This is a genomic window from Jiangella ureilytica (assembly GCF_004348545.1).
In the GTDB taxonomy this organism is placed as follows: Bacteria; Actinomycetota; Actinomycetes; order Jiangellales; family Jiangellaceae; genus Jiangella; species Jiangella ureilytica.
In genome coordinates this window covers 1-57671 of record NZ_SMKL01000035.1, presented here as the reverse complement: position 1 = coordinate 57671, position 57671 = coordinate 1, and the positions used below count along the sequence as shown (strand labels likewise).

Below are 57671 nucleotides of genomic sequence, written 5' to 3'. Positions count from 1 at the left end.
TGGTCGTAGTTGTAGCTGCGCCGGAACATCGGCGCCGCGTCATGCGCGAGCCGGACATGCGCGTCCGCGCCGATGAGCGGCCGGCCGTCGGCGTCGCTCTTCGCCAGGTCCAGCGGCGTCCGCTCAGAGCCGCCGGACAGCGGGGCGCCGGAGTGCCGGTCGCGGCCCAGGGCCGCGTTCTGCTCGGCCGCCGTCGCCAGATCCCACATCGGCGTCAGCATGCGGATCTTGCGGAAGACCAGGTAGGAACCGCCGGCCATCCAGTCCGGCTCGTCCGCTCCGGCCCAGACCGCGGCCTCGAACTCCTCCGAGCCCGGCCGCAGGTTCGCGGTGCCGTCCAGCTGCCCGAACAGGTTGCGCGGCGTGCGACCGTCGCCAGGACTGGTCAGGAAGCCCTGATGCGTCCACCGGGCAGCGGCGATGCCGGGAACCCGGGCGCGGACCTCGCGGATCGCGTGGGCGACGACGGTGGGATCGTCGGCGCAGATCTGGACGACGACGTCGCCGCCCACCCATCGCGGTTCGAGCCGGTCGCCGTGGAACGCCGGCAGCTCGACGAGCCGTTTCGGCGCGGCCGCTGCCGGCCCGAAGTCGCCGCCGAACAGGCGCGGGCCGAAGCCGAAGGTCATGGTGAGGTCGGCCGGGCCGAGGCCATCGGTGACGCCGCTGTCGGCCACGTCGCGGTTGGCCCGGGCCGGCCCGGGCTCACCACGCATCAGGGCGGGCGCCAGCGCCGACAACCGGGCCAGCAGCTCGTCGAGGTTCGGCCGGTGGGGCTCGAGGACGTCGAAGGCGGCGATGCAGGCACAGAGTTGCTGGGCTGTTGCGATGCCGGGCTGGTGCCGCCGGTCGTCGATCGCCGCGGCGGTGGGCGCCGCTGACGCGGTGGGCGCCGCGGAGCCGGCGCTCGCGGACCCCGCCGGGCCGGTGTCGCGGCCGATCAGGTAGCCGCCCGTGCCGGACACCGCGGCGACGCCGGCGGCCGCCGCGGCGCCCAGCATCGTGCGCCGGTCGAACCGCCCCCGGCCGGTCCCGTCCGCGCCGTCGTCGTATGCCTCGTCCGTCACGCCGTGTGCCTCCACCTCGGTCCTGTCCGCTGACCCGTCCATGCTCGGCGGTGCGCGGCACGGGCCCCAGTGGCCACGGCGCCACCGTTCGACAGGTTTCCGCCAGCCCCGCAGACCGGCGGACGCCCGGGCGTCAGCCCGCCCGCGAGAACGCCTTCCGGTAGTCCCGCGGCGAGGTGCCCAGCACCCGCCGGAAGTGCATCCGGAGGCTGCCCGGCGTGCCGAAGCCGCAGCGCCCGGCGACCTGCTCGATCCCGAGGTCACCGCGCTCCAGCAGCTCGCGGGCCAGATCCAGGCGCGCCGTCAGGACCCACCGCATGGGCGTGACGCCGGTCTCGGCCACGAACCGCCGGGTGAGCGTCCGCTCGGACAGCCGCGCGTGCCGGGCGAGGTCGGCCACCGTCAACGGCCGGTGCAGCTGCCCGAGCACCCACGCCCGGGTCTCCGCGAGCGACTCCCCCTGTTCCGCGGGAACGGAGCGCTCGACGTACTGCGACTGGCCGCCGGTCCGGTACGGCGCGGCGACGATGTCGCGGGCGATGCCGTTGGCCACTGCCGCGCCGAGGTCGCTGCGGATGATGTGCAGGCACAGATCGATCCCGGCCGCGACCCCGGCCGACGTCATCACCTGCCCCTCGTCGACGTAGAGGGCGTCGCGGTCGACGCGCACCTGCGGGTACAGCCGCGCGAGCAGCTCGGCCTGACGCCAGTGCGTGGTCGCGGACCGGCCGTCGAGGATCCCTGCCGCCGCGAGGGCGAACGCGCCGGTGCAGATCGACACCACGCGGCACCCCCGTTCGTACGCGGCCCGCAGCGCGTCGAGGACGGCGGACTGCGGCGGCTCGCCGGGTGGCCAGAACCCGGGGACGACGACGGTGTCCGCGCCGGCCAGCGCCGTGAGCCCGCCGGCCACCCGCACCGCGAAGCCGCCCGACGTCATGACCTCACCCGGTTCCGCCGCGCACACCGTCACCCGGTACGGCGTGGGGTACCGCTCGGCGAACAGCTGCGCCGGAATGCTCAGGTCGAGGGCGACGACCCCGGCCAGCGCCAGCACCACGACGTCGTGACGAGGCACGGCCGGGGTGCCGTCCGCCGCCGGCACGGCGACGGCACGAGGGGAAGGGCGGACGGGACCGGCCGGCGGTGCGACCGGTGCCCGAGACCGTACGGGAACCGTCATGGCATGGAGTCCTCTCCGCGTCGACCTGACGGCGTGACCCGGGCGTGACGGGTCACGACCGTGGGAACGCCCGGCGGCAGCCTGGAGCGGCGCACGCCGGGAACGCCGGCGCGATGCATCGCGCCGGCGGATCGCTCAGATCGACAGGACGGGAGGACCGCGCCAGGCCGGCCCGGACCGCGGGAAGACCCCCTGCCGGACGGGGCAGCGTGCGGCGGCCGGAACCAGCGGCGGGCTGGGCGGGGGGACGAGCGTCACGCGCACGAGCAGGATCGCCTCGAGGACGACGCGGAGCGCGACGAGCGACCAGGCCAGCCGCTCACCATGGGCCAGGAGCAGGCCGACGACGACGGCGGCGAGCGCGTGGGCCGCCACCATCGAGACACTCGGGGTGACGGTGCCGTTCGCGGCGGCGCCGTGCTCGCCGCCGGCACTCAGCAGATGGAACACCACCTGCGAGACCGCGAGCACCGCGACGATGCCGCCGAGACCGCGCTGCCGGTCGGCCGCCGCCACGCACACCGCCGAGAGCAGCGCCCCGGCGACCAGGAGTCCGGACGAGAGATGTGGCGCTCCCCCACCGGCCACGTGCGCCGTCAGTGACAGGAGCAGGCAGAACCCGGCCAGCACTGCGCCGCGCACGAAGCGCGGCAGACCACGTCCGGGGGGCGGCACGCGCGTCATGCTACCGAAGCCCGGTGGCCGGTCACGCCCTGGCAAAACCCGGCCGCATGCCCTACCTTGGCTCGCCAACGAGCACAAGTGCGACGGCGAGATGTGACAGTGCCAGGCGGCTCCGACACGAAGGAGTGTCCGCACGTGACCGACGCAAGCCGCAGTGCCGGTCCCGGGCGGGGCCTGGCCCGGTTCGGCCGCGGCTTCCTGCTCGCGCAGGTCTGCCTGGCGCTGTCGGCCGGTGCTCATGCGGCCGCCGAGGGCACGGTCCATCTGACCGACGGGATGCTGTTCGCGTGGCTGCTGCTGTCCGCCCTGTGCGTGGCGGCGGCCGAACGGAGACGGAACCTCGCCGGCATCGCGACGGTCGTGGTGGTGTCGCAGGTCGTCCTGCACCTGCTGGCGCCGATCAGCACCCACGACGTCGCCACCGCCGCACCCAGCGCGGAGATGATCGGCTGGCACGTCGTCGCCGCCCTCCTGGCCAGCCTGCTGCTGGCCCACGGCGAGCGGCTGGCGTGGGCCGTGTGGAGCCTGGCCGGCCCGCCCCGGGTGCCGCTGACCCTCCACCCGGTGCCCGCCGTCGCCGGGCCCGCTCCCGTCGGCTGGGTCCGGCGCGTGCCCGTGCACGGCCGCGTCCACTCGGGCGGCGCGACGCGACGGGGACCGCCGGTGGCGTGAGCCCGGCTGCCGCCCGACGGCGGCCCGGCACCTCCGCGTCACCGCAGGCGGCATGCCTGCGCTCCCTTTCACGGGCGGCCCCGCCGTCCGTCACCCGGACCTGCCGGCGATGACCGCCGGTCGCAAGGAGCCCTCTCATGACCACTTCCCCCCTGCGTACCCTCACGCGTCTCGGAGCGGCCGCTCTCGGCGCGACGGCCCTGGTCGTCGCCTCGTCCGGCCTGGGCGGCGCGCACGTGACCGTCAGCCCGAGCTCGGGCCCGGCCGGGTCGTACGCCGTGTTGACGGTCGGTGTCCCGCATGGCTGCGACGGATCGCCGACCACCCGCGTCGCGATCGAGATCCCCGAGCAGATCCTCACCGTCACCCCGTCCGTCAACCCCAACTGGACCGTCGAGACCGTCATGGTCCAACTGGACACGCCGGTCACCGACAGCCACGGCACCGAGATCACCGAGCGGGTCGGCCAGGTCGTCTACACCGCGATCACGCCGCTCCCCGACCACCTGCGCGACGCCTTCGAGCTCTCCGTGCGCCTGCCCGAGGAAGCGGCCGGCGAGACGCTCGCCTTCCCCGCGGTCCAGACCTGCGAGCAGGGCGAGACGGCCTGGGTGCAGCTCGCCGCCGACGGCCAGAGCGAAGAGGAGCTGGACGCGCCGGCGCCGCTGTTCACGGTGACCGAGCCCGAGCCGGAGGAGGGGACGGCCGACCCGGCCGCCGACGAGGCGGCCGAGGACGAGCCGGTCGCGGACGACGTGACGGAGGCGGCCGCGGTGAGCGACGACGGCTCCGGCTCCGGCTGGGGCATCGCCGGACTGGTCCTCGGGGCGATCGGCGCTGTCCTCGGCGCCGTCGCGCTGTTGCGGACCCGACGGCAGGCGTGAGGACCCACCCGGGCCCGGTGACGCGGCGAGCGGGACTGCTCGCCGCGCTCACCGTGCTGGTCGTCGCGCTCCTGACGGTGGCGGCCGGTGGCCCGGCCGCTGCTCACGCGCAGCTGCTGTCGACCGACCCGGCGGACGGGACGGTGCTCGGCACGGCGCCCGCTGCGGTCACGCTCACCTTCAACGAGCCGGTCCGGCTGGTCGAGGACGCCGTGCGCGTCCTCGACCCGGCCGGGGCCGAGGTCGAGGTGACGACCCGCGCCGTCGACACCGACGTGGTCGCCGAGCTGTCCGCCGAGCTCCCCGACGGCACCTACGTCGTGAGCTGGCGGGTCGTCTCGGCCGACTCCCACCCGATCGACGGCGCGTTCACCTTCTCCGTCGGCGCGCCGAGCGACACCACGGCGGACGTGGCCGCCGACGAGGAGGACCGCGGTGTCACCGTCGCGACGATGGTCGCCCAGGCCGCCGCGTACCTCGGGCTGCTGGCGGCGGCCGGCCTCATCGTGTTCCGGGTCGCGCTGCTGCCCGCGCCGCACCACCGGACCGCGGGGGCGCGGCGGCTGCACGGCCTCGCGCTGGGCGGCGCGGTCCTGGCCATGGTGGGACTGCTCGCCGCGCTCCCGCTCGCCGGGGCCCGCGAGACCGGCGACGGTCTGGGTGCGCTGGCCGGCGCCGATGCCTGGTCCGGCCGGCTCGCCGCCGATCCCGGCCTGGCGGCGGGCCTGGCGGCCGCCGGACTGACGATCGGCCTGGCGACGGCGCGGCGGCCGCGACCCGGACCCGCGTGGTCCGCGCTCGCCCTGCTGGGCGCCGGCGTGGCCGTGGGTGCGCCGGCGCTCGTCGGGCACACGCGGACGTACGGTCCGGGCTGGCTCGTCGTGTCCAGCGACCTGCTGCACGTCGCGTGCGGCGCGGTGTGGCTCGGCGGGCTGATCGGGCTCTGGATCGTGCTGCGCGACGCGGACGCCGACCCCGTCGGCGCGGGGGTCGTGGTGGCCCGGTTCTCGGCCGTGGCCGCCGTGCTGGTCGCCGCCCTGTCCGTCGCCGGTGTCGTGCTCGGCTGGCGGATCATCGGCTCGTGGTCGAACCTGTTCGGCACGACGTACGGGGCGGCGCTGCTGGTGAAGGCCGGTCTCGCGGGCGTCGTCGTCGCCGTCGCCGGCTACAACCGGTACCGGCTGCTCCCCCGGCTGGCCCGCACGCCGTCGTGGCCGGTCCTGCGCCGGACCGTGGGCGTCGAGGCCGCCGTCCTGGTGGCGATCCTCGCCCTGACCGGCTTCCTCGTCGAGCAGAACCCGCGCGGGGAGCCCGTTGCCGAGGCGCCCGCCGTCGTCGCCGCCCGGGGCCAGCTCGGCGACGGTCGCGTCGACCTGACGCTGACCCCGGGCGCTCGCGGCGACAACACCCTGCGGTTCGAGCTCACGGACGCGGCCGGGGCGCCGCTGGTCCCGCACCACCCGCCGACGGTGCGGCTCAGCCAGCCGGCCACCGAGCTCGGCCCGTTCGAGCACACGGTGACCGAGACCGCTCCCGGCGCGTACGAGGCGACGGTGAACGTCCCGCTGTCCGGCGAGTGGATCGTCGAGGTCGCCGTCCGGGTCTCCGAGTTCGACGAGCCCATCGCCGGCATCACGGTGGAGGTGCGATGAATCGACCCGCGCCCGAGCGGCTCATGCAGACCACGGGCGTGGCAGGACGCGCCCGGCCACGTCCGCCCCCATGCGGCGGTCGAACGCGACGGCCGGGAGCGCGACGACGGCCCAGAACCCGCACCGCCAGCCGCCATCCAAGCCGCGGCAACCCGAGGGGGCAGCGCCGGCGCCATGCCGGAGCTGCCGTACCCGCGCGTTCAGCAACAGGTGGTGTCGCAGCAGTCGGTCGTCTGGTCATCGCAGCAGTCCATCGTCGCCACCTCCTCTCGTACTCGTGATCGGTGGGCGCCGGAGCGCCTCAGGCAGTCGTGCAGCAGGCGGTGCCGCGGCTCGTGGTGAGCACGGCCCATGCCTCGCGCAGCCGGTCGGCGGCTCGGGCGAGGCCGCTGCGGCGGCAGCAGGTCGCAAGGGCGACGAGCCGCTGACGGGCCGCTTCGGCGATGAGGTCGCGCCGGCGTTCGGTCGCGATCGTCTCGGGCAAGTACGGGTACATGACGCCTCCTCCAGCTCACATCGGCTGGAACATCCAGACCTTGTTTCGACGTTTATCTAAACACTGATTCGAAGAATCTCAAAGCAAGGTGCCGAAGATCTTCAAAACAGACGACTCCGACGGGTAGGCTGGAGCAACCATGAGCACCGCGACGATCGGCCCCGAGGCACCCGCGACCGCACGGCCGCTGCCGGTCCTGAACGACTGCTGCACGCCGACGTCAGCCATGAGCGACGACGACGCCTCCCTGCTGGCCGGCATGTTCAAGGCGCTGGCCGATCCGGCACGGGTGAAGATCCTGTCGATGCTGCTCAACGCCGCCGAGGTCTGCGCCTGCGACTTCTCGGCCGGCATCGGCAAGACGGCAGCCACCACCAGCCACCACCTGAAGCTGCTGCGCGACGCCGGCCTGGTCACCGGCGACCGGCGCGGCACCTGGATCTACTACCGCGTCATCCCCCAGCGCCTCGCCGCCATCCGCGACGCCCTGACGCTGGGCCAGTGAGGCGCCAGGCCGGCTGAACGTCGACAGGCTGACCTGGAATCGGCGTGCCCGGGCGCTCGAATCGGGACCAGAGCAGCGATTGCCCCGAACTGATCAGCTCCTTCGCCGAACGCTGCCGATCGACGGTGCGGATTCGTGCAGCGACTCAACGGCTTCCGGGAGAAGCGGACCTCCTCGGACCCGCGCCGCGTCTCGATCACCGCGAGGTCCTCGACGGGTTCAGCAGCAGACCTCGAGGTAGTTCTGCAGATCGTCGAGCGCGCGGGCCATGCCGTCCTTGTCGGCGCGGTAATAGACGGTCTTGCCGTCCCGGCGAGAGGTGACGATGCCGCCGCGACGCAGGAGCTTGAGCTGCTCCGACGCGGTCGACTGGCCGATGTCGGCGAGCTCGGCGACCTCCCCCACCGACAGCTCGGCGCCACGGGCGAACAGCAGCATGATCTTCTGCCGGGCCGGGCTGGCCAGGGCCTTGAGGAAGTCGAGCGTGGCGTCGCTGAGCTCGACCAGGTCGTCCGTCACCAGCGGCAACGACCTGCGCTCCCCCGCCGTCACGACTTCACTCACGGCACCGATCATACGCAACGTATCGTCATTTTGACATATCGCGATTCGTCGATATGTTGAGTGCCATGACCGCTACCGCACCCCCTGTGATCGTCGTCGGCGCCGGCCAGTCCGGCCTCGCCGCCGCCCGCGCCGTCCGCGACGCCGGCCTGCACCCCGTCGTCCTCGAGGCCGGAGACCGGCCGGCCGGCTCCTGGCCGCACTACTACGACAGCCTGCGGGTCTTCTCGCCCGCTCGCTACAGCGCCATGCCGGGGTTCCCGATGGACGGCGACCCCGACCGGTACCCCACCCGCGACGAGGTCGCCGACTACCTCGACCGCTACGCCCGGCACCTGGGTGTCGACCTCCGCACCCGCACCCGGGTGACCGCGGTGGAGGCCGACGGCACCGGGTTCGTCGTGCACACCGCCGACGGCGACGCGCTGCCGGCGGCGGGCGTGGTCGCGGCTTCCGGCTCGTTCGGCAGCCCGATCGTCCCGAACCTGCCCGGCCAGGAGTCGTTCACCGGCGACATGCTGCACGTCGCCGGCTACCGCAGCCCCGCCCCGTACGCCGGCACGCGCGTCATCGTCGTCGGCGGCGGCAACTCGGGCGTGCAGATCGCCTACGAGCTCGCCGCCGTCGCCGACCTGACGCTGGCCACGCTCGCGCCGGTGCACTTCCTCCCCCAGGTGATCCGCGGCCGCGACCTGCACCACTGGCTCGAGGTCACCGGCTTCGACCACCTGCCCGCGGCGTGGCTGCGCCACATCGTCCGCACGCCCCACGTGCTCGACACCGGCCACTACCGCGACGCCATCGAGGCCGGCCAGGTCGAACGGCGACCCATGTTCACCGCCTTCGACGGCGACAGTGTCGTCTGGGCCGCCGGCGACCGCGAGCACGTCGACGCCGTCGTCTTCGCCACCGGGTACCGGCCCAGCGTCGACTATCTGCGCCCGCTCGGCGCCTTGGACGAGAACGGCCTGCCGCTGCACGTCGACGGGATCTCCACCACGCACCCCGGCCTGGTGTATCTGGGCCTGGAGTTCCAGCGCTCGTTCTCCTCCAACACCATCCGGGGCGTCAGCCGCGACGCCGACTACGTCGTCGGACCGCTCGCCGCTCACGTCCAGCAGGCGCCCGCCATCATCGGCCTGTGAGCCGAACCCGCCGCGCCGAGGACCGCCGGACCGGACGGCCGGCCGATCCTCGGCGCGCGCTGGCCGCACTGTGCCTCACCCAGATCGTCGGCTGGGGCGTTCTCTACTACTCGTTCCCGGTCGCGCTGCCGGCCATCACCGCGGACACCGGCTGGTCCGACCCGTCGACGACGGCGGCCTTCTCGCTCGCGCTCGTGGTCGCGGCCGTCGTCGGCATCCCGGCCGGCCACGCCATCGACCGTCGCGGCCCGCGGCTCATCATGACCATCGGCTCGGTGGTCGGCGTCGCCGCGACCCTCGGCATCGCCGCCGCACCGGACATCGGCTGGTTCGCCGCCGCCTGGGTGGTCGCCGGGCTCGCCCAGGCCGCCACCTTGTACGCGGCCGCATTCACCGCGCTCACTCGCTGGTACGGCCCGCGCCGCACCCAGGCGCTGACCGTCCTGACCCTCGTGGCCGGCCTGTCCAGCACCATCTTCGCCCCGGTCACCGCCGCTCTCCTCGACCAGTTCGGCTGGCGGCAGACCTACGTCGTGCTCGCCGTCCTCCTGGCGGTCACCACCGTCCCCGGCCACGCGTTCGGCCTCGCCGCGCCCTGGCCCGCACACGACCACGCGGCCCACCCGCGCATGCGTCACGGGCACGTCCGCGCGGTCGCGACCAGCCGCACCTTCGTCTGCCTCACCATCGCCTCGGCACTAACCGTGTTCGCGATGTTCGCCGCGACCATCCACCTCATCCCGCTGCTCACCGACCGCGGCCTGTCCATGACGCTCGCCGCCTGGGCGCTCGGCCTCTCCGGCGCCGGGCAACTGCTCGGCCGCATCGGCTATGCCCCGCTGTCGCGCCGCACCACCCCGCGCTTCCGATCCGTCGCCATCCTCGCCGGCGGCGCCACGACCATCGCCGCCGTCGGGCTGCTGCCCGGACCGGCCGCCGCTCTCGTGGCCGCGAGCATCGTCCTCGGCATCGCCCGCGGCGCCTTCACCCTGCTGCAGTCCACCGCCGTCAGCGACCGCTGGGGCACCACCGGCTTCGGCACCCTCTACGGCATCCTCAACGCCCCCACCACCATCGCCATGGCCATCGCCCCCTGGGCCGGCAGCGCCATCGCCTCCGCCGTCGGCTCCTACCCGACCATGTTCACCGTTCTCACCGCGATCGCCGGTGCCGCCGCCCTCATCGCGCTCGGCACGGGGACGAGACCTCAGCGCGCGGGCTGAGGCATGCCTGCTCACCGAGCAGCCGGCACCGGCATCGTCACCGCGGAGACGGTGCACCGCCTCGTCGCCGAGTCCTACGTCGCGCTGCTGCGCACGTCGGCCGTGAAGCGGCACGTCCCGTCGCTGATCGAGCACTCCGCGTGGGAGCGGCTCACCTTTGTCGCCCGGGCCGGCGGCGCCACCGTGAAGGCCGTGCCGACGGACGACGTCGTCAGGGCCGCCGACGTCGTCATTACGATGGGCTGTGGCGACGCCTGCCCGGTCCATCCCGGCAAGCGCCACGAGGACCGGGACGTCGCCGACCCCGACGGCGCTGACGAGTCCACGCGCTGCTCGCCGACCTCATCGACACGGAGCCCAGGTGACCGACAAGCCCAGCGTGCTGTTCGTCTGCGTCCACAACGCCGGCCGCTCTCAGATGGCAGCAGGATTCCTCAGCCACCTCGGCGGTGGCGACATCGAGGTCCGCTCGGCCGGGTCCGCGCCCGCCGACCAGATCAACCCGGTCGCCGTGGCGGCCATGGCCGAGGTCGGCATCGACATCACGGCCGAACAGCCCAAGATCCTCACCGACGATGCGGTCCAGGCCTCCGACGTCGTCATCACCATGGGCTGCGGCGACGCCTGCCCGTTCTACCCCGGCAAGCGCTACGAGGACTGGGAGCTCGACGACCCGGCAGGCCAGGGCATCGAGGCCGTCCGCCCCATCCGCGACGACATCCGCGGCCGCGTCGAGGCGCTCATCGCCTCGCTGAAGGAGAGCGCCGGCTGATCCCGTCGGGCGCGAGATGACGGTCCAGCCGCGCGACGCCGACGTCCTCGTGGTCGGCGGCGGGCAGGCCGGCCTCGCCGTCGGCTGCTCGAACTCGGGTGCTCGCACGACGATCAGCCGCATGACGACCAGGTGACCGCGCGGCATCAGGACCATCCGGATACGCGTCCGGCCGCGGGAGTGTTCGCGAACGGTACGGGTACGGGGCGCGTCTCGGCAGGTGCGGGAGGAGACGAGATGAGAGTGATGATGACGGCGGCCGTCCTCGCCGGCGTCGGCCTCGGGATCAAAGCCGCGGCCGATCGCAGGGCCAAGCAGCGGGACCGCCGCGCGAACGGTCGCTGGCTGGCGGTGACGGTGTGCAAGCCGGTGGACGAGGTCGGTGCCGAGGGCCGGCTACCTGAGCCGTTGGCCCGTCTCGGTGACCACGTGGAGACACGGGTGACGTCGGCCCCCGCCGATCGAGGCACGGAACTCTACGCCCGCCCGCGCGCCCCGTCGCCCAGCGGGGAGGACCTGCGCTCTCTGCGCGTCGCGCTTCGGGAGGCGAAGTCGATCATCGAGACGGGCGAGGTCGTGCAGGCTGACGCGCACCCATCGGCGCATCCGGGGCCGGCCGGGAAGTTGCTGGCCATGGCGAATCGGAAGGCGAAGGGGGTGGGGCGGCTGTGAAGGCGTTGTGCTGGGAGGGAATCAACGAGGTCGCCGTCGAGCACGTGCCGGACCCGACGATCCAGAATGCTCACGACGTGATCGTCAAGGTCAGCCTGAGCACTGCTTGTGGTTCGGACCTGCACCTGCTGACCGGGCACATTCCGTTCATGGAGGCCGGGGACGTCATCGGCCACGAGTTCTGCGGCGAGGTCGTGGACGTCGGGCGCGCGGTGACGAAGCACAAGCCCGGTGACCGGGTGGTCGTCGCTTCGTTCATCGGCTGTGGTTCCTGTTGGTACTGCAAGCACGACCAGTGGTCGTTGTGCGACAACAGCAACACCAACCCGGGGCACACCGACCTGCTGTGGGGCGCGAGCCCGGGGGGCATCTTCGGCTACTCGCACGCGATGGGTGGCTTCAAGGGCAGCCACGCCGAGTACATCCGAGTGCCCTTCGCCGACACCACGGCGTTCCGGATTCCGGAACCGGTCAGTGACATGAGCGCCTTGTTCGCATCGGACTCGGTGCCCACCGGCTGGATGGGAGCCGACCTCGGTGGGGTGCAACCCGGCGATGTCGTGGCGGTCTGGGGCGCCGGTGCGGTCGGTCAGATGGCGGCGCGTGCCGCGCAATTGCTCGGTGCGGAGCGAGTCGTCGTGATCGACAGGTTCGATTACCGCATGAAGGCCGCCCGCGACGCATTCGGCGTGGAGACGCTGGACTACAGCCAGACCGATGTGGGCGCCGAACTGCGGGAGATGAGCGCGGGACGCGGCCCGGACGTGTGCATCGAAGCGGTCGGGTGCGAGGCGCACAGCTCCGGCCCCCAGTACGTCTACGACCAGGTGAAGAGCAAGCTGAAGCTCGAGACCGACCGCCCGATCGCCGTTCGCGAAGCCATCCAGGCCTGCCGCAAGGGAGGTTCGGTGTTCGTGCTCGGTGTGTTCACGGGGTGGGTCGACAAGTTTCCGCTCGGCGCCCTGATGAACAAGGGCCTGACGGTACGTGGGGCCCAGCAGCATGGGCAGCGATACATTCCGATGTTGCTCGATCGCATCGCCTTGGGCGACGTGCACACCGATTATCTGGCCACGCACGTCCTTCCCTTGGACGAGGGCCAGCGCGGTTACGATCTGTTCAAGAAGAAGGACGACGGGTGCCTGCGCACCGTCTTCCGTCCGGCGTCGTCGTGAGAACTGAACGCCCCGGAGTTTGCGGACGCTTCCGCGTGCGGCCCGTCGACCAGCCTCGGCTGGCGGCTGACGACCGCCCTTCGAAAGGCGCACGCCACGAAGGCCGATCCCGCACAACGCGCACGGAAGCGTCGAGCGCACGGTGTGAGAGGGAGCGAGCCCTATGCGGATGCGGGTCGTGCGTCTGCGGCGTGGAGGTGTGGGAGGAGGTGCTCGAGCACGAGGCCCGGGTCCTCGATCATCGGCAGGTGCCCCACCCCGGGCAGGGCCACATGCCTCCCGGAGAGGCGCTCGGCGATCCGCTCGCTCTGTGCCAGCGAGCAGGTGACGTCATGCTCTCCCGTCGCCCAGAGGGCCGGGCATCGCACGGCGGGCATCCAGCCCGTCGCGTCGGCGGTGTACGCCGCGCGCAGCACCCGGGTCACGACGTCGGCGCCGTGCCGGTTCGTGAGCAGCCGCACGGTGCCTACGACGTCCGCCGGCCGCCCGGGCGCCACCGCCTCCCGCGCCAGCCCGGCGAACAGGGCGTCCACGGCGTCCGCGTCGGCCGGGGCCGGTGAGTTCCCCCGCTCGGCGGCGTCGCCGGCCACGGCGCTACCCAGCCCGGTGATGGAGCGGATCCGGTCCGGCAGGGCGGCCGCGAGCCCGATGGCGATGGCACCGCCCAGCGAGCCGCCCACCACGTGCAGGTCCGACAGGCCGAGCTGCTCGACGAGGTCCACGCAGTCGGCGACCCATGCCTCGATGGAGAAGTCGTCGTCAGTGGACTCGCCATGACCGGCGAGGTCCACCAGTACACAGGTGCGCTCCGCTGCGAGCGCCGGGAGCAGGCCGAGCCAGCACTCCTTGCGCATGTTGATGGGGTGGACGAGGAGGACCGCCGAGCGGTTGCCGGCGAGCCCCGTCGGCGAGACCGTCGCGACGCTGAGGGCGTTGCCCCTGGAGGTCTCGATCGAGCTGAGTCGGAGCACGTCGCCCACTCCTTGCCGAGGTCGGTCAGGCAGCCACCAGCGATTCTGTAATCAGATTACAGAGATTTCGCCGACGCCGCCAGCCTTGCCTCGAGCAGCTCCTTGAAGACCGCGAGTGAACGTTCGGCCTGCTGCCGGTCCGCGGTGATGAGCAGGTCGGCCATGAGACCGCGGACGGTTGCGAGCACGAGACGGGCGATCGCCTCGGCCTCCTGCTCGGACCGGACGTGGCCCTCGAGGCTGCGCACGAAGTACGCCGACCACTGGCCGACCGCCGTGCTGGAGAACTCCTGGAACTTGTCAGGCTCCTCAAAGCTCCGCGACGTCAGGTGGAAGAAGAACTGCATGTCGGCGGGATTGGCCTGGTAGTGACTCCACCAGCGGTCCACGGCATCGGTGATGGTGCCGACCGGCTCGTTCTCGAGCTGGGTGACGATGTCGTTGCGGAGCGTGTAGACGATGCGGCCGAGCAACTCGTCCTTGCTACCGAAGTAGTAGACGAGCATGCGGCTGCTGGTGCCCAGCTGGGGCGCGAGGTTGTCGAGGGAGAAGCCGGCCAGACCCTGGCTGCGGACGATCTCGATGATGCGGCCGAGCAGCTCCTCGGCCTTGATGTTGTTGACCTGCGCGCGCGCCGGCGCCTTGTCCGCCGGTTTGCCGCCGGACCGGGCGGCCGGCTTCTTCGCCGGCCCACTGCTGGATTCCATGGCCTACTTCGAGTCCGTCGTCTGCATGCCGTCCCGTTCGTCGCCGCGGCGAGCCGCGTTGAGTCGCCTGATGGCGAGGTCCGCCAACAGGCTAGACATATCAGGCACCACGGAGTCATCGAAACGCGCTTCGGGAGAGTGGTTCGTCGGAAGAGGATGCGAAGGGTCCCCGACGGCGGCGCCCACCAGCACGAAGGCGCCGCCGGTCTCCTCGAGGAACTGGGAGAAGTCCTCGGAGATCATCTCGGGCACGACGAGCTCGCGGTAGCGGGCGGCGCCATAGAGATCCGCCACGCTCCGACGGACCAGGGCCACTCCTTCGGCGTCGGTGACGGTGGGGCCGAGGTCCGGGCCGATCTCGGCCCGCAGCCCCAGGCCGTAGGCCACCGCGATCGCCGTCGCGATGCCGCGGATCTTCTCGTACGCGGCCCGCGCGGTCTCGTGACTGGCGGCGCGCAGGCTGACCTTGAGCAGCGCCCGGCTGGGGATGACGTTGGCCGCGGTACCCGCGACGATCGAGCCCACCGTCACGACGATCGGGTCGCCGGGGGCGCTGTTCTGCGCGACGAAGGTCTGGATCGCCTGCACCACGAGCGCGGCGGTCGAGATCGGATCGAGCGCCGTGTGCGGCCGGGCCGCGTGGCCGCCGCGGCCGAGCAGCTCCAGCTCGAACAGCATGGCCGCGCCCATGACCTCGCCCTCGCGGCAGTAGAACACGCCCGTCTCGGCGAAGGACAGCACGTGCAGGCCGTACGACGCGATCGGCTTCTGGCCGGTGAGCAGGTGCGCCTTCTCGCTGATCATCAATGCGGCACCGCCGGCACCCTCCTCACCCGGCTGGAAGACGGCAAGGACGTCGCCGGTGAACTCCTCGCGCCGGCTGTGCAGCTGGTGGACAGCCCCGACCAGGCCCGCCATGTGCAGGTCGTGGCCGCAGGCATGCATGTTGCCGTTGGTCGAGCTGAACTCCTCGCCCGACTCCTCGACGACGGGAAGGCCGTCCATGTCCGCCCGCAGCAGCACGGTCGGGCCGGGCTCGGCACCGGGCACGACGACGGCGAGCGACGAGCAGCTCGCGCTGGTGTGCATCGTCAGCCCGAGCGGCTCCAGGGCGTCGACCAGCAGCTGCCGGGTCACCGGCAGGTCGAGGGCGAGCTCCGGGTTCTGGTGGAGGGTCCGGCGCAGGTCGATCAGGTCGATCACGTCGTCGCTGCTTTCTGGGGGTCGACGGCCTTCGTGCAGCCGGCCACGTGGTCGGGGCCGACCTCGTGCAGTCCGGGGCCGTGCTCGTGACACGACCCCGGCACGGGGCAGGACGTGACGGCGAGGGTGCCGTCCGGGTGACGGGGCAGGGCGACGACGCCGTCCCACCGCACCCGCGGGTCGGCGACCGGCACGGCTGAGATGAGCGCCTGCGTGTAGGGGTGCCGCGGGTCCTCGAGGACGGCGGCAGCGGGGCCGCTCTCCACGATCAACCCGCGGTACATGACGGCGATCCGGGTCGCGAGGCGCCGCACACTGGAGATGTCGTGGGTGATCATCAGGTAGCCGACGCCGGTGCGCACCTGCAGGTCGGCCAGGAGCGTGAGGATCCGCCCGCGCACGGTCTGGTCGAGGCTCGCGGTCGGCTCGTCGAGAATGACGATCTCCGGATCGGCGACCAGCGCCCGGGCGACCGCCACCCGCTGCGCCTGCCCGCCGGAAACCTCCCTCGGGTAGCGGTCCAGGATCTGCGCGTCGAGGCCGACCTCGGCGATCAGCCGGCGGACCAGCCGCTCGGCCTCGTCGTCGGCCATGCCCAGGTAGCGCAGCGGTTCCTTGACGCTGCGACGGATGCGCCACGAGGGGTCGAGCGACTGCACCGGGTGCTGGAAGACCATGTGCACGCGCTGCCGGCGCGCCGGGCTACCGCCCGGGCCGCCACCCACACCGCCGTCGCCCGTCGCCTGCCAGGCGACGGTACCCGAGGTCGCCTTCTGCAGACCGGCCGCGACCTTGGCGATGGTGGTCTTGCCGCTGCCGGACTCGCCGACGACGGCGAGGGTCTCGCCCCGGCGAACCCGCAGGCTCACGCCTCGGACGGCGTGGTTGCGGGTGCGCTTGCCGTAGACGACCTCGATGTCAGCCAGCACGAGTTCCATCGGCCACCTCCTCGGGGCGCGGGTGGTCGCTCGCCGAGGCGAGCAGCTCGCGGGTGTAGGCGTCGCCAGGACGGTGGTAGATGTCGTCGACGGCGGCGAACTCGCGGACCTCGCCGTCGTACATGACGGCGACCCGCTGGCACATCTGGGCGATGACGCCCATGTCGTGCGAGACGAACAGGACCCCGATGCCGTGCTGGGCGACGGTGGCCCTGATCAGGTCCAGGATCTGGGCCTGCACGGTCACGTCGAGGCCGGTGGTGGGCTCGTCGGCCACGAGCAGGCTCGGCCGGGCGGCGATCGCCATCGCGATCATGACCCGCTGGTTCATGCCGCCGGACAGCTGGTGCGGGTAGCGGCCGAGCACGGCGGCCGGGTCGGCGATGCCCACCGACGAGACGAGCGCGGCCGCGCGCTCGCGTACGTCACCACGCCGACGCCCGGCCGAGCCGTCCGTGCCCGAGCGGTCCAGGAAGCGCAGCAGCCGGACCAGCTGGGCGCCGATGCGCATCGTCGGGTTCAGCGCGGCCGTCGGGTTCTGGAAGATCATCGTGGCGTTCGGCCGGGCGAGCATGCGCGGGCCGTCGAGGAACCGCCGTCCCTCCAGTTCGGCCTCGCCGGCCGACACGTGGACGCCGTCGGGCAGCAGCCCGAGCAGCGACAGCGCGGTCATCGTCTTGCCCGACCCGGATTCGCCGACGATGCCGACCACCTCGCCCGCGCCCACGTCGAGGGAGAGGTCGCGTACCAGGGAGACGCCGGTCCGGGTCTGAATGCTCAGGCCCCGCACGGTCAGCAGGCTCATCGCAGCCTCCGGTCCAGCCAGTCGCCGATGACCTGGAACGACGCCGCCGTCAGCAGGATCATCAGGCCCGGGAAGAACGACGGCCACCACGAGCCCAGCAGGTTGTCGCCGACCCCCTCGGCGATCATCGCGCCCCACTCGGCGTCGGGTGGTTGCACGCCGACGCCGAGGAAGGAGAGCGCCGCGAAGTCGAGGATCGCCCATGACGCGACCAGCGTCGACTGCACGAACGGGTACTTGAACGAGTTCGGCAGCACGTGCCGGGTCGCGATCTGCCAGGTGCTGGCGCCGCTCAGCCGGGCAGCCGCGATGTAGTCGGCCGAGCGCACCTCGAGCGCCTTCGACCGCGCGAGCCGCACCAGCAGCGGGATGAACGCGATGACCACCGCGATGGCGGCGTACCAGGGGTTCTTCCCCAGCGACGCCGTGATGACCAGCGCCAGGACCACGCCCGGGAAGGCCAGCAGCACGTCGGTGGCCCGCATGACCACCGCGTCGACGCCCCGCCCGAACGTGGCGCTGACCGCCCCGATCAGTGAGCCGACGAGCAGCACCGCGACCGCCACGGCCAGCCCCAGCGCGATGTCGATGCGCGCCGCGGCCATGCAGCGCAGGAAGACGTCGCGGCCGAACCGGTCGGTGCCGAAGGGATGGTCGAACGACGGCGGCAGCAGCCCGTCGTACTCCTGGGCCACGTCGCCGCTGCCGGCGACGAACGGGACGACGATGCCGAGGGTCAGGATCGTCCCGAGCACCGCGAAGGCGACCACCGCGGCGGGGTTGCCCACCCGGAGCCGGGAGACGAGGTTGCCGCGCAGGGCGGCGCCGGCGTCGACGACGGCCATGCTCAGCTCCCCTCCGCCAGGTTCACGCGCGGATCGACCCAGCCGTAGACGAACTCGAGCACGGTGTTGATGAGGACGTAGGCGACCCCGATGGCGATGACGTACCCGCGCAGGGCGAAGAGGTCGTTCTCCTGCAGCGACGAGTAGGCGTACCCGCCGATGCCGGGCCAGGCGAAGAGCTGCTCGATGATGACGTCGCCGCCGGCCAGCACGAAGCCGGCCACCAGGCCGACGTTGGTGATCACCGGCAGCAGCGAGTTGCGCAGCCCGTCCTGGAACAGGATCGAGCGGGCCGGATACCCGAAGGAGCGCGAGGTCCGCGCGAAGTCGGACTCCAGCGCCCGGATGGTCGCGGATCGGACGATCTTCACGATGGACGGCGACGCAAGGACGCCCAGCAGGAGGGCCGGCAGCAGCAGCGTGCGCAGCGCCGCCCCCGCCGTCGCGGGGTCGCCGGCGAGCAGCGCGTCCACCACGTAGAGACCGGTCACGTGCTCGGGCGGGGCGAAGCCGCGCGGCAGCCGTCCCGTCGGGCTGGTGAAGATGCCCCACCCGTTGACCAGGGTCGTGATCGCCACCAGCGCGATCCAGAACACCGCCGTCGCCGACGCGAGCACCACGAAGACCTGGACCAGCCGGTCGCCGATCCGGTACCGGTGCACCGCGGCGGTCACGCCCAGCCCGACGCCCAGCAGCACGGCGATCAGCAGCGCCGTCAGGCCGAGCTCGAGCGTCGCCGGCAGCCGGCTGGTCAGCTCGTCGCGCACCGGCTGGTCGGTGCGGATCGAGGTGCCGAGGTCCATCCGGAAGAAGTCGCCCATGTACTGCGCGAACTGTGCAGGCACCGACTGGTCGAGGCCGTACTTCGCGCGCACGTCGGCGACCTGCTCCTCGGAGGCGTACTGTCCCGCGGCGATGCGGGCCGGGTCGCCGGGCAGCAGTTGGGTGATGAAGAAGGTCAGGACGGCCACGCCGAGGATGCTGACGAGCGCGACACCGGCGCGCTTCCCGGTCGTCCTCAGCATGGCGTCCTCCCTCGCTCTCGGCCGGACCGGCGGATCAGTTCGTGACCCGCAGCTGATCGAAGCGCAGGTTGGCGTCGTTGGCGTGGGTCACGCCCGTCACCCCCTCGCGCGTCCCGACCAGGTAGTCGCGGGTGAACAGGAACGCCCAGGGAGCCTCGTCGATGATCACCTGCTGGGCCCGCTGCGACAGCGCGCGCCGCTCGTCCGGATCGGCGGTCGCCATGGCCTGCCGGACCAGCTCGTCGACCTCGGGGTTGCTGAAGTTGGTGTAGTTGGTGAACACCCCGGTCGTGAGCAGGAAGAACATCTGGTAGACGGAGTCCTGCCCCCACGAGTACCAGGAGTCGAGGAACATCTGCATGCTCCCGAGGTTCTCGTTGTAGTCGGCGTCGCTCATCTCGTTGACCTCGACCTCGACGCCACCGTCGCGGAGCGCGCTCTGGATGAAGACGGCGGACTGGCTCAGCGACTCGTCGCTCGCCGGCACCGACAGCGTCAGCGACAGCTCCCCCGGCTCGTAGCCGGCCTCGGCCAGCAACTCCTGCGCCCGCTCGACATCGGTGGGGTACGCCACCTGCTCGCCGGTCTCGTCCAGCGAGTCGCGCATCGGGTACGGCACGGCGCCGTAGGCCGCGCCGGCGTAGCCCTTCATGACGTCCTCGCGCAGCGCGTCGTAGGGCATCAGGTACGACAGCGCCTGCCGGACGCGCACGTCCTGCAGCACCGGGTCCTGGTAGTTGAAGCCGACGTAGGCGACCAGGCTGTACTCGAGGTCGTAGAGCTCCAGGCCGTCGCTCTGCTCGAGCGCCTCGGCGGTGTCGGGGGTCATCCCGAAGATGACGTCGACGGCGCCGTTCTGCAGCGCGAGGAACGCCTGCTGCGGGTCCGGCATGCTCTGGACGACGATGCGCTCCGGCGCGTCGCCGAGGTCGGTGGCCGTGAACTCGGGGTTCTTGGCCAGCGTCATGCTCTGCCCCGGCACCCGGCTCTCGACGACGTAGGGGCCCGACGCGGTCGCCTCGGCGGCGAGCCAGCCCGCACCCCACGGGTCGTCGGCGGCGGCCTGCGCCTCGACGGCCGACTTGTCGATGATGGCGAAGATCTGGAACGCGAGGAACTGCTCGATCAGCGGCGAGTAGTGCGTGACGTGCAGCTCGACCGTCGTGTCGCTGGTGGCGACGATGTCGGTGGCGGCGTCGGTGATGTTGAGCCACTGGCCGATGGCCTGCACGTACCCGACGTCGGACAGCGCCCGCTGCAGCGACCAGACCACGTCCTCGGCCGTCACCGGCTCGCCGCCGGCGAACTGCTGGCCCTCCTTCAGCTCGAAGGTCAGCGTGGTCTGTGTCTCGTCCCAGGTCGCCGACTCGGCGAGGTACGGCGCGCTCTCACCGGCGTAGGACAGGACGCCGTCGCCGCCGTCGGTGTAGCTCTCCTGCAGCAGGGTGCCGTAGATGTTCCCCACCACGCCGTAGCCGGCGTCGGTCTTGAACTGGTGCGGGTCGAGGGTGTCGATGTCCTGGCTGTAGGCGACGACGAGCTCGTCGACGGCAGCGCTGCCGCCGTCGCCGCCTCCGGTACCGTCGTCCGAAGCGGGGCCGCTGCCGCAGGCCGCGGCCACGAACAGGCCGGAGGCGACGAACGCTCCCAGCAATCGACTTCTGTGCGCCATGGGATGTCTCCTGGTGAAGGTCAGCCGGCGGCGATGGCCGTGCCGAGGTCCTTGATGTCCCCGAGAAGGGACTCGACGTGAATGGGAGCGAGGGCGACCTCGTCCGAGCCGGCGGCGAGCAGGGCCTGGATCTGGCCGGCGCAGGTGTCCACGTCGCCGCAGACGCTCAGCTGGTCGATCCACTCGTCGGGCATGTCGGCGGCCAGTCCCTCGGGACCGCCCGTCCGCGCGAGCGCGCGTAGCTCTTCGGTGATCCCGATCGCGTCGGTCATCGCCGTGCTCTCGCCGTCGGCGAGGAAGCTGCCGAGCAGGGGCCGGATCCGGACCCGCGCCTCGGCCGTGGTCTCGGCGACGGACAGGAAGGCGAACGTCGTGATCGGGGTGTCCGCGCCGCCGTTGGCGGCCACGATGTCGCGCTCGACGCGGACGAAGGCGGGGCTGCTGAAGACCGACAGGACCAGGCCGTCGCAGATCTCGCCGGCCAGTGCGGTCATCTTCGGACCGGTCGCCCCGAGGTGGATCGGCGGCGGCTCCGGCGGCGGGTACTCGAGGTGGATGCCCTCGAAGGTGAACCCGCCGTGGTCGCCGGTGAGCGTCTCGCCGGCCCAGAGCGCCCGGAGCGCCTCGACGGTGCCGCGCACGGCTCCGAGGGGACGACGGTGCTCGATGCCCTGCTGGTCGAGCCACCAGCTGCCGCCGACGCCGATACCCAGGACGAACCGGCCGGGGTGCACCGAGGCGAGGGTGCCCGCCTCCATGGCCAGCAGCCCGGGGTGACGCGCGTAGACGGAGACCACGCCGGTGCCGACCCGGATCTCCTCGGTCGCCGCGAGGACGGTCGCCGCGCCGGCGACGCCGGCGGTGGCGAAGTAGTCCTCGGTGGACCAGATGCTCGCGAACCCGTGCTCCTCGACCGCGCGGGCGACGGGCACCAGCATGCTGGGGTGGAACGTGCTACCCAGGACGAATCCGACGCGGTTGCTCACCGGCCGGCCTTCCGCAGGATCTCCGCGGAGCCGGCCGGCAGGATGCCGACCCGGGCCAGCCCGTCGACGAAGCGGGCGAACTGCGGCCGGGCGTCGATGCCGCGGGCGATCAACGCCGCGCCCTCGTCGACCCGGCCGGCCCGGAGCAGCAGCACGCCCCGCCAGACGGTGGGCTCCAGGTCGTCGCCGAGGTCCTGCTGGGTGTCGGCGAGACCGGCCAGCGCCTTCTCGAGCTCGTCGCCCAGCACCGGCTCGGCGCCGGTGACGAGCCCCGGCTTGAAGACCGACTCGAAGAAGACGCCGTAGGCGCGGTGGAAGCGCAGGCTCTCGCGCAGCCGCCCCACCGGGTCGGGGTCGACGTCGACCCGCAGGTCCACGAGCGTGCCCTGCCAGGACTCCCCCGGCCTCTCGCCCGCGACCACCCGCAGCGCCGCGGACATCCGGCCGCGCACGTCGCCACCGGCCTCGTCGCCGGCGGCGAGACCGGCGAGCAGCCGGTCGGCCAGGTCGCCGGGCGCGCTCCGGTACGCCCCGACGACCGCGGCCAGCACGCCCTCGTTGTCGAGCATGTTGCCGATCGCGACGACCGGCCCGTCGGCCAGGCCGCCGCACGACGGGACGCAGCGGGCGCCGGTGTGATGGGCGGTTCCGCCCGCGGTGTCGAGGTAGGCGACCTGCCGGATGTCGGCGTCGGGGTCGTCGGCGACCAGCTTGTCCAGGGCCTCGTGCGCAGGAATGCCCCGCTCGATGAGGTCGAGGCCGCGCGGCCCGTAGGACACCTCGACGAACGACTGCGTGGCGACGACCCCCACCCCGGCCCGCGTGTGGTCGGCGACGGGGCCGACGCCGTAGGCGTGGGTGGCGGTCGCGAGGCCGAGTCGGCCGGTCGCCTCGTCCCTGGCCAGAAGCGAGAAGGTCATCGTCGGCTCAGCTCCCGGCCGCGTCGGCGAGCTCGGAGTACTCGGAGTAGTCGGTGCGGGTGCCGCGGGAGTACGGCGTGTTGCCCAGCCCCCGCCGGTCGGCGGCGTCGTCGCGCGTCTTCGCGGGGGGTGCCTCGTCGTCCGGCGGCCGGGTGGAGCAGTGGAAATGCCACATCCTCCACTCCGGGGTGCCGGCGCCGTCGTCGCGCTTGTAGACCTCGGTCGAGCGGTAGTACGCCGGCCGGTCGATCCGCTCGGGCAGGTCGTTGCCCTCGTCGTCGCGGACCCGCCAGGCCGGGAAGCTGCCCTCGGAGACGACGTACGCCATGTCGCCGCACACGTCGACGCGCATCACGTAGTCCTCGCACAGGCCCCACTCGTCGGTCCGCGCGTAGAACGACCACAGGTTCGCCAGGTCGTCGACGCCGAAGTACGGGTGGTCGTTCAGGTTGAACATGAGGAAGCTCTCGTCGCCGGTCGCGAAGACCGTGCGCATGAGCGGGATGTTGATGCGGAAGTTCGAGAAGTACCAGTCGCGGTGCAGGCGGAGGATCTGCTCCTCGTCCGATGCCTGTGCGGCCATGCGGCGCCTCCTTCCGTGGAGATGTGTAATCAGATTACATACGAGGGCGGGTCCTGACTAGAGGGGCAGCGCGGCACAGTCGCCGACGGCGGCGAACCCTGTCAGCGTGTCGAAGATCGCCGCCGAGCCGCCGAGCCGGACGAACTTGGCCCGCAGCTCGTCGCGGGTCGCGGGGTCGCGGTGGTGGCCGTGCGGGTTGTCGACCCGGGCCTTCGCCGTGGCCCCCGAGGCGAGCCGGATCAGGACCCGGGCCGGCGCGGCGCCCGGCCACAGTGCGTCCAGCTCCGGGTCGGCCCGCGTGCGCACCCGCACGGCCAGGGCGGCCACGTCGGGCCGCCACTCCAGCGCGTCGGGCCCCGTCCCGCCGGTTCGGATGGCGGCGGCGACGGCGTAGGGCAGCGAGAAGCGGGTGGACAGCGCGTTGGGTGCGGCCTGCCGGTCGACGCGCAGGTTGGCGCGTACGGTGTCGACGACGACCTCGGCCACCTCGTCCGGGTCGCCGGCCAGCCGCGACCAGGCCTGGACGGTGGCGTCGAGCGCGCTGTGGGTCAGCGCGCAGGCGGAGTGCAGCTTGAGGTAGTTGTGCCGGATCCGCAGCGTCGAGGGGTCGACGGGATCGCGCAGGCCGCCGGGGTCGGCGGCGTAGGGCGCGACGACGGAGACGTGCGAGCTCAGCGCGCCGGTGAAGCCGGCCCGGTGCAGGACCGACGCCTGGACGCCCGCCCGGTTCGCGTGCCCGGTCCAGGTGTGGCGCGCGGTGGCGCCCTCGTAGCAGGCGGTCCAGCCGGTGAGCAGCGGCTGCGTCGCCGCGATCCGGACCAGGGCGACCGGGTCGTCGCCGCGCAGCATCGCCACGGCGGTGGCGGCGCCGAGCGCGCCGACGTGCCCGTGCGGGTGCATCGGCTCGGGGAGCCGGAACGACTCGAACAGCCGCGCGGCCACCTCGTAGCCCGCGACGAGGGCGGCGCCGAGCAGGGCGCCGTCGGCGTGCACCGCCTCGGCCGTGGCCAGCGCCGCCGGCAGCAGGTGGATCGCCGGGTGGCCCGTCGGCCGGAAGCCCTCGTCGAGCTCGAGGACGGTGCCGGCCGTGCCGTTCAGCCAGGCGACGGTCGCCGGGTCCCCGCGCGGGCGGCCCGGTGCGAGGGTGCGCGCCGGCCCGGCCGGCCCGAGACCCAGCATCGGTTCGCTCGCGAGCGCCCCGACCTCGGCGGAGCGAGCGCCCGCCGCGATGACGCCGATCGTGTCGGCGAGCACCAGGCCGGTGTGCTCGCGCACGTCGTCGGGCAGGTCGTCCCACCGCAGTGCGGCGGCCTCCGCGACGCGGCGCTCCACCAGGTCGACGAGGCCGGCCGTCGTCCGAGCAGTCGTCCCAGCCGTCATCCGACCGGCGCCCCGTGCCGGGCGGCGACGAAGCGGCCGCGGCGCTCGCCGACCGGCTCGCCGTCGCGCATCGCCGGCTCCCCGCCGAGCAGGCTGGCCACCACCCGCCCGCGCAGCTCCCAGCCGTCCCAGGTGGTGACGGGGTTCAGCGCGTGCATCCGCTCGTTGGAGATGCGGGCCGAGCCCCGCGGGTCCACGAGCGTGAGGTCGGCGTCCGAGCCCGGCCGCAGGCTGCCCTTGCGCGGCCACAGGCCGTAGAGCCGCGCGGTCCCCGTCGACAGCACCTCGGCCAGGCGCGCCGGCGAGATCCGGCCGCGCACCATCGCGTCGACCATGAGCGGCGCCAGCGTCTCGACCCCCAGCCCGCCGGCGGGGGCGTCCTCGAACCCGCGCAGCTTCTCCTCGAGCAGGTGCGGCGCGTGGTCGGAGCCGACGGAGCCGATGGTGCCGTCGGCGATCCCGGCCCACAGCGCGTCCTGGTCGGCCTGCGAACGCACCGGCGGGTAGACCTTGATGGCCGGGCCGAGCCGGGCGGCGTCGGCGTCGGTGAGGGTGAGGTACTGCGGGCAGGTCTCGGCCGTGACGGCGGCACCGGCGGCCCGGGCCGCACGCACGACCGCCGCCCCCGCGGCCGACGCCATGTGCACGACGTGGAACCGGCAACCCGTGGCGAGGGAGAACTGGGCGCCGACGGCGATCGAGGTCGCCTCGGCGACGGCCGGCCTGGCCCGCAGCAGGTCGTCGTAGGTGGTGATCGGGTGACCCAGCAGCTCGGCCGAGCGGGCGAGGACGTGCCGGTCCTCGCAGTGCGCGGCCAGCAGCCCGCCGTAGCGGGCCACCTCGCCGAACAGCTCCAGCACCGCGCCGTTCTCGGGCGGCAGCAGCAGCGAGTCCGGCGGCGCCGCCGCGAAATTGTAGACCAGGCCCTTGGTCTGTTTGTCCAGCGCGTAACCCCAGAAGAACTTCACCGCGACGGCGCCGGAGGCGTGCAGGAGCGCCACCTGGTCGAGGTTGGCCGGGCCCAGCGCCATGCCCCACAGGCCGAAGTCGGTCCAGGCGCGGGCGGCATGGGCGGCCCGGCGGTCCTCGAAGGTCGCGACGTCGGTGACGGCGGGGACGGCGTTCGGCATCTCCAGCACCGTCGTCGTGCCGCCGCACAGGGCGCCGAGCGTCGAGTGGTGGAACGTCTCCTTGTGCGTGTGGCCGGGGTCGCGCGAGTGCACGTGCGGGTCGATGAAGCCCGGGAACACCAGCAGCCCCGCGGCGTCGACCCGTTCGTCGGCGACGGCGGCACCGGCGGCGCCGCGGTCGAGCCAGGCCTCGATGCGTCCATCGGCGAGGAGCAGGTCGGCGGGGACCAGCCCCTGCTCGGTGACCAGCTCTCCCCCGGTGACGACCACTCTCACGGCGCACCTCCGGCGTTCTCGAGGATGCCGGCGACGGCGGCGGCTCGCGCGTCCAGCCGCAGCAGCGCGGCGAGCAACAGGTCGGTGCCGACGGCCAGCTGGGCCGGCTCGGTCCACTCCTCCGGCACGTGGGACAGTCCGTGCCGGCTCGGGACGAAGATCATCGCCGTCGGCACCAACCGGTTCACCATCTGCGCGTCGTGGCTCGCCCCCGACGTCAGCACCCGGTATGGCAGCCCGCGGTCCGCGGCTGCCGCCGTCACCTCGTTGCGGACCCAGTCGGGGAGCACGACGGCGGACGTGTCGGCGAGCAGCCGCGCCTCCAGCCGCGTGCCGCGGCGCAGGCACGCCGCCCGCATCCGGGTGACGATCTCGGCCGCGGAGTGCCGCTGCCGGTCCGCGTCGACGTCGCGGACGTCGAGCGAGAAGGTCACGCGGCCGGGGATGGTCGTGATCGAGCCGGGCTGCACGCTCAGCCGCCCGACGGTCGCCCGGGTGCCGCGGTGCCGGGGGTCCAGCGCCACCTGCTCGGCGAGCAGCACGGCCTCGGCCGCGGCGGCCAGGGCGTCGGCGCGGCCGCGCATCGGCGTGCCGCCGGTGTGCGACGCCTGGCCGGTGACGGTCAGCTCGATGCGGGTGGAGCCGGAGATGAGGTCGACGACGCCGATGTCGAGCTTCGCCCGCTCGAGGACCGAGCCCTGCTCGACATGCAGCTCGACGAAGGCGGACCAGTCCTCGGCGGCCCACGCCGTGCGGGCCGCGAGGTCGGGATCCAGCCCGACGGCGGCCATCGCCTCGGCCAGCGAGACGCCGTCGCGGTCGCGGCGGACGTCCAGCTCGTCGCGCGACGACAGCCCGGCCGCCAGCTTCGAGCCGCAGCAGGCCTGGCCGAACCGGGCGCCCTCCTCGCCTGCGAAGGCGACGAAGCGCAACGGCAGCTCGGTCTCGACACCCGCCTCGTGCAGCAGCCGCGCCGCCTCGACCGCGGCCATGGTGCCCGCGATGCCGTCGAAGCGGCCGCCGTTGTAGACGGAGTCGAGGTGGCTGCCGGTGCCGGCGGCGGGTCCGGCGGACCGGCCCGGACGGGTGGCGACGGTGTTGCCGGCGGGGTCGACGGCGATCTCGCAGCCGGCCTCGGCCATCCACTCGGCGAAGCGGGCGTGGGCGGCGCGCTCGAGCGGCGTGTAGGCCAGCCGGGTGACGCCAGGGCCTGGCTCGCTCAGCGCGGCCATGGCCTGCAGGGTCGACCAGAGGCGCTCGGGGTCGGCCGGGCGCACCGCCGTCATGGCGCTCCCCTGCCCCGGGTCGCCGTACGCCGCAGCTCGTCGTCGGAGAACAGGTGATCCAGCGCCACGGCGACGCCCTCCAGCAGCTCGGCGGCGCCGTTGCCCCTGTCGACGGCTGCGAGCACGCCGACGACGACGGCGCCCCGGTCGCGCACCGCGCGCACGGCCTCGGCGGCCGAGGCGCCGGTTCCGGTGACCCCCTCGACCACGAGCACCCGCTCGCCCGCGTGCAGTTCGCCGTGGCAGGCCAGCCGGGGTCCGCCGCCGGTCTCGACCACGCGGGCGACCACCAGCGGCAGCCCGGTCTCGAGCGCCATGGCCGCGCCGAGCACCAGCGAGTGCGGGTCGCGGCCCACGAGCCGGTCGACGTCGGCGGGGACCCGGCCGGCCAGGATCGACGCCAGCCGGCGCAGCACCGTCGGCTTGGTGAGGAACTGGTCGGCGTCGATGAACTCGCCGTGGGTGCCCCACGCGGCGGCGACCAGGTCGGCCAGCAGCTCGTCGCGGCGCACGTCGTCGGCCTGGAACACGCTGAGGTCGCCGACCGCGAGGGCCGTCAGGAAGTCCGGTGGTGGGGCGACGGTCATGCGGGGGTCCTCTCGATCGGCGGCAGGACACCGGCAGCCTCGGCCGCGTGCCAGAGCCGTTCCACGGCGGCCGCGGCCTCGTCGACGACGCGGCGCTCGTCGCAGCCGGCCACACCGCCGCCGTCGACGACCACCCGGCCGTCGACCATGACGACGGCGACGTCCGCGGGCGTGGCGTTCCAGACCAGGTTCCGCAGCGGATCGCGCACCGGCTGCAGGTGCGGCGCCGACAGGTCGACGGCGATCAGGTCGGCCAGGAGTCCCGGCTCGATCCGGCCGAACCGGCCGCCCAGCGCCTCGCCTCCGGTGCTCGTGGCCGCCGCCAGCAGCGTCGCCGCGTCGGCCGTGCCGCCGTCGCCGCTGGTGAGCTTCGCGATGAGGCCGGCCGCGCGCAGCTCGCCGAAGTGGTCGAAGCTGTAGGCGTCGGTCCCGATGCCGGTCCGCACGCCGGCACCGTGGAAGCGCTCGAAGGCCACCGTCACCCCGCTGCGCGCGAACGTCAGCGGGCAGTGCGCCAGGGTGGTGCCGGACTCGCGGAGCAGGCCGAGGTCGCCGTCCTCGGTGTGGACGCCGTGGGCGACGACCGTGCGCGGGCCGAGCAGGCCGGTGTCGCGGAGGTACTCGACGGGGGTGCGCCCGTGCCGGGCGCGCACCGTCTCGACCTCGTGCCGGCTCTGCGCGACGTGGATGGTGACGAAGGTGTCCCGTTCGGAGGCCAGGTCCGCGATCCGGCGCAGCAGCCGCGGCGAGCAGGTGTCGGTGGCATGCGGGCCGAACCCGACCCGGATCCGCCCGTCGCGGCCCTCGTCGTAGCGGTCGGCGACGGCGATGGCCGCGGCCAGCGAGGCGTCCTCGTCGATGCCCACGTAGCGGGGCCGGCCGCCGTCGTCGAGGCCGCGACTGGGGGCGGAGAAGACGTACGGAGCGGCGAAGGCGCGCAGCCCCAGCTCGGTGGCCGCGTCCAGGAACCCGTGGTGCTGGGCGCGCGGCATGTCGAGGACGCTGGTGGTGCCGGACCGGAGCAGCTCGAGCACCGCGAGCCGGTACACCGCTCGCAGCTCGTCGCCGGACAGCACCTCGCTCGCCAGGTCGCCGAGCGGCAGCAGCAGGCCGTAGACGATGGCGTCGGCCGCGACCCCGCCCGGGGTGCCGGCGCCGACGTCGTCGACGATGCCGCGGAAGACCGGGCCGTTGAGCGCATGGTTGTGCAGATTGACGAAGCCCGGCAGCACGATCCCGCGCGGCAACACGATGCGCCGGTCGGCGTCGACGGCCACCGGGCCGCGCACGACGCCCTCGATGCGCCGCCCCCTGACCAGCACCGTCACGTTCTCGACGGCCTCGACGCCGCCCGCCGGCCGCGGCAGCACGGTCCAGCGCGCGGCGATCGCGGTGAGCTGGTCCGGCATCTCGGACTCCCTTGCGCGCTGGTATGTAATTTGATTACATTCCCAGCTCAGTGAGCGCCGCGTCAACCCCGGGAGGTCACCGTGACCGAGCTCAGCGCCATCCGCAACGGCCACGTCCACGCGCCCGAGGACGTCGGCGTCCGCGACCTCCTGCTGGCGGGCGGGCGCATCGTCGCGATCGAGGAGCGCCTGGACCTCGGCGGCCTGGACGTCGTCGAGGTGGACGCGGCGGGACGACGAGTCGTGCCCGGTCTCGTCGACGGCCATCTGCACGTCATCGGCGGCGGCGGCAACGAGGGCTACGCCTCGCGGATCCCCGAGCTGTGGGTGGGTGAGCTGGCGCTCGCGGGCATCACCACCGTGGTCGCGCCGCCGGGGCTGGACATGGTGGCCAAGAACCTCGAGGGGCTGCTGGCGAAGACGTACGCGCTGGAGAGCGAGGGCATCTCGGCCTACGCCATGGCCGGCGGGTTCCAGCGCCCGTTCCGCACCGTCACCGGCTCGCTGCTCGGCGACCTGTTCACGATCGAGAAGTTCATCGGGGTGAAGGTGGCGCTGGGCGAGGTCAAGGCGACGCCGTTCCGCGACGAGGAGCTGGTCGAGCTGGCGGCGCAGCTGCACTACCTGGCCGGCGCGACGGGCAAGGCCTGCCTGCTGCACGCCCACCTCGGCCAGTCCGCCGACCCGGCCGGGCAGTTCCTGCACGCCATGCGCACGTCCGGCGTGCCGGCGCACCGGTTCCAGGCGACGCACGGCAACTACACCGAGCACACGATGCAGGCGGTGCTCGACGTCGCGGCCGCGGGTGGCTTCGTCGACTTCAACCCGATCCTGACGCCTACGTTCGGGCACCCGCGTGCGGTGCCGGCTGCCGAGGCGATCGCGCGCACGCTGGCGGCCGGGGTCGACCCGAGCCTGGTGACGATGACGACCGACGGCAACGCCAGCGTGCCGATCCTGCTGGCCGACGGCAGCCGCGACGTCTACGAGAAGAGCCTTGGCTGGCTCTGGGACACGGTGGCCGAGCTGGTGCGCGACCATGACCAGCCGCTGGAGCGGGCGCTCTCGTTCGTCACCAGCAACCCGGCCAGGGCGCTCGGGCTGGAGCGCAAGGGCCGGGTCCGGGTGGGTGGCGACGCCGACCTGCTCATCATCGACGATGACCTGCGGATCGCCGACGTGTTCGCCCGCGGCCAGCAGCTGGTCGCCCATGGGAGGGCCCTGGTCCGCTCGATGTACGAGCCGGCGTCAGGCGTCGTCCAGCAGTGAGATGGTGTCGGCGAAACCGTCCAGCGCGTCGGCGACCGCTTCCTCGCCGACGCCGGGGAGCTGGAAGCGGACCAGGCACTCGGTGGCCCCGAGCTCGTCCTCGTAGCGGCGCAGGTCGGCGGCCACCGTCTCCGGCGAGCCGATGAGGAAGCGCCCGTCGGCCCAGCGCCTCAGGTTGTCGAGGGAGTCGTCGTCGGGATAGGTCGGGTGCAGGGGCCGGTACACGGTGCCGTACTCGTGCCGGATCCCCGGTGCGAACTGCTCCCAGGCCCGCTCGTCGGTCTGAGCGACGAAGGCCTCGCGGCGCAGCGGCTGCTCGGTCGCCGGCGCGAGCCCGGCCTCCTCGCGGGTCTCGCGGAACAGCGCGAGCTGCCGCCGTAGCCGGTCGATCGGGTGGCCGGGCGGCATCACCCAGGCGTCGCCACCGGCCGCCGCGCGCCGGACGCCGGGGTCCTCGAGGGCACCCATCCACAGCGGAACGCCCTCTGGGTTGACGGGCAGCGGACGCACCCGCGCGCCGCGGAACGTGTAGTGGCCGTCGCCGTCGACCACCTCGCCCGCCAGCAGCCGGCGGACCAGCCCGAGGGACTCCTGGTAGATCCTGGCCCGGCGGCGGAACGGCACGCCGAAGCCGTCGAACTCGGCCTCGACCCAGCCGAGCCCGACCCCGAGGATCGCGCGGCCGCCCGACATCAGGTCGAGGACGGCGGCCTCCTCGGCGACGGCGACCGGGTGGTGCAGCGCCAGGATGACGACGTCGGTGCCGATCCGCATCCGCGACGTCACCGCAGCCGCGGCGCTGGCCAGCAGCATCGGCCGCGGCAGCCAGCCGTCGTCGAGGAAGTGGTGCTCGGCGAAGACGACCGAGGAGAATCCGCGGGCGTCGGCGGCGGCGATGTCGCGCAGCCCGCGCTCGACGACCAGCCGGCCGGACTCGTCCGGTCCCACCTGGAAGCTGTAGTGCAGTCCGATCCTCACGGCCTCGCGCGTCCTTCCGGGGTCAGGAACCGCCCGGCCGGCGGGCCGGGCAGCAGTTCGCCGTCGCGGGCGATCGCGCGTCCGCGCAGGTAGGTGGCGGTGACGGCGCCGGCCAGGCGGCGGCCGTCGAACGGCGACCAGCCGGCCCGGCTGTGCAGGCGGGCGGCGTCGACGGTCGTGGTGGCGGCGGGGTCGACGACGACGAGGTCGGCGTCGGCTCCGGGGGTGATCGCGCCCTTGCCGCCGAGCCCGCAGAGCCGGGCCGGGGCGGCGCTGGTCAGCTCGGCCAGGCGCGACCAGCTCAGCCGCCCGGCCAGCACGGCGTCGACCATCAGCGGCAGGACGGTCTCGACGCCCGGGTAGCCCGGCGGCGCGGCCCAGACGTCGTCGAGCCCGGCCGCCTTGTCCTGGCGCGTGTGCGGCGCGTGGTCGGTGGCCACCAGGTCGACTCGCCCGTCGGCGAGCGCGGACCAGTAGGCCTCGGCGTCGCCGGCCGGGAAGGCGAACGGCACCCCGAGGACGCCGAGGCGGTCGAGGTCGTCCTCGAGCAGCGCGGGCGGGCCGCACTCGGCTGTGACGCGCACGCCGGCCCGGCGCGCGGCGTCGATCCGGTCGAGCGCGGCGACCGGCGCGAGCGAGGCGTGCGCGATGTGCACCCGGCAGCCGGTGCCGGCCGCGGCGGCCAGCACCCGTGCGAGCGCGTCGAGGACGCCGTCGCCGCGGTAGGACCGGCTCACCAGCCGCGCGTCCGTCGTGCTCGCCGCCCGCAGCCGCGCCCGCAGCCGGACCTCCTGGTCGTGGTCGGCGACGTGGACCGCGACCGGCAGCGCCCAGCTCGCGCAGGCCCGGAACAGCGTGCTCAGGGTGCCGGCGTCGGGCATCGACAGCTCGTCGGCGTACGGGTCGTCGGCCCGGTGCGACCGATTCAGGTAGACCTTGACCCCGACGGCGCCGAGCCCGGCCATCGCGGCCAGCTCGGGCAGGTCGGTGCCGCCGGCCCAGAGCCCATGGTCGACGTGCGACGTGCCCTCGACCAGGTCGCGCTTGGCCCGGAACCGCTCGGCGCTGGACACCGGCGGGTGCGTGTTCGGCATGTCGCAGACCGTCGTCACCCCGCCGCAGGCGGCGGCGGCGCTGCCGGTCCGGAAGTCCTCCTTGTGCTCGAACCCGGGCTGGCGGAAGTGCACGTGCACATCGACGGCGCCGGGCAGAAGGATCCTGTCGCGGACGTCGACGACCTCGTCGGCGCTCAGCGTGCCAGGCGCCGCCACGGCCGTGACGACGCCGCCGCCGACGACGACGTCCGCGAGGACCGGCCCGCCGGGCAGTACCGCCGTCGCGCCGCGGAAAACGGTGTCGCCGCTCACCCGAGCACGCCCAGCTCGCGCAGGCAGCCGAGGAACACGTCGCGGCCGATGACCAGCGCGTCGTCGTCGACGTCGAAGAACGGCGCGTGGTGCACGTCGCCGAGGCGCGACCCGAGACCGAAGTAGACGGCCTGCCCGCCGGCGGCCTGGACGGCGTTCATGAAGCTGCTCATGTCGTCGCTCCCCTTGAAGTCGGCGGCATCGCGCACGACGGTGACGCCGTCGACCCGGGCGGCCACCCGCGCGACCACCGCCGCGAGCTCCGGGGTGCTGTCCGCGCCCGCCGCTCCCCCGGCCGTCTCGATGCGGGCCGCGACACCGGCGACGGCGGCGGCGCCGCGCACGACGTCGCCGACCCGGTCGCGCAGGTAGCCGAGGATGACGTCGTCGTCGGCGCGGACCTCGCCCCGCAGGACGGCGCGCGCCGGCACCGAGTTGCGCGTCTCGCCGCCCTCGACGGTCCCGACGTTGACCCGGGTCTCGCCGTCGCCGTGCCGGCTGATCGCGAGCAGGTTCTGGACGGCGATCGCGGCGGCCTGGACGGCGTTGCGGCCCTCATGCGGCGAGATGCCGGCGTGCGCGTTGCGGCCGGTGAAGTGCGCGTCGAACTTGTGGCTGGCCAGGATCCTCCGGTAGCCGGCGATCACCTCGCCGGTCGCGCGCGCCTGGACGCCGATGTGACAGCCGAGCAGCACGTCGACGCCGTCGACCACACCGGCGGCCACCATGGCCGGCCCGCCGCGCAGCCCCTCCTCGGCGGGCTGGAAGACCAGCCGGACCTCGCCGGCCGGTTCGCCTGCGGCGGAGGCGGCGGCGATCTCCCGGGCCACCCCGAGACCGATGGCGGTGTGCGCGTCGTGACCGCAGCTGTGGTGCACGCCGTCGGTGCGCGAGCGGTAGCCGCCCCGCTGCGCGGTGTGCCCGGGATCGGCCGACTCGTGCCCGTAGTTCGCGTCGATGTCGAACCGCAGGGCCACCGTCGGGCCGGGCCGCCCGGTCGCCAGCGTCGCGACCACCCCGGTGAACCCGTCGCGCACGAGCTCGGCGAACCCGGGGTCGGCGCCGTGGGCGAGCGCCCGGCGGTAGGCCGCCTTCAGCTCCTCGTGCGACGGCAGGCCCGGGCGGTCCGCGGCCAGCACCTCGCGCCCCACCCGGACGGCGAACCCGAGGCCGGCCAGCCGGCGGGCCACCAGCGAGGCGGTGCGCACCTCGCACCACCCGGCCTCGGCGTGGGCGTGCAGGTCGCGCCGGTCCGCGATCATGGCGCGGACGGCGTCGGATCGGCTCATGGCTGTCCTTCCTCACACGATCCCGGCGCGGCGCACCACGGCACGGGCCCGGTCGAGCGCCTCGGCGCAGATCGCGTCCTCGTCGACCCGGGTGCAGCGGCCGTCCTCGACCACGACCTCGCCGCCCACGATCGTCATGCGCACGTCGGAGCCGCGGGCCGCGTAGACGAGCGTCGCCCGCACGTCGTGGTGCGGGGTCAGGTGCGGCGCGTCGAGCCCGACCACCGTGAGGTCGGCCAGCCGCCCGGGCGCCAGCACTCCCGCGTCGATGCCGAGCAGCCGCGCCCCCTCGCGGGTCGCGAGGGCCAGCGCCTCGTGGCTGTGCGCCGCCTCGGGATCCAGCCGGTGCAGCCGCTGGACCAGGACGGCCTGCTTCATGCACTCGAACAGGTCCTGGCGGTGGTTGTACGCGGCGCCGTCCGTCCCCAGCCCGACGACCGCGCCCGCCGCGCGCAGCTCACGCAGCCGCAGCACGCCGTCGGCGCCGTACTGGTTCGACACCGGGCAGTGTGCGACTGCGGAGCCGGTCTCGCCCACCATGCGCACCTCGGCGTCGGTCAGGTGGATGCCGTGGGCGAGCGTGGCGCCCGGCCCCAGCAGCCCCTGCTCGTGCAGCCAGGCGACGGGGGTGGTGCCGTAGGCGCGCCGGTACGTCTCGGGGTCGCGCGGAGTGGAGGAGCAGTGCGTGTGCCAGCCGGTCCCGGCGTCGCGGGCCAGCTCCGCCGAGGCCCGCAGCAGGGCCTGGTCGGCGTACGTGACGTTGTGCGGGCCGGGCCAGACGGCGACCCGGCTGTCCGGCGGCCTCGCGGTCATGCAGTCGCGGGTCAGCTCGATCTCCGCGCTGGTGGGGTGGGCGAACAGGCCGCCGGCGAGGCCGTTCTCGCGCGCCACCGCGCTCGGCGTGCCCGCCATGCCGCGGGCGACGACGCCGCGCAGCCCGACGTCCTCGACCGCCTCGGCGACCGCGAGCACCGTCTCGGGATCCGCCGGGGCGTAGTGGTGGTCCAGCAGCGAGGTGGTCCCCGCCCGGGCCGCCTCGACAGCGCCGAGCAGCGCCGCCAGCCGCGCATCCTCCCTGGTCAGCGCGGCGGCGTAGGGCCACATGAAGTCCGTCAGCCAGGACCAGAGCGGCCGGCCCTCGCCGAGGCTGCGGGCCAGGCCCTGGTACAGGTGCGTGTGGGTGTCGACCAGGCCCGGCAGGACGACGGCGCCGCGGCAGTCCACGGTGCGCGACGGCGTCAGGCCGGCCAGGTCGATGGCAGTGCCCACCGCCGTCACCCGTCCGCCGCCGACGGCGACGGCACCGTCCTCGATGACGCCGGCCGACGGGTCCATGGTGACGACGGTGCCGCCGGTCAGCAGCAGGTCGCAGGGCGCCGGCCCCGTCGCGTCGGACACGGCTCAGTACTCGACCAGGGTTCCCTGGCTGTAGGGCGTGTTGCCGAGGCCCCGCCTGCGCGAGCTGTCCTCGGCGGTCTTGGCGTCGGGGACGGCGTCGTCATCGGGCCGCGTCGAGCAGTGGAAGTGCCACATCTTCCACTCCCGGCCGCCCTCGCCGTCGTCGCGCTTGTAGATCTCCGTGGAGCGGTACCGGAAGGTGGCGTCGATCTCTTCGGGCAGCAGGTTGCCCTCGTCGTCCTTGATGACCCAGGACGGATAGATGCCCTCGGAGACGATGTAGCCCATGTCGCCCGCCACGTCGACCCGCATGACGTGGTCCTCGCACAGCCCCCACCGGTCGGTGCGGGCGTAGAAGGACCACAGCGCGTCGAGGTCGTCGACCCCGAAGTAGGGGTGGTCGTTGAGGTTGAACATCAGGAACTGGTCCTGCTTCGGCGGGAAGACCGTCCGCATCAGCGGGATGTTGATGTTGTAGTTCGAGAAGTACCAGTCGCGGTGCAGCTTCAGCAGTTGCGCCACGTCCTCGGACTGCTCGTTCGCCTGGTTCTGCACGTGCCTCCCCTTCCGGTCCGCCGACTCCCGATGTAATCAGATTACATAGGCTGGTGCGACGGCACCAGAGGTGCCAGACTGTAATCTGATTACAGGAGGAGGCTCACATGTCGGTCCAGGGATTCGCCGGCGACGGCTACGAGGGCGTCACCGAGCTGCTGACCCGATTCGTCGCCGACGGCCAGGAGACCGGTGCCGGCCTCTCGATCTGGTCCGCGGGCGCCGAGGTGGTCGACCTCACCGCCGGCTGGAGCGACGCCGCGCGGACCGAGCCGTGGCGCCCGGACACCCTGGTGCACACGTACTCGACCTCCAAGCCGTTCGCCGCGCTGGCCACGCTGACCGCCGTCGCCTCGGGCGCGCTGGAGCTGGACCGGGCGGTGGCGGCGTACTGGCCCGAGTACGGGCAGGCCGGCAAGGACGAGACCACGCTGCGCGACGTGCTGACCCACCGGGCCGGGCAGCCGGTCTTCCCGCCCGCCGCCGCGACGGTGGACCTGGTCGACGAGGACGCGCTGCGCGAGATCCTCGCGGCCGCACCGCCCGAGACGCGGCCGGGCACCGTGCTGGCCGAGCACGCCCTCACCTACGGCCACCTGCTCGACGGCGTGCTGCGCGCCGCCACCGGGCAGCCCCTCGGGCACTGGTTCAACGACGTGGCCCGGCCGGCGCTGGGCATGGACGCCTGGTTCGGCGTGCCGACCAGCGAGCTGCCGCGGGTGGCCGAGCTCGAGCACGGCCTCCCCGGCGGAGCGGCGCAGATGCTGGCCGAGGTCTGCCCCACCTACGACCGTGCCCTCTCGCGGCCGCACGGCGCCATGGACATGGACCGGATCAACTCGACGGCGTTCCGGCAGTCGACATTCGCCGCCATCAACCTGCACACGTCAGCCCGCGCGCTGGCCCGCTTCTACTCGACGGTGACCGACCCGGACGGTCCGTTGCGCGACCTGCTCGGCGAGAAGCTGCACACCGAGTTCGTCACCACACAGGTCACCGCCGTCGACCAGACCGTCCAGGAGCGGGTGAACTGGACGCTCGGCATGTTCCGCACCGACAACTTCATCGGCATGGGCGGCCTCGGCGGCTCCGCGGGGTACTGGTCGTTCACCAACGGCCACGGCGTCGCCTACGTGACCCGGCGCCTCCACGACCACGGCCGCATCGGGCAGATCGCGTTCGGCATGGGCGACAACCTGATCAAGGCCGTCTGAACGCCGTCATCGCCGCGTCGAGCTCGGTGCGGTAGCGCTCGATGGTGGCGAGCTTGAGGTCCTCGTAGCCGCGCACGACGTCGGGCAGTCCGGCCACGCGCACCGCCTGCTGGAGGGTCGCGGCGTCGAGCCGGGCGGCCAGCTCGTCGACGACGGCGCCGTACTCGCGGACGAGGTCGCGCTCGGCCCTGCGCACATGGGCCCGGCCGAACGGATCGAAGGCGGTGCCACGCAGGCCGCGCAGCGCCCGCAGCACCCGGAAGACCACGCGGAACCAAGGGCCGAGGCGCAGCTTGCGCTTCATGCCCAGGGCGCGCAGCACCGGCGGGTGCAGGTTCCACGACGCCCGCGCGCCGGGGCCGAACCGCTCCTCGATCTCGGCCCGGGTCTGCGGCAGCAGCGCCAGCCGGGCGACCTCGTACTCGTCCTTGTAGGCCATCAGCTTGTGCAGGTTCCGCGCCACCGTCTCGGTCAGGACGGTCGAGGACGGATCGACGGCGGCCTCCGCCCGGCGCACCTGCTCGACCCGGGCCGCGTACCGCGCCGCGTAAGCGGTGTTCTGGTAGTCCGTCAGCTCGGCGACCCGCAGCGCGACGACATCGGCGAGCGTGCCGGTGGCGGCGGGCCGGCGGGACTGCCGTGTCGCCGCGAGGGCGGTCACGACCTCCGGCTCGACCACGTACTGCCGGCCCCGGCGGAACGCCTGCAGGTTGGCCTCGACGGCGACGCCGCCCCGCCTGATCGCCTCCTCGACCGCCGCGGCGGGCAGCGGCAGCCCGCCGGCCTGGAACCCGGCGCCGACGAGGAACAGGTTGGCGTACTGGTCGTCGCCGAACAGCGCGGTGGTCAGCTCGCGCGCGTCGAGCAGGTGCGTCGTCCGGGCGCCCGCGCGGACCCGGTCCGCGAGTTCGTCGACGTCGGGGAAGGTGACGGAGACGTCGCTGACCATGCGGCCCGTCGGCAGCTCGGCGACCGAGAGGACGGCGGTGGTGCGGCCGGGCGCGGCCACGGCCAGGTGCGCCGGGTCGGCGGCGACCAGCAGATCGCAACCCAGGTACAGGTCGCACTCCCCCGCGGCGAGCTTGTTCGCCTCGTGGCCGGTGCGCCGGAAGCGCACGTCGGACACCACCGCGCCGCCCTTCTGAGCCAGCCCGGTCTGGTCGAGCGAGCGCACGTTCCAGCCGGCCAGCAGGCCCGCCGTGGCGAGGATCTGCGACGCCGTCACCACCCCGGTGCCGCCGACCCCCGCGAGCCGGACGCTGAAGCCGTCGCGCTGGGCGGCCACCGGCGGGTCGGGCAGCTCCGCGGCGTCGATGTCCGCGACGCCCTCGCGGCCGCGGCCGCCGGCCGGCACCGTCACCGTCAGGAAGGCCGGGCAGTCGCCGTCGACACAGCTGTAGTCGAGGTTGCACGAGCCCTGGTGGATGGCGGTCTTGCGGCCGAACTCCGTGGCGACGGGCTGCACCGACAGGCAGTTCGAGGTGCGGCCGCAGTCGCCGCAGCCCTCGCAGATCCGCTCGTCGATGACGACCCGGGTCTCCGGCCGCTCGTCCTTCGAGCGGCGGCGACGGCGGCGGCGCTCGGTGGCGCACTCCTGGTCGTGGACGAGGACGGTGACGCCGGGCGTGGCGGCGAGCACCCGCTGCGCCTCGTCGAACCGCGAGCGGTCCCAGACGGCGACGCCGGCCGGGAGCCGGTTCCGCCGGTAGCGGCTGGCGTCCTCGGTCGTGACGATGACGCGCGCCACGCCCTCGGCCCGCAGCACGTCGACCACCTGGGCGACGGTCATGCCGCCCGCGGGGCGTTGCCCGCCGGTCATCGCGACCGCAGAGTTGTAGAGCAGCTTGTAGGTGATGTTCACACCCGCGGCGACGGCGGCGCGGATGGCCAGCGACCCGGAGTGGTCGAAGGTCCCGTCGCCGAGGTTCTGCACGTAGTGCGACCGGTGCACGAACGGGGCCATGCCGATCCACTGCAGCCCCTCGCCACCCATCTGGCTGAGCCCGGTGACGGTGCCGACCTGACCCTCGTCCATCAGCAGCACCATGGCGTGGCAGCCGATGCCGGCGCCGGTGAGGGAGCCGTCGAGCGGCTTGGTGGAGGTGTTGTGCGGGCAGCCGGAGCAGAAGTACGGCGTGCGGCGCAGCAGCGGCAGCTGTGTGCGGCCGGCGACCGCGGCGGGGCTGCGGTCCGCTGCGACCGCGGCGGGGCTGCGGTCCGGTGCGTCCCCGGCCGGCGCGAGGCCGTGCGCGGCGAGGCGCCTGCCCAGCCGGGCCACCACGAGGTCGACGTCGAGCTCGCCGTAGGCCGGGAACAGCTCGGCGCCGCCCGGGTCGGCCTTTCCCGTGACGACCGGCCGGCGGTCGAGATCGTAGAGGGCGTCGCGCAACGCCGTCGCCAGGAAGGAGCGCTTCTCCTCGACGACCACGACCTCGTCGAGGCCGGTCGCGAACTCGCGGAGGGTCTGCTCGTCGAGCGGGTAGGGCATGACGACCTTGAGCAGCCGGATCGGGCTGGCCTCGAGCGCGTCGGCGGCGATGCCGAGCTTCTCCAACGCCGTCACGACGTCGAGGTAGGTGCGTCCGGCCGAGACGATCCCGAGCCGGTCCGCCGTGCCCCGCCCGACGGTCCGGTTGAGGTCGTTGAGCCGCGCGTACTCGCGGGCGATCCGCAGCCGGGTGGTGAGCTGGTCCCGCTCGAGCGGGCCGAGGGTCGGCTGCAGCAGCCGCGCCGTCGGCACGTGCCGCTTCGCGCCGGCGGGCAGGACGGGCTCGGGGCGCTCGTCGCCGAGGTCGACGGTCGAGGTGCCGTCGGCCACCGACGTCACGACCTTGACTCCCACCCACAGGCCGCTGGCCCGCGACAGCTCGACGGCATGCAGCCCCAGCTCCAGCACCTCGGCGCTGTCACCCGGGTAGAGGAAGGGCATGGCGAGGTCGGCGAGGGCGAACTCGGAGGCGCACGGCACGCTGCTCGACTTCGCGGCCGGGTCGTCGCCGACCAGGACGAGCGCGCCGCCGCACGGGTGGGCGCCCATGAGGTTGCCGTGCCGCAGCGCGTCCGTGGCCCGGTCCAGCCCCGGCGCCTTGCCGTACCAAATGCCCAGCACCCCGTCGCAGTTCGCGCCGTCGACGGTCGGAGCGAGCTGGCTGCCCTGCACCGAGGTGGCCGCCGCCTCCTCGTTGAGCCCGGGCACGAACGTCACCGCGTTCGCGTCGAGCAGGTCGCGGATCCGGTTCAGCTCGAGGTCGTAGCCGGCCAGCGGCGAGCCCTCGTAGCCGGAGATGAAGGTGCCGGTGTCGAGGCCGGCGTTGCGGTCGCGGCGGGCCTGCTCGATCGGCAGCCGGGCCAGCGCCTGGATGCCGGTCAGCTGCACGCGGCCCTCGACCGCCGCGTAGCGGTCGCGGGGCCGGACGACGGTCGCGGTGGTCGTCACGTCGAGCGCCCTCCGGATCGGCCAATGGTGCACCGACTCTGGCGATCGACGTACCATGAGGGCAAGACTCGCGGCCCGAGATTGGGCCATTGGCCCGAATTCCACGCGCCCGTGGGCGCACCCCGTCGACCATTGGCCAGGTATCCGTGACACGCTCGCTCGACCTGCTGGACCTGTCGATCCTCCAGCTGAGTCTCGACCGGCCCCGTGCCGGGGTCCGCGAGTACGCCCGTCTGCTCGGCGTGGCGCGCGGCACCGTCCAGTCCCGCCTCGACCGGATGGCGCGGCTTGGCGTCATCACCGGGCACGAGCCGGGCGTCGCGCCGGCCGCGCTCGGCTTCACGGCACTCTCCTACGTGCGGCTGAACCTGGCGCAGGGCGTGCTCGACCAGGTGACCGAGCGGCTGGCCGCGATCCCGGAGGTCATCCAGGTCGACTCCATCGCCGGCGACGCCGACGTCATGTGCCACGTCGTGTCCACCGGCCCGGAGAACACCGAGGAGGTGCTGCAGCAGATCCTGGCCGTGCCGGGGGTGCTGCGGACCCGCACCGAGCCGGTCCTCCGCCGGCGGGTGCCGCACCGGGTCCGGCCGCTCATCGAGCGCATGGTGCGCGACGCCGCCACGTGAGGCTGAGCGTGTCCGTCAACAGTCGGACATCTCTTCGGCTTCCTCCCGTGGCTGAACTCCTGAGTGAAGGGGCACGTTCTCGACCTCGGCGGCGATCAGGTCGGCAAACATCGCCTCACGATGCGTCGGCTGATGCTGCGCGAAGCCGGCCACGACGCCACCGCCGTCGCCGACTCCCCCGTCAGCCACGGGAAGAAGATCTGGTCCACCACCCCACTGGAGCGGATGAGCAAGGCCTCACGCGCCACGTGCTACGGCACAGCACACGATGAACCGCCTGTAAGTCTCCGGGCATCCCGAGGCGGTTCGATCTCCGTAGCGGTTGAGGCGGTGGCGGTCGGCGGTCTGTCCGCTGGCCGCTGGGATGGGTGCGGCGCCGGCGAGCATCGCGAACACCGCCTCGGAGTGGTGTCTTGGATCCAGGTCTGGCCCGCGACGTGGCGGGCAGGGATCGTGGGAGCGCGAAGGCCTTCCTGGTCCGAGCAGCACTTGCGCCTGTAACCGTACCCCCCTAGGGTATACACCGGCGTCGCTGCGCTGCGCACGGCTGCGCCACCGCTCGGCATCCAACGATCACGACGGAGCATCAGCGCCGATCGGGCGGCTGTTGTCCACCTCACGGCGCAAGCAGGAACACCGAAATCCCGCCATGGGGTTCAGTGCACCATCCGGATACCCCCTACCGGTAAGGAGTACAAGATGACCACGATGACGTCCTCGACGGCCTCGCGGCGTTGGGCCGCGTTGGCTTTGATCGCCATGGCACAGTTCATGGTGATCATGGACACGTCGATCATCGGCGTGGCGCTGCCCGAGATCCAAGCCGACCTCGGCTTCTCTCAAGGCGAGCTGTCCTGGGTCTTCAACGCCTACGTCGTCGCGTTCGGTGGCCTGCTGCTTCTCGGCGGAAGACTGTCGGATCTGTTCGGGGCTCGCCGGATGTTCGGCCTCGGCTGGTTCATCCTGCTGGTCGGCTCCGTGCTCGCGGGAGCTGCCGGCAGCGTGGCGGCTGAGCTGACCGGCCGCGCCGTCCAGGGCGTCGGCGCCGCGCTGATCGCACCATCGGCCCTCACGCTGCTCATGATGCTGTTCGGCGCCGAACCGCGGCAGCTCACCAAGGCCTTGGCCATCTACGGCGCGGCCGCGCCGGCCGGCGGCACCGCCGGAGTGTTCCTCGGCGGCGTCATCACCGAGTACGTCTCCTGGCCGTGGGTCTTCTACATCAACATTCCGATTGCCTTGATCGCGCTGATCGCGGCGCCCGCGCTGATGCCCGCCGGAAGCGTTGGCACGCGCGGCTCCGTCGACATCGTCGGTGCCCTCACCGTGACCGCCGGCCTCGGCGCCACTGTCTACGCGATCGTGCGCGCTCCGGAGGTCGGGTGGGCGGCCGGTGAGACCTGGCTCGTGCTGGCCGGCGCCGTCGTCCTACTGGGCATCTTCCTCGCGGTGCAGGCAGCACGCCGGGAACCGCTGATGCGGCTGTCGATCTTCCGCACCCCCAACCTCGGCGCCGCCAACCTTGCCCAGCTGTTGCTCGGCGGCGCGTGGATCCCCATGTGGTTCTTCCTGAACCTCTACCTGCAGCAGGTGCTCGGCTACAGCGCCTTCCCCAGCGGGGCCGCACTGCTGCCGATGACGGTGCTCATCATGATCGGGATGATCGCCCTGGCTCCGCGCATGATCGGCCGGTTCGGCCCCAAGGCGATGACGGTCACCGGGCTGGCGATCCTGGCGATCGGCATGGGCTGGCTGTCCTTCATCCGCCCAGACGGCAGCTTCTGGGTCGACGTGCTCCCTGCGTCGCTCGTCGCCGCCCTGGGCATGTCGCTGGCCTTCATCCCGTCACTGGGCACGGCCATCTCCTCCGCCCGGCCCGAGGAAGGCGGCTTGGCCTCCGGCATCGTCAACACCAGCTACCAGGTCGGCTCTGCTCTCGGCTTGGCGGCAATGACCGCCGTGGCCGCGGGCTACGGCGCCGCTCAGCTGGACGACCTGCCCGCCCTCACCAATGGCTTCTCCGCCGCTTTCGTCGGCGCCGCGGCCATCGCTGCAGCAGGAGCCGTGCTCGCCGCGGTCACCCTTCGTTCCGGGCGCAGCGCAGCCGCCGCCGACGTGGAGCAGTTGGAACGTGCTTGGGAGTCGTGACTCTGTGCCGGCCTGCACTGACCCCAGGGTGAGGGCACACCGCAGCGGCGCCCTGCTGCGACACCCGGCGACCCGAGCACTCGTCGCGTGCGCCTTGCATGACGGCCCGAACGGTGTTCCACGAGCAGGCCGGGTCCCCGTGTGGCGCCGAGTCGGCGTCGCACGGGGGCGAGACAGACGGACCAGCTGTTCAGCCCAGCGACGCGTCGTAGCCGGTATGGCGCGACAACGCCCGGCCGGTCGCCTCGCAGATGTCGGCCAATCAAGGTTGGTGCGGATGCACTTCACCAGCTCGGCGACCATGTCCTCACTCAGGCATGCATCGGCGCAAGCGGTACAGGTCCGGGCTCATGCGAAGCGCTCCCCAATGCACCTGGTCAGGGCTTATGTGTCGACCCTGCACAGGTCCTGTGGGTAGGTCTGCAGCATTTCGCTGACCTGCACGGTCTTCTCATCCCGGTCGCGACACGAGGTGCCCACGCCGAGTCGCTCGGCGGGGTGAGAACCCCCGGGCCGGCGGCACCCGTATCACCATTCGGGCATGCGCCTGGGTGTCGTTACGGCAGAGCTGAGGACGCGAACGGGCGTCGCGGCACGCCGTCGCCACCTCGAACGGCGGCATGACCGTCGGTGAACGACCGAACTTCTGGGCATCAGCCAGTCCACAGCGTCCCACCACGTGCGCAAGCTCACCGACGCGCGATTCGTGCACGCCGGCGAAGGTCGGCACCACCACCCGCGTCCCCCCGCTCGCCCGTGGCAATCCTCGACGAACTGCTACGGGATCGTCACGAGGAGGTTGCAATCCGACCCTCAAGTCGAAGCGCCCGCGGTCGCTTTCGGAGAGGTCCTGAGCCCGGCTGCGACGAGGTGCCCAGGAATTCTGCTCGCAGATTACTCACAGACGGCGATCTGTCTTCGCTGGCGAGGGCCACAAGGCCTGCTGACCTGGGTGGGCGATACTGGGATCGAACCAGTGACCTCTTCGGTGTGAACGACGAACCCACACCTCGCCCACCTGGGTCGGATCGAGTCGCCGCAGGTCAGGAGCCTAGGGTGGCCTGGACTCACCCCGGCTGGCCCGGCCTTACGAGCAAGATCGGCACACAGATCGCACACGATCTTGATGTCTCGCAATCGGGCTCCGCAGCGGGTCGGCGTGGTTGGCCCTGAGGCAGGAGCCGGTCCGTCTCGTCCCGTCTCTGGCTCTAGAGTCATGCACCCGCTCACCAAGAGGCAAGATCACCCTCAGTGTCACATCCGTCCGGTATCATCGACACGTCTGTAATTTCACTGTTGTCAGCCGCCGACGCGGGCGGCAGCCGGGGGAAGCACATGCCCGAGGTCGAGCACAATCAGATAGCCGCGTTCGCTGCCGACAAGGTGAACTTGCCGGCAGCGAAGGCGAAGGAACACCGAGAGCAGGTCAACCGACTTCGGGAGCGGCTCCAGGCAAAGATCAACGAGGACCCTGGCTTCTCTCTGGTGAAGATGCTGCACGCCGGCAGCGTCGCGAAGGGAACAGCGCTCAAGACCGTCAATGACCTGGACACCGCGGTCTACGTCAAGAAGGCCGATGCGCCGGACGACGACCGCAATCTCGTGCCGTGGCTTGCAGACCGACTGTTTGAGGCGGCGCCGCCCAACATGACGCGAGATCAGTTCCAGGAAGAGGACCACTGCGTCACGGTCAATTTCAAGGGCAGCGGCCTAAATGTGGACGTGGTGCCAGTCCTCTACGAAGGCCAACCGGACGACGTCGGCTACCTCGTGAACAAGCGCACAGGTGACCGTCTGCTCACAAGCATAACCCTCCACCTGCAGTTCATCCGCGCCCGCAAGAACGAGCACGGCGTTGATTTCGCGCAGCTCATCCGGCTCACGAAATGGTGGAAGCGGCAGGCTGTCACCGATGACCCGGACTTCAAGTTCAAATCGTTCATGATCGAGTTGCTCTGGGCTCACCTAGCAGACGCTGGCCTCGACCTGTCTGACTACCCCACGGCCCTAGAGGAGTTCTTCCTCTACGTCGTGCGAACCGAGTTCGACGACATCATCAGCTTCACGGACTTCTCGTCCGTGGCCGAGCTTCCTGATCGTCGTACAGCACCCATCGAGGTAATTGACCCTGTGAATCCTGACAACAACGTCGCCGTCCGCTACGACGCGGCCGGCAAGAAGCGGATCGTCGAAGCTTGCCAGGACGCTTTTGACGCGCTCTCTGAGGCCCGGTACGCGACCACGAAGACCCGAGCCGTGGATGCGTGGCAGTCGGTCCTCGGCCCATCATTCCGAGGCTGAACATGACCTACGCTCAGACCCAGACCTTCAGCCGAACTGAGGCGCGTTACCTCGCTTCGAAGGTGGTCGCCGACCTCCATCAGTGTGCCCGCCTGTACGGCAAGCCAAGTGCCTCCAGCATCACCGATTACGAGACGGAGTTGGTGGAACGGCTCGTGAACGGCTACGTCTCGGAATACGAGTTCGGGTTCAAGAAGAACGACAAGCGTGTTGTGGCGTGGCAGTACGCGGTAAAAGACGGCGATCTTGTCGGCGGAAGCGTCGACGACCGCCCGGGCCGAGTGTATGCCCGTGCCGACATATCCGGCGCCTCCTACTACAACTACATGGCGTACACCCAGAAATGGAATGCGCTCTCAGCAGAGGAGAAGACGGCCTTCTTGGCGACGCTCCCGTTCACGCGTGCCGCCGGCCAACTGCCAGGCGACGGCTCCGGTTACTGGATTACCGACAAAACCTACACGCGGGGCGGTGTCGCGGTGACACGAAAGACCTTCCGGCCACTATGACATCCGAGTTGTTCGGTCACGTTCAAGAGTTCCCAGACCCGGACTCGGGCGAGCGATTCGACGCTCTTGTTGGGCTCGACGCGGTGAAACGGCGACTCGTCGACGAGGCTATCGTGCTGCTCAAGCCCGAGGTGCTGGACAAGTGGTCGAGCAAGCACCATGACGGACTTGTCGCGGCGGTTCGGTCCGTGCGCGAGCGGGTCCCTCTGATTGTGCTCGCCGGCGACGTAGGGACTGGCAAGACAGAACTCGCCGAGACCGTCGGACACCCCATCGCGCGGGCGCTTGGAGTCGATGTGACGCTGTATCCGTTGAGCCTCAATGCACGCGGTTCGGGCTTGGTTGGCCAGATGACCACGCTCATCACGAGCGCCCTGACCGAGGTCGGCCAAAGGGCTGCGAAGGCCAGAAGCACCAACGGGAACCTGAACCGAGCATTCGTTCTGCTGGTGGACGAGGCTGACTCGGTCGCCCAGTCACGCGAGCTCGCGGAGATGCACCACGAGGATCGCGCAGGCGTCAACGCGCTCATCCAGGGAATTGACACGTTCAGGAAGGACGGCCTCCCAGTGCTCACCATCATGTGCACGAACAGGCCAGACGCGATCGACCCTGCGGTCGCACGTCGCGCTGCCCACATCTTCAGCCTAGAGCGGCCCGACCAGGCGCAACGCGATTTCGTCCTACAAGCGGCGCTTAGCGGCGCGAGCAACATCACCAACGCAGACATCGAGAAGGTCGCGCACCTTCTCGGTGCTACCGAAGACCGACCGTACGGCGCAACGTACTCTGACCTTCGCCAACGGTTCGTCCCCGACGCGGTGCTGGACGCCTTCGGCCGCGACGCGCCACTCGACGGCGAGCGTCTGATCGAGCTCGCCTCGTCGTTCGTGCCGACCCGGCCATTCGTGCAGGAGCCGTGACGGCCTAGATGAAGCCGCTTGAAGCCTTCGACCTACCCGGCGCCTTCCAGGCACGCGAGCAGCAACTCGCAGCCACACTCGGCCTGGGGGGCGCTCTCACGAACCACGGCACGCTGGTCGGAACCGGAACGGAACATGGTTGGAACGGTGTGCTTTCTCGCTTCCTGCCCGGCAGGTATGGACTCGCGACGGGGAAGGTAGTGGACTCGCAGGGCCATCAGAGTGAGCAGATCGACCTCATCGTCTACGACACCTTCTACTCGCCGCTACTGTTCAAGGTGGCGGATGCGACTTTCGTACCGGCCGAGAGTGTGTACGCGGTCTTCGAAGTAAAGCAGGCCCTTAACAAGGCGTACCTTGACGCCGCAGCGGCAAAAGTCCAATCCGTCCGACGGCTGCACAGAACGTCCGCGCTCATCCCGAATCAGTTCGGGAAGGAGATCCGAAAAGACCTCAACAGTATGCCCATCCTGGGTGGCATCCTGGCGTCCGGGAGCGACTGGGCCGTTCCGTTCGAAGATGCGCTCCGGAAGCATCTCCAGAACCAGCAGCGCGACCAGGCCATCGATCTGGGCTGTGCCTTGGGTGCCGGCGCATTCGACACCGTACGTCAGCCGATACGTGATGGCAGAAACCTCGTGGAGCTCTCGGTGAGCGTGCCTCACAGATCACTCAGCTATTTCATGATGCGACTGCTCCACCGCCTCCAGCAACTCGGGACAGTCGGCGCCATCGATTATGAGGCGTACGCGACGCCGCTCGAGGCCAGCTAACACGGGCTCGCGCAGGCCGGCACCCTCTACGCACCGGCGTTCACCGCGCTCACCCCCTGGTACGACCCCCCTCGCACCCGCGCACTCACCATCCTCACCCTGGTGGCCGGCCTCTCCAGCACGATCTTCGCTCCCCGACCGCCGCGCTCCTCGACCACCTGTCGTGGCGGCAGACCTACGTCGTTCTCGCGATCCTGCTAGCTGTCACGACCATCCCCGGCCACGCCCTCGGCCTCACCGCGCCCTGGCCCGCCACCCACCACGGCCAAGCGCACACGCGACGCGGCAACGGGCACATCCGCGCCGTCGCCACCAGCCGTGCGTTCCTCTGCCTCACCATCTCCGCCGCATTGACGGCGTTCACGCTGTTCGCGACCACCATCGACCTCATCCCGCTACTGACCGATCGCGGCCTCACCATGACCCTGGCCGCCGCCTGGGCCCTCGGCCTCTCCGGCGCCGGGCAACTGCTCGGCCGCATCGGCTACGCGCCGCTCTCGCGCCGCACCAGCCCACGCTTTCGTTCTGTCGGCTTCCTCCCCGGACCGGCCGCCGCTCTCATCGCCGCGACCTTCGTTCTCGGCATCGCCCGCGGCGAGTTCACCCTGCTCCAGTCCACCGCCATCAGCGACCGCTGGGGCATCGCCGGCTTCGGCACCTCTACGGAATCCTCAAACGCCCCACCACGATCGCCATGGCCATCGCACCATGGGCATTCGAGCACGACGTCTCGACCCAGCCGACTAGCTGGACTGAAACGCGTGCACAAAAGGATCGTCACCCGGCCAGAAGACAACGTACTCGCCAGCTTCTACACGTACCTTTGGATCGTCCTGGTCATTCACGTCGTCGATGACTCCTAAGGCGATTCCTGTTTCACCAACAGGTTCGAGCTCCCCAGAAGTTCTCGGGTGGATGTGAGATAGCAGCGTCCTCCGCGGGTCGAAGAGGATGAGCGTGTCATCGAGCGCGGCAGTTTCGATAACCGAGACCATCTTGAGGCTCGCCTGGAGCGATTCCTCCCACCATTCCTCCGCGTCTGGCCCCCCAAAAGGTGCTAGCAGTATGTATTTGGAAGCGTCGTCCCCCAGCTTCGCGATCGCGCGTACTACCGCGTCGGTGCGGACTTTTGCCCGCCTGGTCGTTAGTGCAGCAAGATGGTCGACTATCTTACGGTTTTCGGCGTCAATGAAGGCCTGCGCGATCATGTCTCCAAGATCCTTGGGATCCGCATAAGTGCTATTGAATATCTCGTCAACGAAGTAGTGGCGAGGAATCTTGTAGTTGATCCCAAAGACGGGCATGGCGGCGTCAGCATCGAGCGGAACGCTGGACGAGCGCGGCAGACGACGGGAAATTCGGCTGTCGCTATAGAGCCGCGCCTCAAATGCCCGCTTCAGCTCGCCCACCTTCTGGTCTGAGACGTGCGCGTTCGCTAGTGCGGTTATCTCGCTTGCCTTCCAGCGCTCGATCTCCTGGGAGAGATTAGCCCTGAGCGTCGTGGCGCTATGATCTAGCGCCTCATCAACTTCTTCAAGAAGCGGCATTAGTCGCGTGTAGAAGGAGTTCAGATCGTGCGATGTCGCTTTTGGAAGCGTCCCATTCGATCTGATTAGCGCTCTTGCGACAGCATGAAGCACGTAGTTGTTCATCTCGAGTGCTTTGACTTGCATCGGCCCGAGATTGGCCGCCTCCCACCACTGCCATCTCGAGAATGGCGTCGATTCGTTGGAAACCACAAGGCCAGCGGCAACTATGTCGCTGCGGTTACCTTTCGGGCCAAGGAGTCTGTGCAGATCTTCATCCCGGGGCAGGATCTCGTCTGATCGCGACTCTTGCCAGGCCAGCCATGCAGACAAGACGAGTTGCCCGGCGCGTGCGTGCTTGCGCAGATGACCGTTGGTGTCTGTGTATTCGAAGAGTCCGGAGAGATAATTGGCTGCAGCGCGTGCGGCAGAGAACCGGCGGGCATCGACTGCGAGCTTGACGAGTTCAACAATTGCCCACGACGATCGCACCCGTAAGTCGACTCCGTCCGCCTCACCTAGGTGCGAGTACTCAGCTAGGTTCTGAAGGTCGAGCAAGATCAGGTCGACGTACTCGTCCAGCTGGTGGTTGCCGGCGACTAGCGCATTTGACCAGATTCGGGTGAAACTTCTCAGGGATTCATCGGTATAGTCAGTGGATTTTACGTCTCTTACTTGCAGCACTCGCGCCATCGCCTGATGTACGAAGAGAGTAAAAGCCTTGGGCGATTGTATGGCGTCAAGTTCTACCTCCGCGAGCACGCCATAGAGCCACCTGCGTCGTACCGAATAGGTTCTGCGCGGTGCCTCTTGTGTCGCTATATGCGCCGTCCACGCCTCTCGAAGGATCGCATCAATGAGTTCTAATGCACGGCTGGCGGAGCCAAAGGCGCCTGCTCGGATTCCCGCCGCGACGGCGTCTTGCAGCATGGATATTTCGCGGGAAATTTCCTCATCGGGCGTCACCGCTTCCCGACCCTCGAACTCTAAGCTGCTCGCCAGCAGGGTTTCAACGCGTTCCCTGACTGGGGCAGGAACGTCCGAATAGCCTCGAACACGGAAGACCACCGCGCCGTGGCGGACTCGATCGCCTGGCTCCGCGCTGACAACAATCTCCGGCGGAGAATAGTTCGAGGTTTCCATTGCGGCGGCCGCCTCAGGGATAGACTGCACTCGAGGGGCGAGCGCTGCTAGCGCTTGCCGTACAGGTCGTGGGTTGATTCGCCGCAACACCAAGCCGCCACGAGGTGTTCGGATTGGGGCGTAATCTGACGCTGATACCGTCGGTTCCCGTGTGAGGCCAGCCTCGAAGAGGGGTTCGAGTTGTTTGGTCGCCGACGCATAGTTGCGCGCGACCGTGTCGAGCCGATCAATCAGGTTTCGCGCAAGCGATCGTTTGACCACCTCGTCGAGCAGAGACGGCTTCCCGAAGAGTCTTGCGACCCGAATATAGGATATGAGCATCATCGCTACAGTCAGGGCCAGACCGCCAACCACTGCAACGGCGACCCCTGCGTCGCTTTGGAGCCAGATCGTTTCGACGGCGAGAAGCGCATTCGCCGCGAGCCCGAGTCCGACAAACTCTTCTACGTACGCGTACCTAAGGACGTCAGCCCTTGTCGCACCGACGGCATGCGGCGTGTCCACGAACAACTGCGTGGCGATCGCGAGGCCGGCGAGGCCCACAGACAAGAAGGTTGTCTGAACCTGCCAAATCAGCCCCGACGCGCCTGCCTCCGGGCTGAGCGTTGGCAGGAAGGTGAGTTCCGAACCATGAGCGATCACCAGCGCGGTCAGACAAACTGCGAGGTAGCCAACCAGGACAAACCAGGACACTCTACGGCTGCGCATCCCAACCTCTCATCCCACGCATGGCTGACGTCGTCGAGAGCGTAGTGGAGAGTCCCGCATGCTCCAGCCCTCCGGACACCCGGCGCTGAACTGCGAGAGCGGAACCTGGGCTGATTTCCCGGGCCGGAGTCTCCGGGAGCTGGCATGCCGCCGTTCATCAACCGGGCCGCGGTGGCGACCAATGCGATCCTTGCTGCTCGGTCGGTCGCATCGCCTGTCGCACGATAGTGCCCGCCATCTTGAGTCGTTCGTTGGTGGCCCTCAGCAGGCCAGCGCGCCAGGCCAGTAACGGAGGAGAGGCTGCCTCAAACAACCCACGGCCGGCCAGACATGCCCATGATCAAATATTGCCCAGGGCAGGTCTCACTGGCATAGCCTGATGATGATGACGGCGAGTACAAACACCTCCTCGGTACCTGAGGGGCGACTATGCCGTAGGTGTTGGCCAGTGCTTGCCACCCTTTGAGCTGGATGAACCCCGCGTTAGATGACGCTCGCGGCCGCAGTAGGCGCCTCGGTCGTAGCGGACCCGCCGGCCACTGGTGCAGCCGCGACGTAGGGGTGTCGCACATAGTCGGCGGCTTCAGGAATCACTAGGTGATACAGCGGCCGGCATAGTAGGGCTCGGTTGGCGCGGGAAGACGAGGCCATGTTGGCCAGCAAGGCGCCGAGTCGCCTGTGCCGGCCAGGCCCAGGCTGGCCATGGCGATCGAGCCTCGCGGCCTGCGTCGATCATTCCTCCAGTCTCGGCTGCCTCGGTTCTCGACGTAGATAGATGCGTTGCGTCCGACCACGTCGGTAGGGTTGATCAGATCCGTTCGAGGGGGGCCGATGACGTGTGAGGCAGACGCGGCGCGGGAGCGATGGTTCGACCCCGCGGACGCCGCCGCACAGAACGTTGAACCTTGTCTTACCGTACCTATGCGTGCCCCAACGAAAGCGCGGAGTCGGAAGCAAAATACCTGGTCAGCCCCCACTTCAGCATGCCACCTGATATCCGCCACATCGCGACTGCAAGCAGGTTCCTCGACGGACCCGCCTTCCAGACAGCCTCGCCGCCCCAGATACACGCGGACGGCTCAACCACCTATCGAAGCGCACGCTCTGGAATCACAGCTCGGCATCCGCGCCGAGGACGAACCTGTCGTCGGCCAACGCCGACTGGACCAATTCGGCTAGCCGGGACAATCCATATGACGCATCAACTCCGCACTCTTGCGATCCTCCCAGCAGACGTTCCTGAGACGGCCGTCTGGCCAGAGTTGGGTTCAAAATTGGGGGCTGATGAAGACGGAGTCGGCCCCCACCAACGTCAGTGGCTGACGATAGCTACGCTGCACCGATCAGGACTATACGAGAAGGCCGACTTGTCGGCGATCGTCTCCAAGGAATGCCTATCGTTACTCGAAGGCGTCGGCAGAGCCGTGCTGGATCTCGAGCTGCGGATGCTGATCAGCCGACGAAATCCATTGATGAATGTCGCGCAGCGCGACGCAGAGAAAGCGCGCCTCATTGGGCCGGTCCGACGAGACTTGGTCGAGATTCTACGCGTCACGGACAACTCCCGCCTCGGCGCTGGAGAATGGCAGGCGATAAGCGCCGGAAGCGGAGCTCGCACCGTCGAAACCGTGATGCTTCAGGTCCTCGGCTGGTGGTCCCTGATGCTGCCGGGAGGTACAATCTCAAGATTGGTTGACCAAATCCACGCCGACCTAGGGCCTGACACTACGGTCGGCTATGACTGGCGCACGATGTTAAGCGAGCACTTTGGCAAGTTGGCGCCAGAGTTCTTCTTCTCCGAACAGGGACCGGATCACACCAAGCTGTTCCAAGCGACGGTCAGGACATCAGACGGCCGGTCTAGCACTGGTTCGGTGGCCCGAAGCAAGAAAGAAGCGGCCCGGCTTGCAAGTCAAGCCTATCTTACCGCCCACGCACCAAGGTTACTCGCCAGCCGAACCTCATCAGACCGCAAGCCGCCGCTGTCTGAACTTCCTGTCCATATGGAACACAGACGCCTTGCAGGGCTCTTCGACACGACTGACGCGAGGTTGTTCGCCAAGGCGCTCACTCACAAGTCCTGGGTGTACGAAAATACGCCCCACGGGGATCGCCGGGCATCCAACGAGGTACTGGCGAACCTGGGGAGTGCCGTCTTAGGGGTCCTGGCAGCACGGGCGAGATCAGCCCGCCTCTTGAGTTCCACCACACGGCCTGATCCAGACCTGTCAACAGGCTTGACGGTACCCGACGAAGATCTGGTGCCACTCGCGCACGATCTGGGGCTGCCGGCGGCATGTCGCCTTGGAGCCGGGCAGAGGCGACTGGGCATGACGACCGAGATGCTGGCGAACTTCGTGCAGGGCGTACTCGCGGCAGCGTACGTGCAGGCGCCTGGCATCACTGAATTTGAGCGCCGGTTGCCAGCGGTCGTCGCCGAGTTCCTCGCGGCACACAGTCGTCGCTCGACTCGCGACGCCGCGACCCGGTTGCAAGAACTCGCCGTCGAACTCGACCTTGAGTGGAGGTCCACGGATCGAAGCACGGGACCGGGTCACGCGGTCGTTTACCACAACACCACGTGGATCAACGGTGGCTCCGCGACAATCGTCGTCGAGGGATACGGTGCGGGGCGGACGGCTGCGAAGAAGGCGGCAGCTGCGCAGGCGATCGGCTCTGCCAACCTGCGCGTAGGCGCCACGGACTTCGAACAGCGCGACGTGGCTCTCTTCTTCCTTGTGAGGCAGATAGAGGTGCTCGCTGCGAAGCCGCGGCTCTGGCCGCGGTGGCAACAGGCCAATGTTCTGGGTGCCGGCTATCTCGCAAATCTAGACTGGGCCGCCTTCGCCAATTGGACCGATGCCGTACGAGCGGCTGGCCTCCTCGACAGCCAGTTCCCCGCGGAGACCCGGCATGTCCTCGCCGACTATTACCAGAGGGCCGTCCGATCCGCTTACGCGCGCCCAAGCTTCGCAGCCGTGCTTACTAGGGTGCTGCGCTGGGTCGAGGCTGCAAGGGAGCAAAACAGAGCCATCCTTGAGCCTGAACAATGGGAGGAGATGGTAGCTTTAACCGCTGCTCACAGCATCTGGCTGGCTCCAGGAGGGACAGCGGACCTCGCCAAAATGCTTGAACGTTGGGCTCAACCCGACCGCCGACGAGCATCCGTAACGCTCGATTTGGACAGCCCCGCCGAGATAGGAGCTCAGGCCTGTGCGGCCGTCCAGCGCCTCCTGCAGGAATTCCGGCCGCCGAGCCGCGGACCGAATGAACTTGGTCTCCATGCAAAACTCAGTTCTGGGCCACGAGGACACGAAATCCGGCTGTCGCCAGGAGCGGTCTGGTCGTCTGGGTCTGCGTCCGTGGTGGCGCTGGTATGCGAGGCCACCAAAGGCGTAGTGGTGGACACGCACGGGGATGAGACAGTCTTGCGGATCACCAACCAGAGCGTCGCCGGTTCGGGATTGCTGTGGGACGCTGCTACAAGCACGCGCGCAACTGACCAGTACGACGTTGAATTCGGCCGGCTCTTACACGACCTGAAGAACCAGATCATGGGTGCTCGGATGGCACTAAGCCGGCCGACAGAGACACGTACCGAGCAGCTCGAAGCAGAACTCGATGCAAGCCAGCACATCGACTCAGCGGCCGCGATCACCACTCAGCTTGTTGGCGCCGAGGGGCTCTACACCAGGATCCAGATCGGCATGTGCAATCTGGGGTCGTTCATGCGGCACTACATCAGCGATCTGATGAAGCGGCTCCCGCCAGGTATCCGTGTGATTCCACCAAACACGGTCCCGGTGCGGGTGGCGCTTGGTGCCGAAGTCCTGCGGGGCGCATTGGACAATCTCGTGAAGAATGCTGTCGAGGCGATGGGCGATGCGGGGCAGATCGAGTTCGAGTACACCCTCCTGGAGGACGACCGTGTCGCACTCTTGGAAGTACGGGACACCGGCCCTGGCCTGCCGAGCCACGTAATCTCGGCGCTGCGGAGGGGCGGAGTAGCCCCGACCACCAAGCGGCACGGAAGCGGTCTGGGCCTACCGGGCGTGATACGGATGATGCGCCGAGCTGGCTGTGACCTACACCCCTTGCAGGTGGCGGTCGGAGGGGCCTGGTTGATCACGCTTCCGCTGGCAGAGGAGAGTGGAGCAGCTGATGACAATTGATAGACAGCGTCCTCGGCGTCGGCCGCGGATTCTGCTCGTCGACGACCAGCGTGACGTCGCTCATACTTTGTCGAAACTGCTCAAGCCATTGAACGCCGAGTTCCGCTTCGCAGAGGATGGGGACGCGGGCTTGCGGCGGCTGCGTACCGAGATGTTCGACCTCGTGCTGGTTGACCTGTTCATGCCACCGGGTGACGTAGGCGGCATGTGGCTCCTGCGCCGACTTGCCGAAGACATGATCCGGATCCCAACCGTCATCCTGTCTGGGAATGAAGCACAGGACGAAACGATCGAGGCGCAGCGCCTTGGAGCGAAGAACTACGTTGTTAAACACAAGGCAACAGAAGAACTCCTGGACGTGGTAAAAGAGGTGCTTGCCGACGCTGCCCACGCGCACTGGCAAGTCGCGACCAGCGAGCTTCCGGCTCCAGTCGCTATCCCACTCATACGGTCGCGACTACAGACCGACGACATGCACCGCCTGCGCGACAGCATCCACTGTGTAGAGTCCATCTTCCGGTTCAGCGCTCTGGCGGCCGCCGCCTCGTTCCGTGACCTGCTAGCCGAGCGGCTTGAAAAGCCGCCGTCCATGGGAACCTGGCAATCGTTGTGTCGCGAGCTGCAAGGCCAGACCGCAGGTGGCGTGTTACGCGATTGGCTCACTACCGTCGCCGACCGTTCGGCCGCCGATCTTGTGAGCGTGCGCAACGACCTTGCCCATGGTGGGGTGCCAGTGGCCTCATGGGTGAAAGAGCGACAGCGAGACGTCGACGACTGGCTCGAGCTGTTCGTTACCGTTGCCGCAACACGCCCAGCGCTGCGGACCGTGGTTGCCGGCAAGCTTGAGCATACCGGCGACGGTTTCGTTGCCGAGGTCGCAAATCTCGTCGGCAGCGCAACGGCCGTGCGCTGGCAGGAATTCCACGCCGCTGAACCGCTTCGCAAAGGACGCGTATACCTCGTGGTAGCTGACGAACCCGTGATCAATCTGTGGCCTCTGATCACTAGCACCCCAGACGATCGTCCCGGTCATTGGTCTATCTCCGTTCTGGACGGCGTCACGCGGAACGGTCAGCTCCGGTACATCAACCTCGATAACGGCACGCGCGTCGACTCGGAGATCACGGTCGCCGACCTCCGATCCTGCCGCTAAGCGCACGAGCCTGAACAGCCTCCGAGTCCTCGAACGGCCCGGTGGCCAGCTCTCGCCCGAGGCAACCAAGGCGCGGTCGCGCTCACGTTGAGCCGTCGGCATGGTGAAGCTGCTCGCCGGCGCCGATGCCGCGAAGTTTCGCCACCCAGGCGCATATCGAGGTGACACGAGGCCCCATGTCAACGTCGATTTCATATGAGCTGCCGACCAACTGCGACGAGCTGCTCAGTGCTGCGTCTTAGGACGCCGAGTCGTATAGCGCCCACGCGCCCCGCGAGCTGCAGACTCACACCTGCTTCCTGGGGAGATGTTAATGAGAGAACTCTCATCACCGTCCGGCAGTTGACGGTACCGGCGCCACGGAGATGCCTGTCCCGAGTCGCCGGAACATTACGCGTGGGACACTCTGTGGGCACCGGCAAGCAGATAATGCTCCCGTCGCCTGCTCGCCTTTAGGCCCAGGTCCGCAGCTCGGCCTCGACAGCACGGCAGTATCCCGCCCTGTCCAGCGTCGGCTGACGACCGTATGCTTCTTGTTCAGCCCGCATGCGTGCTGTGTGATCAGGCACTGTCCAATAGTTGCGCCTGCGTGCGGCTCTGCTCAGCACGTTGTCCGGCTCGACTGACGCTCAGAGCGGTGATGTCCCCGCTTGTGGTGTAACTCGTCGGGCCTGACGGCGTGGGTGACCACGCGTGTGGAGGCCATCGTGTGATGGTCAGCGAGACCACGCCAATGGTTCTCGCGGAAGGACACATCACACGA

Annotated in this window: 50 protein-coding genes and 2 pseudogenes (1 of these 52 running past the window's edge); 22 read left to right on the top strand and 30 right to left on the bottom strand. The window is 70.7% G+C overall.

All coding sequences use genetic code 11. From position 1 onward, the window contains the following. From E1212_RS16505 to E1212_RS16495, 3 genes are all read right to left on the bottom strand, one after another. Positions 1 to 1067: the 5' portion of a Dyp-type peroxidase gene (locus E1212_RS16505; protein ID WP_203416921.1), read on the bottom strand. 292 nt of this gene lie to the left of the window's left edge; the window shows 1067 of its 1359 coding nt (coding positions 1–1067); it begins with the start codon at positions 1065 to 1067; the stop codon falls past the left edge of the window. A gap of 133 nt (positions 1068 to 1200) precedes the next feature. Then, complete coding sequence (locus E1212_RS16500) at positions 1201 to 2145, bottom strand: GlxA family transcriptional regulator (RefSeq protein ID WP_203416920.1); 945 nt, start codon at positions 2143 to 2145, stop codon at positions 1201 to 1203. A 240-nt stretch (positions 2146 to 2385) separates the two neighbouring features. Continuing rightward, positions 2386 to 2925 (bottom strand): hypothetical protein, encoded by a 540-nt coding sequence (locus E1212_RS16495; RefSeq protein WP_131984367.1) that lies wholly within the window; start codon positions 2923 to 2925, stop codon positions 2386 to 2388. A gap of 144 nt (positions 2926 to 3069) precedes the next feature. On the opposite strand from E1212_RS16495, the gene E1212_RS16490 reads away from it, so the two are divergent. The 3 genes from E1212_RS16490 (at position 3070) to E1212_RS29495 (ending at position 6142) form a co-directional block, all read left to right on the top strand. Continuing rightward, entirely contained in the window at positions 3070 to 3606 is a 537-nt protein-coding gene (locus E1212_RS16490; protein ID WP_131984365.1) for a hypothetical protein, read from the top strand. Positions 3607 to 3743: 137 nt separating this feature from the next. After that, positions 3744 to 4490 carry a DUF1775 domain-containing protein gene (locus E1212_RS16485; RefSeq protein WP_131984363.1) on the top strand — a complete coding sequence of 249 codons (747 nt, stop codon included), beginning with the start codon at positions 3744 to 3746 and terminating at the stop codon, positions 4488 to 4490. Positions 4491 to 4507: 17 nt separating this feature from the next. Then, the gene (locus E1212_RS29495; protein WP_162605508.1) at positions 4508 to 6142 is read left to right on the top strand and encodes a copper resistance CopC/CopD family protein; all 1635 of its coding nucleotides are present in this window, start codon (positions 4508 to 4510) and stop codon (positions 6140 to 6142) included. Between the two features lie 301 nt (positions 6143 to 6443). Here E1212_RS29495 and E1212_RS16465 read toward each other — a convergent pair whose 3' ends face one another. Further along, a complete protein-coding gene (locus tag E1212_RS16465; protein ID WP_131984359.1) occupies positions 6444 to 6638 on the bottom strand; it encodes a hypothetical protein in 195 nt (64 codons plus the stop codon). A 139-nt stretch (positions 6639 to 6777) separates the two neighbouring features. Between E1212_RS16465 and E1212_RS16460 the strand changes: the two genes are divergently transcribed. Further along, positions 6778 to 7143: an ArsR/SmtB family transcription factor gene (locus tag E1212_RS16460; protein WP_131984357.1), complete on the top strand. Its 366-nt coding sequence runs from the start codon at positions 6778 to 6780 to the stop codon at positions 7141 to 7143. Between the two features lie 219 nt (positions 7144 to 7362). Here the strand turns inward: E1212_RS16460 and E1212_RS16455 are convergent, their stop codons facing one another. Then, positions 7363 to 7707, bottom strand: coding sequence for an ArsR/SmtB family transcription factor (locus E1212_RS16455; RefSeq protein WP_203416919.1), 345 nt, complete (start codon positions 7705 to 7707; stop codon positions 7363 to 7365). 65 nt (positions 7708 to 7772) lie between these two features. Between E1212_RS16455 and E1212_RS16450 the strand changes: the two genes are divergently transcribed. From E1212_RS16450 to E1212_RS16425, 6 genes and pseudogenes are all read left to right on the top strand, one after another. After that, positions 7773 to 8852 (top strand): flavin-containing monooxygenase, encoded by a 1080-nt coding sequence (locus E1212_RS16450; protein ID WP_203416918.1) that lies wholly within the window; start codon positions 7773 to 7775, stop codon positions 8850 to 8852. After that, the gene (locus tag E1212_RS16445) at positions 8849 to 10075 is read left to right on the top strand and encodes an MFS transporter (protein WP_131984351.1); all 1227 of its coding nucleotides are present in this window, start codon (positions 8849 to 8851) and stop codon (positions 10073 to 10075) included. The genes E1212_RS16450 and E1212_RS16445 overlap by 4 nt, the downstream gene beginning before the upstream one ends. Before the next feature lie 3 nt (positions 10076 to 10078). Beyond that, a pseudogene (locus E1212_RS31130) lies at positions 10079 to 10228 on the top strand (three-helix bundle dimerization domain-containing protein); the annotation flags it as partial. A 208-nt stretch (positions 10229 to 10436) separates the two neighbouring features. After that, the gene (locus E1212_RS16435; RefSeq protein WP_131984349.1) at positions 10437 to 10847 is read left to right on the top strand and encodes an arsenate reductase ArsC; all 411 of its coding nucleotides are present in this window, start codon (positions 10437 to 10439) and stop codon (positions 10845 to 10847) included. A 237-nt stretch (positions 10848 to 11084) separates the two neighbouring features. Next, complete coding sequence (locus E1212_RS16430; RefSeq protein WP_203416917.1) at positions 11085 to 11519, top strand: hypothetical protein; 435 nt, start codon at positions 11085 to 11087, stop codon at positions 11517 to 11519. Then, on the top strand, positions 11516 to 12694 hold the full coding sequence (locus E1212_RS16425) for a zinc-dependent alcohol dehydrogenase (protein WP_131984347.1): 1179 nt from the start codon (positions 11516 to 11518) through the stop codon (positions 12692 to 12694). Before E1212_RS16430 ends, E1212_RS16425 begins: the two co-directional genes overlap by 4 nt. Positions 12695 to 12855: 161 nt before the next feature. Here E1212_RS16425 and E1212_RS16420 read toward each other — a convergent pair whose 3' ends face one another. From E1212_RS16420 to E1212_RS16345, 16 genes are read right to left on the bottom strand one after another with little or no spacing between them, the layout of a single operon-like run. Beyond that, entirely contained in the window at positions 12856 to 13665 is an 810-nt protein-coding gene (locus E1212_RS16420) for an alpha/beta fold hydrolase (protein WP_131984345.1), read from the bottom strand. Between the two features lie 56 nt (positions 13666 to 13721). Continuing rightward, the gene (locus tag E1212_RS16415) at positions 13722 to 14372 is read right to left on the bottom strand and encodes a TetR/AcrR family transcriptional regulator (RefSeq protein ID WP_131984343.1); all 651 of its coding nucleotides are present in this window, start codon (positions 14370 to 14372) and stop codon (positions 13722 to 13724) included. A gap of 3 nt (positions 14373 to 14375) precedes the next feature. Then, positions 14376 to 15575: a M20 metallopeptidase family protein gene (locus E1212_RS16410; protein ID WP_162605507.1), complete on the bottom strand. Its 1200-nt coding sequence runs from the start codon at positions 15573 to 15575 to the stop codon at positions 14376 to 14378. Next, positions 15572 to 16513 (bottom strand): ABC transporter ATP-binding protein, encoded by a 942-nt coding sequence (locus tag E1212_RS16405; RefSeq protein WP_131984339.1) that lies wholly within the window; start codon positions 16511 to 16513, stop codon positions 15572 to 15574. Before E1212_RS16405 ends, E1212_RS16410 begins: the two co-directional genes overlap by 4 nt. After that, positions 16494 to 17318, bottom strand: a complete 825-nt coding sequence (locus E1212_RS16400; RefSeq protein WP_131984337.1) for an ABC transporter ATP-binding protein — start codon at positions 17316 to 17318, stop codon at positions 16494 to 16496. The genes E1212_RS16405 and E1212_RS16400 overlap by 20 nt, the downstream gene beginning before the upstream one ends. After that, positions 17315 to 18163: an ABC transporter permease gene (locus E1212_RS16395; RefSeq protein WP_131984335.1), complete on the bottom strand. Its 849-nt coding sequence runs from the start codon at positions 18161 to 18163 to the stop codon at positions 17315 to 17317. Before E1212_RS16395 ends, E1212_RS16400 begins: the two co-directional genes overlap by 4 nt. Before the next feature lie 2 nt (positions 18164 to 18165). Beyond that, on the bottom strand, positions 18166 to 19188 hold the full coding sequence (locus E1212_RS16390) for an ABC transporter permease (RefSeq protein ID WP_131984333.1): 1023 nt from the start codon (positions 19186 to 19188) through the stop codon (positions 18166 to 18168). A gap of 34 nt (positions 19189 to 19222) precedes the next feature. Then, a complete protein-coding gene (locus tag E1212_RS16385) occupies positions 19223 to 20860 on the bottom strand; it encodes an ABC transporter substrate-binding protein (RefSeq protein WP_131984331.1) in 1638 nt (545 codons plus the stop codon). Between the two features lie 20 nt (positions 20861 to 20880). Further along, positions 20881 to 21846: an LLM class flavin-dependent oxidoreductase gene (locus tag E1212_RS16380; protein WP_131984329.1), complete on the bottom strand. Its 966-nt coding sequence runs from the start codon at positions 21844 to 21846 to the stop codon at positions 20881 to 20883. Next, on the bottom strand, positions 21843 to 22766 hold the full coding sequence (locus E1212_RS16375) for a DUF1028 domain-containing protein (protein ID WP_131984327.1): 924 nt from the start codon (positions 22764 to 22766) through the stop codon (positions 21843 to 21845). Before E1212_RS16375 ends, E1212_RS16380 begins: the two co-directional genes overlap by 4 nt. 7 nt (positions 22767 to 22773) lie before the next feature. After that, the gene (locus E1212_RS16370) at positions 22774 to 23349 is read right to left on the bottom strand and encodes a Cif family virulence factor (RefSeq protein ID WP_131984325.1); all 576 of its coding nucleotides are present in this window, start codon (positions 23347 to 23349) and stop codon (positions 22774 to 22776) included. Between the two features lie 57 nt (positions 23350 to 23406). Further along, positions 23407 to 24729, bottom strand: coding sequence for an MmgE/PrpD family protein (locus tag E1212_RS16365; RefSeq protein WP_131984323.1), 1323 nt, complete (start codon positions 24727 to 24729; stop codon positions 23407 to 23409). Then, positions 24726 to 26135: a dihydroorotase gene (locus E1212_RS16360; protein ID WP_131984321.1), complete on the bottom strand. Its 1410-nt coding sequence runs from the start codon at positions 26133 to 26135 to the stop codon at positions 24726 to 24728. The genes E1212_RS16365 and E1212_RS16360 overlap by 4 nt, the downstream gene beginning before the upstream one ends. Further along, positions 26132 to 27421, bottom strand: coding sequence for a Zn-dependent hydrolase (locus E1212_RS16355; protein ID WP_131984319.1), 1290 nt, complete (start codon positions 27419 to 27421; stop codon positions 26132 to 26134). Before E1212_RS16355 ends, E1212_RS16360 begins: the two co-directional genes overlap by 4 nt. Continuing rightward, positions 27418 to 28008 (bottom strand): orotate phosphoribosyltransferase, encoded by a 591-nt coding sequence (locus E1212_RS16350; protein WP_131984317.1) that lies wholly within the window; start codon positions 28006 to 28008, stop codon positions 27418 to 27420. Before E1212_RS16350 ends, E1212_RS16355 begins: the two co-directional genes overlap by 4 nt. Beyond that, positions 28005 to 29417: an amidohydrolase family protein gene (locus tag E1212_RS16345; RefSeq protein ID WP_131984315.1), complete on the bottom strand. Its 1413-nt coding sequence runs from the start codon at positions 29415 to 29417 to the stop codon at positions 28005 to 28007. Before E1212_RS16345 ends, E1212_RS16350 begins: the two co-directional genes overlap by 4 nt. 81 nt (positions 29418 to 29498) lie before the next feature. Between E1212_RS16345 and E1212_RS16340 the strand changes: the two genes are divergently transcribed. After that, the gene (locus E1212_RS16340) at positions 29499 to 30686 is read left to right on the top strand and encodes an amidohydrolase family protein (RefSeq protein WP_131984313.1); all 1188 of its coding nucleotides are present in this window, start codon (positions 29499 to 29501) and stop codon (positions 30684 to 30686) included. On the opposite strand, the gene E1212_RS29490 is transcribed toward E1212_RS16340, so the two are convergent. Genes E1212_RS29490 through E1212_RS16315 form a run of 5 tightly spaced genes read right to left on the bottom strand, consistent with a single transcriptional unit; the run spans position 30666 to position 36273 of the window. Further along, entirely contained in the window at positions 30666 to 31664 is a 999-nt protein-coding gene (locus E1212_RS29490) for an LLM class flavin-dependent oxidoreductase (protein WP_162605506.1), read from the bottom strand. The genes E1212_RS16340 and E1212_RS29490 overlap by 21 nt on opposite strands. Beyond that, positions 31661 to 33031, bottom strand: coding sequence for a dihydroorotase (locus E1212_RS16330; RefSeq protein ID WP_162605505.1), 1371 nt, complete (start codon positions 33029 to 33031; stop codon positions 31661 to 31663). The genes E1212_RS29490 and E1212_RS16330 overlap by 4 nt, the downstream gene beginning before the upstream one ends. Then, a complete protein-coding gene (locus E1212_RS16325; protein WP_131984307.1) occupies positions 33028 to 34320 on the bottom strand; it encodes an amidohydrolase in 1293 nt (430 codons plus the stop codon). Before E1212_RS16325 ends, E1212_RS16330 begins: the two co-directional genes overlap by 4 nt. A gap of 12 nt (positions 34321 to 34332) precedes the next feature. Then, positions 34333 to 35718, bottom strand: coding sequence for an amidohydrolase family protein (locus E1212_RS16320; protein ID WP_238992368.1), 1386 nt, complete (start codon positions 35716 to 35718; stop codon positions 34333 to 34335). Positions 35719 to 35721: 3 nt separating this feature from the next. Continuing rightward, positions 35722 to 36273, bottom strand: a complete 552-nt coding sequence (locus E1212_RS16315) for a hypothetical protein (RefSeq protein ID WP_131984305.1) — start codon at positions 36271 to 36273, stop codon at positions 35722 to 35724. A 107-nt stretch (positions 36274 to 36380) separates the two neighbouring features. On the opposite strand from E1212_RS16315, the gene E1212_RS16310 reads away from it, so the two are divergent. After that, entirely contained in the window at positions 36381 to 37487 is a 1107-nt protein-coding gene (locus E1212_RS16310; protein ID WP_131984303.1) for a serine hydrolase domain-containing protein, read from the top strand. On the opposite strand, the gene E1212_RS16305 is transcribed toward E1212_RS16310, so the two are convergent. Further along, entirely contained in the window at positions 37474 to 40923 is a 3450-nt protein-coding gene (locus tag E1212_RS16305; RefSeq protein ID WP_203416916.1) for an indolepyruvate ferredoxin oxidoreductase family protein, read from the bottom strand. The two genes, E1212_RS16310 and E1212_RS16305, sit on opposite strands and share 14 nt — an antisense overlap. 146 nt (positions 40924 to 41069) lie before the next feature. Here E1212_RS16305 and E1212_RS16300 point away from each other — a divergent pair, with 146 nt between their 5' ends. Then, on the top strand, positions 41070 to 41552 hold the full coding sequence (locus tag E1212_RS16300; RefSeq protein ID WP_131984299.1) for an Lrp/AsnC family transcriptional regulator: 483 nt from the start codon (positions 41070 to 41072) through the stop codon (positions 41550 to 41552). Positions 41553 to 41567: 15 nt separating this feature from the next. On the opposite strand, the gene E1212_RS30785 is transcribed toward E1212_RS16300, so the two are convergent. Beyond that, positions 41568 to 41741 carry a hypothetical protein gene (locus E1212_RS30785; RefSeq protein WP_162605504.1) on the bottom strand — a complete coding sequence of 58 codons (174 nt, stop codon included), beginning with the start codon at positions 41739 to 41741 and terminating at the stop codon, positions 41568 to 41570. A 510-nt stretch (positions 41742 to 42251) separates the two neighbouring features. Here E1212_RS30785 and E1212_RS16290 point away from each other — a divergent pair. Beyond that, positions 42252 to 43700: an MFS transporter gene (locus tag E1212_RS16290; RefSeq protein ID WP_131984295.1), complete on the top strand. Its 1449-nt coding sequence runs from the start codon at positions 42252 to 42254 to the stop codon at positions 43698 to 43700. Between the two features lie 196 nt (positions 43701 to 43896). Here E1212_RS16290 and E1212_RS31125 read toward each other — a convergent pair. Then, positions 43897 to 44081, bottom strand: a pseudogene (locus E1212_RS31125) (four-helix bundle copper-binding protein); the annotation flags it as partial. 265 nt (positions 44082 to 44346) lie between these two features. Between E1212_RS31125 and E1212_RS31120 the strand changes: the two are divergent. The 6 genes from E1212_RS31120 (at position 44347) to E1212_RS16255 (ending at position 49069) form a co-directional block, all read left to right on the top strand. Next, on the top strand, positions 44347 to 44694 hold the full coding sequence (locus E1212_RS31120; protein WP_203416922.1) for a hypothetical protein: 348 nt from the start codon (positions 44347 to 44349) through the stop codon (positions 44692 to 44694). A gap of 341 nt (positions 44695 to 45035) precedes the next feature. Then, positions 45036 to 46001: a CBASS oligonucleotide cyclase gene (locus tag E1212_RS16275; RefSeq protein WP_131984293.1), complete on the top strand. Its 966-nt coding sequence runs from the start codon at positions 45036 to 45038 to the stop codon at positions 45999 to 46001. 2 nt (positions 46002 to 46003) lie between these two features. After that, positions 46004 to 46510 (top strand): HORMA-1 domain-containing protein, encoded by a 507-nt coding sequence (locus tag E1212_RS16270; RefSeq protein WP_131984291.1) that lies wholly within the window; start codon positions 46004 to 46006, stop codon positions 46508 to 46510. A gap of 113 nt (positions 46511 to 46623) precedes the next feature. Continuing rightward, complete coding sequence (locus E1212_RS16265) at positions 46624 to 47433, top strand: AAA family ATPase (protein WP_203416915.1); 810 nt, start codon at positions 46624 to 46626, stop codon at positions 47431 to 47433. An 8-nt stretch (positions 47434 to 47441) separates the two neighbouring features. Then, positions 47442 to 48206, top strand: coding sequence for a DUF6602 domain-containing protein (locus tag E1212_RS16260; protein ID WP_131984287.1), 765 nt, complete (start codon positions 47442 to 47444; stop codon positions 48204 to 48206). Between the two features lie 56 nt (positions 48207 to 48262). Continuing rightward, positions 48263 to 49069, top strand: coding sequence for an MFS transporter (locus E1212_RS16255; protein ID WP_131984285.1), 807 nt, complete (start codon positions 48263 to 48265; stop codon positions 49067 to 49069). Here the strand turns inward: E1212_RS16255 and E1212_RS16250 are convergent. After that, positions 48950 to 51568, bottom strand: a complete 2619-nt coding sequence (locus tag E1212_RS16250; protein WP_131984283.1) for a serine/threonine-protein kinase — start codon at positions 51566 to 51568, stop codon at positions 48950 to 48952. The two genes, E1212_RS16255 and E1212_RS16250, sit on opposite strands and share 120 nt — an antisense overlap. A 1382-nt stretch (positions 51569 to 52950) precedes the next feature. Here E1212_RS16250 and E1212_RS16245 point away from each other — a divergent pair. Both E1212_RS16245 and E1212_RS16240 read left to right on the top strand, forming a co-directional pair. Further along, positions 52951 to 55755, top strand: a complete 2805-nt coding sequence (locus tag E1212_RS16245) for an ATP-binding protein (RefSeq protein ID WP_203416914.1) — start codon at positions 52951 to 52953, stop codon at positions 55753 to 55755. After that, positions 55733 to 56908 (top strand): response regulator, encoded by a 1176-nt coding sequence (locus E1212_RS16240; protein WP_131984279.1) that lies wholly within the window; start codon positions 55733 to 55735, stop codon positions 56906 to 56908. The genes E1212_RS16245 and E1212_RS16240 overlap by 23 nt, the downstream gene beginning before the upstream one ends. Positions 56909 to 57671: the final 763 nt, after the last annotated feature.

What these genes read in the sequence shown, in the direction of transcription:
- E1212_RS16310 (WP_131984303.1), top strand. Translation starts at nt 36,381, where the DNA reads ATGTCGGTCCAGGGATTCGCCGGCGACGGCTACGAGGGCGTCACCGAG.
- E1212_RS16395 (WP_131984335.1), bottom strand. Translation starts at nt 18,163, where the DNA reads ATGGCCGTCGTCGACGCCGGCGCCGCCCTGCGCGGCAACCTCGTCTCC.
- E1212_RS16375 (WP_131984327.1), bottom strand. Translation starts at nt 22,766, where the DNA reads ATGACCTTCTCGCTTCTGGCCAGGGACGAGGCGACCGGCCGACTCGGC.
- E1212_RS16485 (WP_131984363.1), top strand. Translation starts at nt 3,744, where the DNA reads ATGACCACTTCCCCCCTGCGTACCCTCACGCGTCTCGGAGCGGCCGCT.
- E1212_RS16390 (WP_131984333.1), bottom strand. Translation starts at nt 19,188, where the DNA reads ATGCTGAGGACGACCGGGAAGCGCGCCGGTGTCGCGCTCGTCAGCATC.
- E1212_RS16405 (WP_131984339.1), bottom strand. Translation starts at nt 16,513, where the DNA reads ATGGAACTCGTGCTGGCTGACATCGAGGTCGTCTACGGCAAGCGCACC.
- E1212_RS16370 (WP_131984325.1), bottom strand. Translation starts at nt 23,349, where the DNA reads ATGGCCGCACAGGCATCGGACGAGGAGCAGATCCTCCGCCTGCACCGC.
- E1212_RS16400 (WP_131984337.1), bottom strand. Translation starts at nt 17,318, where the DNA reads ATGAGCCTGCTGACCGTGCGGGGCCTGAGCATTCAGACCCGGACCGGC.
- E1212_RS16365 (WP_131984323.1), bottom strand. Translation starts at nt 24,729, where the DNA reads ATGACGGCTGGGACGACTGCTCGGACGACGGCCGGCCTCGTCGACCTG.
- E1212_RS16355 (WP_131984319.1), bottom strand. Translation starts at nt 27,421, where the DNA reads ATGACGGCGGTGCGCCCGGCCGACCCCGAGCGCCTCTGGTCGACCCTG.
- E1212_RS16345 (WP_131984315.1), bottom strand. Translation starts at nt 29,417, where the DNA reads ATGCCGGACCAGCTCACCGCGATCGCCGCGCGCTGGACCGTGCTGCCG.
- E1212_RS16290 (WP_131984295.1), top strand. Translation starts at nt 42,252, where the DNA reads ATGACCACGATGACGTCCTCGACGGCCTCGCGGCGTTGGGCCGCGTTG.
- E1212_RS16460 (WP_131984357.1), top strand. Translation starts at nt 6,778, where the DNA reads ATGAGCACCGCGACGATCGGCCCCGAGGCACCCGCGACCGCACGGCCG.
- E1212_RS16270 (WP_131984291.1), top strand. Translation starts at nt 46,004, where the DNA reads ATGACCTACGCTCAGACCCAGACCTTCAGCCGAACTGAGGCGCGTTAC.
- E1212_RS16415 (WP_131984343.1), bottom strand. Translation starts at nt 14,372, where the DNA reads ATGGAATCCAGCAGTGGGCCGGCGAAGAAGCCGGCCGCCCGGTCCGGC.
- E1212_RS16450 (WP_203416918.1), top strand. Translation starts at nt 7,773, where the DNA reads ATGACCGCTACCGCACCCCCTGTGATCGTCGTCGGCGCCGGCCAGTCC.
- E1212_RS16260 (WP_131984287.1), top strand. Translation starts at nt 47,442, where the DNA reads ATGAAGCCGCTTGAAGCCTTCGACCTACCCGGCGCCTTCCAGGCACGC.
- E1212_RS16325 (WP_131984307.1), bottom strand. Translation starts at nt 34,320, where the DNA reads ATGAGCCGATCCGACGCCGTCCGCGCCATGATCGCGGACCGGCGCGAC.
- E1212_RS16465 (WP_131984359.1), bottom strand. Translation starts at nt 6,638, where the DNA reads ATGTACCCGTACTTGCCCGAGACGATCGCGACCGAACGCCGGCGCGAC.
- E1212_RS16385 (WP_131984331.1), bottom strand. Translation starts at nt 20,860, where the DNA reads ATGGCGCACAGAAGTCGATTGCTGGGAGCGTTCGTCGCCTCCGGCCTG.
- E1212_RS16430 (WP_203416917.1), top strand. Translation starts at nt 11,085, where the DNA reads ATGAGAGTGATGATGACGGCGGCCGTCCTCGCCGGCGTCGGCCTCGGG.
- E1212_RS16275 (WP_131984293.1), top strand. Translation starts at nt 45,036, where the DNA reads ATGCCCGAGGTCGAGCACAATCAGATAGCCGCGTTCGCTGCCGACAAG.
- E1212_RS16350 (WP_131984317.1), bottom strand. Translation starts at nt 28,008, where the DNA reads ATGACCGTCGCCCCACCACCGGACTTCCTGACGGCCCTCGCGGTCGGC.